Consider the following 57,353-nt stretch of genomic DNA (forward strand, 5'->3'; position numbering starts at 1 on the left):
GCCGAGAACGCGCCATCGCTCCGGTTGCCCGGCCCGATCAGCCCCGTCTTCAGCGATAGTACCGCGGCGGTCCCGTTCACGCAGCGACCGCAGTCGCCGCCGGGAAGTCCGCCCGAGCGGTCCGTGGCGTCTAGAGCCGGCGAACCGTCCTGTCAACCGTCGATCCGGCTGACACATCCGAGACACCGAGGACAGCGATCGTCCGATCCAGTCGCCCGGATCAGCCGTGCCGCCAAAACAGTCCCGAAGACCTCAAGACCACCGTGCCACCCAGTGGGTGGGCCGCGGCGCCCCGTCGGTGAGGTGCTTCTACGAGCCCCCAACCCCCACGTCAATCGAAAAATCCAGAAAAGTTCCCTGCATTCGATCACGGGCGGATCACGGCCGTGTGACGGCACGCTCGCGCGCGGGTGTCGGCCGGTCGGGCCCGTCCGCCTCAATGTGGACATGCTGGCCCCGGACATCCCGAAGCCGAAGTCCAGGTCGCCGGTTCGCGGCAACTCTGGTAAGTCTCCTGCTCATCGAGACATCCGGTCCGAAGCGCCGATGCAGAGGAAGCCCGTGACGCGCGAGCGGCTGAAGATCGGAGGAGCGGCGGGAGCGCAGAGGCGCCCGGCCAACCTGCCGCGGGGCGTCGAGCCGCCGCTCAACCTGCTCGGCGCGAATGCCCGCCAGATCGACCGCCGGGATGTCAACCTGCGCTGGCTCTGCGCCAGTGCCCTGACCGGCATCACCGGGGCGCTGCTGATCGGCGCGGCGATCCACATCTCCCTGCAGGGCGACGTGTCGCTCGCCGCGATCTCCGACAAGCCGACTCTGATCGCCCGGCCGCAGCCCGCCGAGGAGGCGGGCGTGGCCCTCGCCCACAAGGGCGACCGGCTGGTGCGCAATCTGATGATCGCCTCGGCCAAGCAGACCTTCCGCACGCCCGTGACCGTGCGGCTCGGTGATCGCGAGATCATCAAGGTCAAACCGTTCGTGCGGATCGCCTCGGCCCTGTCGATGCAGACCGGGGTGTTCGCCGCCGACGTGCCGCGCTTCGATCCGATGAAGTTCGTCTCCGACGAGCCGCAGGAGCGCGCGCCCGAACCGAGCGCGGCCGACGCGCCCGGCGCCGAAGTCACCGTGGTCAAGCGCGATCTCGCCGACATCGCCCTCGACGCCAACGCGCCCGCCCTCACCGACGAGGACGTGACGGCGCAGGTCGAGGAGGAGCGCCGTCTCACGGCGGAAGCCGGGCGACGTACCGCGCTCCCGCTGGCGCCGCAGATCATGCTGTCGCGCACGCTGCGCCAGGGCTCGGGCTTCCCGGGTTTCGACGAGAAGAAGCCGGAGGACGGCAGTCCGTTCAAGTCGATCGAGGTGCTGGTCGTCCCCGAGAACGTCACCAAGCTGGCCAAGGTCGAGTTGCGCTCCGGCGAGGCGCCGCTGGTGGAGGAGCGCGACCTCGCCTTGAAGCGCGGGGACACCGTCGAGGCGATGCTCAAGGCCACCGGCCATGCCTCCGACGCGGCGATTGCCGGCATCGTCGCCGCGCTCGGCGGCAAGGCGAAGGTCTCGGGCCTCTCGGAAGGCCAGCAGTTCCGCGTTCAGGTCGCGCCGGGGCCGAAGCCCGGCGACGGACGACAGGTGACGCGCGTGGTGCTCTACGGCGAGAGCGGGGTGCAGGCGATCGCCGCGATCAACGACAAGGGCGCCTTCGTCCCCGTGGCGCCCCCGGTCGACGAGACCAAGGCCCGGACGCCGGCCGCGCAGGCGGAGGCGCAGGAGGGCGACGACGAGGAGGACGAGGGCACCGGCCCGCGGCTCTACCAGAGCCTCTACGAGACGGCCGCGCGCCACGACGTCCCGCGTGCGACCGTCGAGGATATCGTCCGGGTGTTCAGCTACGACATCGATTTCCAGCGCCGCATCTCGGCGGGCGACGGGCTCGACCTGTTCTACACCTACGACGAGGATGCCGGCCCCGCCGCGGCCGAGCGGCCGGAACTGCTCTACGCCGCGCTCAATCTCGGCGGCGAGTGGCGCAAGGTCTACCGGTTCCAGTCCCCCGACGACGGCTCGATCGATTATCTCGACGACCAGGGGCGGTCGTTGAAGAAGTTCCTGATCCGCAAGCCCATCGCCGACGGCATCATGCGCTCCGGCTTCGGCTACCGGCGCCATCCGATCCTCGGCTACGCCAAGCTCCATACCGGCGTCGATTGGGCCAACCCCATCGGCACGCCCATCGTCGCGGCGGGCAACGGCACGGTCATCAAGGCCGAGTGGGATTCGGGCTACGGCCGCCGGGTCGAGATCCAGCACATCAACGGCTACGTCACCACCTACAACCACATGTCCCGCTTCGCCCGCGGCGTCACGGCGGGGGCGCGGGTGCGGCAGGGACAGGTGATCGGCTATGTCGGCTCGACCGGCCTCTCCACCGGCGCCCACCTGCACTACGAGGTCGTCATCAACGGCCACTTCGTCGATCCGATGAAGATCCGCGTGCCGCGCGGGCGCGAACTCGACGGGCGCCTGCTCGCCGAGTTCAAGCGCCAGCGCGACCAGATCGAGGCGACGATGCAGAAGTCGAAATCCGCCACCGCGATGGCGCAGCGCGACGCGATGCGCTGAAGTCCGGGCCTCTCAAGGGAGCAAGCCCTTCGGCGGGGCGCCGGGGGCCCGGCCTCCCCTCACCGGCTCTGGCCTGGACACGCAAAGGGACATGTCTCCAGCCCTTTCGAGATCGGCAAACCCCTCCGGTCGAGAGAACCGTCTTTTCCGAAAGCCGGTTCCCACCTTTCGGGAGGATGCTCTATCCGGCGGTGATCCACGCCTCGATCCGGGCGGCGAGCGCCGCCGGATCGCCGGACAGGCGCAGGCGCTTGATGCGGGAGGTCTCGCCGGAGGCCAGCGCGACATCGCCTTGGCGCAGGCCGAGCTCCTTGGCCACGAAGGCAACGAGGGCCGCATTGGCCGCCCCCTCCACCGGCGGCGCCGCCACCCGTAAGGCCAGGACCGGCCGCCCGTCCGCCTCCACGCGCACGCCGTCGAGGGCGGCGCGGCCGGCCCGCGGTGTCAGGCGCACCGTGAGGATCACACCGCCGGCCTCGAGTCCGTAGGGCCACGCCGCGCCGGAAGCGGTCAGAGCACGACCTCGGGGCTGAACGTCTCGCGGCTGAACGGCAGGCGGAACCGGGCGGCGAAGCCGGTCTCCGTCGGGCGCACGACGGCGGCGTAGCGCAGGCCGACGCGGACCACGGCGCCGACCGGCGGCGGGATGTCGGCGGGCGCCTCCAACTGGAGAGCGACGCCGGCCATCGACAGATCGACGATGCGGGCCGCCACGACCCGTCCGTCGGGAAGGCGGATCTGGGTCCGGTCGTTCACGGGAACGAGACGCGGCGCGGTGCGCTGCTCATCGGTGCGGGCCTCCTGCCACGCAATGCGCGCCAGGATGCGGGCCCGCCGCGCGGCGCCGACCTCGAGGCGGATGCGGAAGCGCGACGGCCGCACGCGCTCGACGCGTCCGCGCAAAGCCCCGATGCCGTCGAGATAGCACACCACCCGCTCGCCCAGGCCCGGCTTGCCGGAGCAGGCGATCTCCGCGCCGTCGGCGTCGAGGTCACTGGCGAGGCAGGCATGTTCCGTGCCGTCCTCCAAGAGGCAGCGCCCCGGCACCGCCAGCACACTGACCGGGCGTGAGGCGGGAACCGCATTCCATGGCGATGGCTCCGCCATCTCTCGCTCCCGGGGATGAATCGATGCCGTACGGGATCGGGCGGACTGCCCCGAATCGACCGGCATGAATCGTTCGACCGTCCGAAGGTCGCTCAGCCGAGCTTAACACCCGATGATCGCACGCATCGCCCCGGACCGGACCTACATCCGCTCGCGGCTGTTCGGTTCGGTGAGGCTCGGCTGGATGACGACATCGGACCCTGCGCCGTCGAGCATCGATAGGCTTTCGATGGCGGCCGGACCGTTCTCGGCGCGCGATGAAGGCCGAGGCGAAGCCACGATTCCGATGGGACGTACGGTCTGATAGCGTGAGCCGGGCGTTCAGGGGGGCGGATCCAGATCCGCGGCGAGGCGGGCGCGGGCGCGGGCGACCCGGCTCTTGAGGGTGCCCACCGCCACGCCGCAGATCGCTGCGGCCTCGCCGTAGGTGAAGCGCTGCGCGCCCACGAGGAGCAATGCTTCGCGCTGGGCGTCGGGCAGCCGGCGCAGGGCGTCGCGAAAGGCCAGCGGCTCGGTGCGGGGGGCGTCCTGAAGGGCATCCCGCTCCGCTCGGCCGCGGCCTGAGGGGCGTTCGGCCTGGAACCGGCGGTGCAGGATCGCGAACAACCAGGGTATGACATCGACGCGGGCGGCGGCATCGGCGTCGCTCCAGGCACGTACGAGCGTATCCTGAACGAGGTCGTCGCCGCGGGCGCCGTCGTCGGTCAGGGAATGGGCGAAGGCCCGCAGGGCCGGGATCGCCCCGAGCAGGCATGCCCGCAAATCGGGTTCGGCCGGCAATCCGGCAGGACGCATCGACGCCATCGCGAGGCTCCTCCCCTGCGATCAGGTGGTCGGGCCGCATCGGCTCGTTCGGACGGACCGGTGCACCGTGGCGAGAGGCCGGGACGCCGCAAACTTCGGAACCGGCCGCCCCCATCCCGGTATGCGGGACGGGGCGGAATTAGGCCGGGCTGGTTGAATTCACTCTGAAACGGGCATTCAGCCGAACGTCAGCGTCCGGAAACGTCCGGAAACATCGCCGGCTTGCGCGCCGGAAAGCGGGCTGGTAGCGAAACGGGCAGAGCCGGTTTAGCTCAGTTGGTAGAGCAACCGCCTTGTAAGCGGTAGGTCGCGAGTTCAAGTCCCGCAACCGGCACCACTTTTTTCGACGGGAGTTGAAACAGGCGGTTTTCGTTTCAACTCGGCGACGGAATTGGCCCTTGGCGGCTCCCCTCTCGGGCGGCCTCCGAAACGAAAAAACGCCCCGGCCGAAGCCGGGGCGCCAAGGTGATTGAGGAGAAAGGTGAGGCGGGGCGTCAGCCAGCCACCTTAAGGTGGAAGAGTCTCGCGACCATACCGCCGAACGTCGTGATGATGCCCACCGCGGCTCAGCTCAGCGCCCTTTCGAGCTTGGTCACGCGATCCGCCAGGGCTGCGTCGGCCGCCACGATCTCGTTGCGGGACATGAACGGCTCGATGTCGCGGCGGTAGACCACGCCGTCGAGTTTGCCCTCGATCACCTCGGTGCGCTTGGCCATGCCGGCCGTGCGCTCATCGATCCGGATCAGCAGCTCGCCGGCCGTCTCAGTGTCTTTGGTCATGGCGCGCCCCGATTCGGCCCCTCGGGATAAGGCGGCCGCCCGGTGACGGGCGGCCGACAGGGTTAATCGGAGGGCTTCTCGACCCCGCCGAGGATGCTGACGAGGGCTGCGCCGCCGCCGCTCACCAGGATCGTCACCTGCGCCGCAGTGTTCGGGTCGGCGATCAGCGCGCGCTGCATGGCAGCCACGTTCATGGTCGTCCTCACTATGTCAGGGGGGGGAGGAGGGCCGCGCGCAGGCGGCGGGCTTCGGGCGGGCCGCGGCGCCAGAGATGGTCGATCTGTAACGAGACCCAGCCGAGGACGTGGGCGAGTGCCAGGGTGCTCAGGTGTCCGCCTGTATTGCCATTGGTGTCGTCGGCCGTGACGGCGGCTCCACCGTGGCGGCCGCACCGATCTCAAGGGAGATCGGTGTCGCCAGCACGCTGATCTGGAACGTCAACTCACTACTGCCATCGGTCCCGCCCATCCCCCACCCGTTCGCACGCTGCCTGCCGCCCAGCGCCGTCCACAACCACCGCCGACGTCGAAGGTCACCTCTCGCGCCCAGGGCGGCTTGGTCCACGTGCTCGTGGCGGTGACGACATCGACCTGTGTGAGAGCGGCGAGGCTGCTGCCGCCATCCGCCCGCTGGGAATCGATCACGCTCCCATTGGCCGCCGCACGCACCTCCTCCAGTTCGGCCGACATGGCAGGCAGGATCGGCGGCACCCGGCCGACCGACTCTTCGATCGCACGCCTGGCGTTCTGTAGCGATGGGATGAGCCGATCGATCTGGTCGTGCAGGCCCGTCAAGCGCTGGCGCAGACGCTCGACCACGTCGCGGTGCCGCGGCCGATCTCTCGCGCGATTGAGACCTTCTCGATCGCGCGAGAGATCACTTGGAGGCAACGGATATACGCCCCCTCGTCACCGGGACGGCCCATCCGGCTTTGAGCCGGCCGCGGTCGCAGCCGCGAAACACCGGGCCTTCGGTGATGCCCGATGACTCGAACCAAGCATCGACCGCGGCCGGAACCTTGAGCTTGCTGTAGAGGACGGCGATCGTCTGGCCTTTGCCGGCTTGGTCCGTCTTCGACCGGCGCAGATGCACCACCAGCCCGCGGCGATCGCGCTCGAGAATCGAGCACATCGAGACCGACCCGCTCGAAGCACCGTGGCGAGATCCCGGCTCCGCGCCTTGCTGACAACCTAGATGATTAGATCGACGGTGAGCTTCTGCTTCGTCGGCGCTCGCCCGAGCTTGTAGCGGATGCCGGGGATCTGGCGCACGTCTTCCCGCGCGGTCGTTCAGGTCGTCGGCCGCAGATAAGCCCAACAGGCCGGGCAGTTGGAAGTGGTTGCGCAGCTTGTATGGTGCAACGCGGCGGCCTTCACCATTCTGCGCTTCTGCGATCGTTTCGCAAGCGCGGATCCGCGCCCGGTCGAAAGCGGAGCGCCTCCACTTCATGCGGTTGTCCTTGCAGAACGGCACCACCGAACCGCCGCCCCCGCTGCCGGTCGCCTTCTATCGGGCTTAGTGTCTCTCACAAAACTCCCCCTGCGCCGTCGCGCCCGGAGAGGACACCGGCTGTGAACGGGAGTTTTGTGAGGCACTCTTAGAACAGAAGCGCCCGCCGCTCGTCCGAGCCATCACCCAGCACCGTCCCGCGGAAGGCGATCATGTCGAAAGTTGCATCCTCGGGCCCGATCTCGCGGAGAGCGCGGCGATCCCACCGTCGATGGATGATGCAGGGGCCGCGGAACACCCGCCAATCCGAAAGACACCTGTCATTCCGGAGGCTGATGGAGTGGACGCACCGCATGCTCCGATCCGCACATGCAAGAGTTGAAGGGCTAGGCCACGGCGCCCTGGTGAACACTCTGACGGATCAGACAATCTCCAGCAAGGCCCCGGTCTTCGCCCACACGTCATCGAGCACGGATTGCGGCACCGTGTCGATAAGGGTCACGTTGCGCGCGCCAATCGATCGGCCGACCCTAGTTGCTCAAAACTCTACCATGAACATTCAAGCTCACAGGCAGGACCACTTCGTCAAGAAAGATAGGCGACTGGCCTGTAGCCGGACAGGTAAAGCATCGGCCTACTCTGCCGTTTTAGCCTATATCCGCGATGAAGAGTGCGCATCGCAGGCCCGATTTCTCAGCACCCTTCGCGGGAGGAAATTCTAGATGTATCAGATCGTCCTCATCGGAAGTGAAGGCACCGGCGCCACCAGATTTTGAGCCGACCGAAGGCCGCAAATTGAGTTTCTTCATATAACCTTTCTTCATAAAACCTGAAGATTAAATTTCAACGAGCGTATATCAGCCCTACAATCATATTTTAATCGACAAATTTTCTCGAAAATACGTCAACTTTGCCGCACTAACCTTTCCTGATGCCACATCCCGAACTTATCTGGATTAATATAACACAAATACTGTTATACCGACGGTAAATGAGATTTAATTACAATATTTTTAATATAAATTAGCTGACGCCGCCATATAAATATATATATTACTTGGAAGGGAGACGGCGTATCGCCATAGTATATACGCGTAGCCCCCCCGGTTAGTTAAGGAGGAGGCGTAAGATCGCGATGGGGCGCCTACGGCTCGGTCCATCAGGGGCCGTTGTCTGGCTCGCCGCGTAGGGCTCGGCCCGCGATGACCGCCTGAAACAGCGCTTCCTTCACCCGCTCTCGAACAGGCTCGCTCTCCTCGTCCGAGCGGAGATAGGCGCGCGTCAGTATCGCCTCCGCTAGCGCCACGGCGGATGGAACGTCGCTTGCCAACCTCATCAGGTCGTCCATGATCGCCTGCGGCACCCGCGCGATGGTACCGCACTCGGCAGCCAACCGGAGGGCCGCCCGCTCGGCAGCAAGTTGGTGGATCTTGCGAGCCTCGCTTCGGCCGTTTTCAAGATCGTTCCAGGCTTTCAGTGACAGACCCAACGCTGTCGCCATCTCGGCCTGCGTCAACTCGAGGTTTTTGCGGACCGCCATCAATCGATCGCGGCGCTCCTGTGCAATATCCATTGTCGATCTCACGAGCCGGCGCTACCTTCGATTTTAGGAACCGGGCGAGGTGGCCAGACCCCGCCCAGCCCCCAGGGTTACAAGAACAGGGCAACTGTGATGACCAGGACCCAACTCTTATACTAGAAAGGGATTGAGAGGTTGCGCACCTCTCCTGTGGACTTGTCCGGCGACCGCCGCCGGACAAGATAGATATAAGCACAAAAATTGCACCATTCGACATAAATATGGACTTTATTAATTTTCGGTCACTGTTTTTAAGACGGTCTTCCACCCGCCTACGGGCGCTTCTTTCCGGCTAACGGCTTAGATCCCTACAGCATCACCTTCCTCTACCGTCTCGCCCGCATGTGGGCGCGCGCCTGCAGCGAGGAGGCGCCGAGGGTGCATCGATCCCACCGGCCACGGCTCGGCACCACCAAAAACATAGTCCGAAAGTTGAATGGTATCTGTCGAGTCTATCCGATTTTTGGACTATATTAATTCCATCGCCGGGGGCGCTGACGGGCAGGCTTCATCAGTTCGGCAAGGTGGTTATCACGGTCTACGGCAACGACCATCTGCCGCCGCACTTCCACGTCCTCTCGCCCGATGCCGAGGCCCTGGTCGAGATCGCCACGCTGGCAGTCCTGGCCGGTTCGCTGCCCAGCCGCATCGCGCGCGAAGCCCTGGCCTGGGCCGCCGCCAACATCGATCGCATCCGCGCCGAGTGGAACCGCATCAACCCTCGCTTCCCGATTGCCTGAGGTCTCCGCCATGACGACCAAAATTCCCCGGATCGCCGCCGTGACCGTCGCTGCTCCTTCGGCCCTGGCCGTGCGGTTCGATGACGGCACCGAGACGCAGGTCGAACTCGCCGGGTGGATCGCCACTGGCGGCACGCTGCTGGCGCCCCTGCGCGATCCGGCCGTGTTCGGCACCGCCAGAATCGGCCTCTACGGCGGGTCCGTCGCCTGGGGCGAGGAGGACGGGGATCTCGCCATCGACGCGCACCATCTGCGCCTGCTCACCGCCGAGTAGCGCCCCTTCGGCTGAGTCGATGCCGAGGCGTGGCAGCGCGAGGTCGGGCTGTCCAACAATGAGGCCGCCGACTTCCTCGGTCTGTCTCTGAGCACGTGGAACGCATACAAGGCCAGCGCGAACATCCCGACGCCGGTGGCGATGATATGCCGTGCGGTCCAGCGCGATCCGATCCTGCTGCTGGCACACCTTCGCCCGCGCAAGCCGGGTCGGACTCGGCACATTCCATGAACCCGCGGCAACTCTCGGATTCGATCGATGCAGCCTTACCTCGCCATCCTCTATCCACCTGAGAGTTCAAGTTCCTGGGGCGTCGTCTTTCCCGATCTGCCCGGCTGCGTGTCGGCAGGCGACAGCTTCGAGGACGCGGCGCAAGCGGCGCGGGAGGCACTGTCCGGCCATCTCGCAGCCCTGCGCGCCGACGGTGATCCGATTCCGCGGCCCCGAACTTGGACGGAGCTGTCGGCCATTCCCGAAGCGACCGCGCACGGGGCCTTCGTCCAGCTCATCACGCCGCGCCGCGTCCCGGGCCGAGCGGGTGCGGATCAACATCACCATCGACAAAGGGCTGTTGCGCGTGGCCGACGAGGCGGCTGAGGCTCGCGGCCTCAACCGCTCCGCCTACATCGAGCGGGCGCTGGAAGCTGCGACCGGGCGGTGACGTCAGCGCAGGTCGACCTGATAGGGAGCAGGTCCGATTCCCAAGCATATACTGGTCGTCGTGATCCCAGCCGCGCTTCTCACGGAAAGCTCGCTCGGCGAGATCGAGCTCGATGCGAGGGGCACGCTTGGCTGGCTGCGGAGGATGAGCCAGCTTTTGTAGCCTCTTCATGAGGCAAGCGGCGGCTTGGCCTCTGACGACAGCCCACCGCCGGACGGCTAAGCGGCTGGCCTGCGACCTGGGCTGGCGATTGCGGCCCCGCAGGGGTGGCGCCCGTGCGCCCGAACCTCTAGGCGGCGCCGGAGGCGTCCGGCATCCCGCGCGACGGATGCGGCGAGAGGACCGACAGTGGATCAGCCGAAACCGAGAGACGGGGTCAGGATCGCCCGGGCGGGGGCGGGGCGGCCGGGCTATGTCACGGTGCGGGGCGCGCGCGAGCACAACCTGCGCGACGTGGACGTGGAACTGCCCCGCGACGCCCTCGTGGTGTTCACCGGGGTCTCGGGCTCCGGCAAGTCCTCGCTCGCCTTCGGCACGCTCTATGCCGAGGCGCAAAGGCGCTACTTCGAGTCGGTCGCGCCCTATGCCCGGCGGATGATCGATCAGGTCGGCGTGCCCGATGTCGACGCGATCGAGGGCCTGCCCCCGGCGGTGGCCCTGCAGCAGCAGCGCGGCACGCCGAGCGCGCGTTCCTCGGTCGGCAGCGTCACCACCCTGTCGAGCCTCGTGCGGATGATGGTCTCGCGCGCCGGCACCTACCCGCCGGGCCAGCCGATGCTCTACGCGGAGGATTTCTCACCCAACACGCCGCAGGGCGCCTGCCCGTCCTGCGGCGGGCTCGGGCGGGTCTACCGGGCGACCGAAGCCTCGATGGTGCCCGATCCGTCGCTGACGATCCGCGAGCGCGCCGTCGCGGCCTGGCCCCAGGCCTGGGGCGGGCAGAACCTGCGCGACATCCTCGTGAGCCGGGGCGTCGATGTCGACACGCCCTGGAAGGATCTGCCGCGGGCGCTGCGGGACTGGATCCTGTTCACCGACGAGCAGCCGCAGGAGCCGGTCTATGCCGGGCTCACCCCGGAGCAGACGCAACTCGCCCGCCGGCGGCGTCTGGAGCCGAGCTACATGGGCACCTTCACGAGCGCCCGCCGCCACGTGCTCGGCACCTTTACCAACTCGCAGAGCGCCCTCATGCGCCGCCGCGCCGCGCGCTATCTCGTGAGCGAGGATTGCCCAGCCTGCCACGGCAAGCGCCTGAAGCCCGAGGCGCTCTCGGTCACCTTCGCCGGGTACGACATCGGCGAATTGTCCCGCATGACGCTCTCCGATCTCGCCGAGGCGATGCGCCCGGCGGCCGAGGACCGCCTGCCCGACGCGGACGCCCTGTCGGCGACCCTCGACCGCGACGCCGGGCGGCAGGACCGCGCCCGCCGCGCCGCCGCGGGCGCCTCGGCGCATACGGGCGCGCCGGACGTGCGCGTGACCCCGAACCTCTCCATCGAGAAGCGGCTGGCCGCCCAGCGGCTGGCCGCCGACCTGATCGACCGGATCGGGACGCTGACCGAACTCGGCCTCGGCTACCTGTCGCTCGACCGGGTCACCACCACCCTGTCCTCGGGCGAATTGCAGCGCCTGCGTCTGGCCACCCAACTGCGCTCGCAGCTCTTCGGCGTCGCCTACGTGCTCGACGAGCCGACCGCCGGGCTGCACCCCGCCGACGGCGACGCCATGCACGAGGCGCTGGCCGGGCTCCTCGCCTCGGGCAATTCGCTGTTCGTCGTCGAGCACGACATCGGCACGATGCGCCGGGCCGACTGGCTGGTCGATGTCGGCCCGGAAGCGGGCGAGCATGGCGGCACCGTGCTCTATAGCGGCCCGCCGGACGGGCTTCGCGACGTGGAGGCGTCGCGCACGCGGCTGCATCTGTTCGGTCTCGCCACGCCACCCCGGCGCCCGCGGCGGGAACCCTCGGGTTGGCTGCGCCTGGAGGGCATCGTCCGCAACAACCTGAACGGGGTCGAGGCCGCGTTCCCGCTGGGCTGCCTCACCGCCGTGACCGGCATCTCGGGCTCCGGCAAGTCGAGCCTCGTCAGCCAGGCGCTGCTCGAACTCGTCGGCGACCGCCTCGGGCGGCCGGTCGAGACCGACGACGAGCCGGAGGATCCGCTCGACGACGCACCGGGCCCGACCGAGGGGCGCATCGTCGGCGGGATGGAGGGCGTCCGGCGCCTCGTGAAGGTCGATCAGAAGCCGATCGGGCGCACGCCGCGCTCGAACCTCGCGACCTATACCGGCCTGTTCGACGCCGTCCGCAAGCTGTTCGCCGCGACCCCCGAGGCGCGGCGGCGGCGCTACGACGCCGGCCGCTTCTCCTTCAACGTCGCCAAGGGCCGCTGCCCGGCCTGTGAGGGCGAGGGGTTCGTCAGCGTCGAATTGCTGTTCATGCCGAGCGTCTACGCCCCCTGCCCGACCTGCCACGGCACCCGCTACGCGCCGGAGACGCTGGAGGTGACGTGGAACGGCCTGACCATCGCCGACGTGCTCGGGCTCACCGTCGAGCGCGCCTGCGAGGCCTTCGCGGACGAGCCCTCCGTGCTGCGCCCGCTCGCCGTGCTACGGGATCTCGGGCTGGGCTACCTGCGCCTGGGCCAGCCGGCGACCGAACTCTCCGGCGGGGAGGCGCAACGCATCAAGCTCGCGACCGAATTGCAGCGGGGCCAGCGCGGCGGCACGCTCTACGTCCTCGACGAGCCGACGACCGGGCTGCACCCGACCGACGTGGACCGCCTGATGCTCCAGCTCAACGGCCTGGTCGATGCCGGCAACACCGTCGTCATGGTCGAGCACGACATGCGCGTCGTGGCCGGTGCCGATCACGTCATCGATGTCGGCCCCGGCGCCGGAAATCTCGGCGGCACCATCGTGGCGGCGGGCCGCCCCGAAGCGGTGGCCGCGGCGCCGGCGAGCCGCACGGCGCCGTATCTGCGGGAGGAACTCGGGGCCTACGAAGCCGAGGGCGCGTAGCATCCCCACCGACATCGACGGCGTCGAGCGCGGGCGGGGTTTCGCCCGCTTCAAGCGCGGCCGCAATTCCCGTAAGCGGGAGCGTCCTCCACGGAGCCCCCTCCCCCATGGCCTACTGGCTGTTCAAGTCCGAACCCTCGACCTGGTCGTGGGAGCAGCAGGTCGCGGCGGGCGAGGCCGGCACGTTCTGGAACGGGGTGCGCAACCACCTCGCCAAGAAGCAGATGCAGGCGATGCAGGTGGGGGAGCGCGGCTTCTTCTACCACTCGAACGAGGGCAAGGCCGTCGTCGGCATCGTCGAGATCATCAAGCCGTACTACCCGGATCACACCGACGAGACCGGCCGCTTCGGCATGGTCGATGTCCGCGCGGTGGCGCCGATGCCCCGCCCCGTGCCCCTCGACGTCATCAAGGCCGAGGACGCGCTCAAGGGCATGATGCTCGTCGTCAACTCGCGCCTCTCGGTCCAGCCGGTCACCGAGGCCGAATGGGCCTTGGTCTGCGCCATGGGCGGCTATACGGGGTGAGATTCACATATATGTGAATCGCGGCAGCTTGCCGTCGCGCCGAAGCGCACTCGCTTTGCCGCGACACGACGAACGGACGACACCACGATGGCCCCGCGCGAACCCCTGCTCAAACCCGTGCCGATCACCGAGCTGCGGCCGACCCAGATGACGGTCGGCTACCGCGAAGTGGCGGAGAAGCGCCGCCGCTGGCGCGACCACGACGCGGACAAGAAGGCCGCCTTCCTCGGCTCGCACATGATCCCGGTGCTGCTCGGGCCGAAGAAGCACCACTACGTCATCGACCATCACCACCTCGCCCGCGCGCTGCACGAGGAGGGCGTCGAGAGCGTGCTGGTGACGGTGGTGGCCGACCTGCACAAACTGAGCAAGGACGCGTTCTGGACGGTGGCCGACCACAAGTCCTGGGTCCATCCCTACGACGCCAAGGGCGTCCGGGTCGGCTTCGAAGACATCCCGAAGAAGATTTCGGATCTGGCCGACGACCCCTATCGCAGCCTCGCGGGCGAGCTGCGCCGAGCGGGGGGCTTTGCCAAGGACACGACGCCGTTCAGCGAGTTCCTCTGGGCCGACTTCCTGCGGCGCAAGGTGAAGCCGAAGCTGATCGCCGACGACTTCTCCGCCGCTCTGGAGCGGGCCATGCGCTTCGCGAAGTCGCCGGACGCCGGCTATCTGCCCGGCTGGTGCGGGCCGGTCGAGGGCTGAGTCCCACCGAGGGCCGCCGCCGCCGCGACCAACGCGAGGGCGGCGGCGATCACGGCGTTCCAGCCCGCCAGCGAGACGCCGAGGAAGCGCCACGCGGCGGCCGTGCAATCGACCGGCCGCACGCTCTCCAGGCTCTTGAGGAAATCGCCGACATCCGCCGGCCCCGCGCCGGAGCCGCCGCCGCAATCGGTCGGGCCGGGCCAGAAGCCCCATTCGGCGCCCGCGTGATAGACGCCGAGCCCCGCCCCGTAGAGCAGCACCAGGGCCACTAGCCCCAGCAGGAACCGGGCCGGCCGCGGTGGCAGGAACGCGGCGACGAGCGCGAGCGGCGCCGCGAGATAATAGGGCACCCGCTCGGTCAGGCAGAGCTTGCACGGCACGTAGCCGAGGCCGTGCTCGAACACGAGCGCGGCGCCGACGGTCGCGGCCGCCGCGACGGCGAGCGCCAGGGCGAGGGCACGCAGGCTCACAGCATCACCTTGAACGCGACGAAGCCGAGGATCACCACCGCGGCGAACAGGCCGGCCACCACGTTCAGGTGCCGATCGAGCACCGCGCGGATGCCGACGCCGTAGCGCCCGAGCAGGGCGGCCAGCAGGAAGAACCGCGCCCCGCGGGTCACGACCGACAGCACGGTGAACCAGAACAGCGAGTAATGCGCGAAGCCCGAGGTGATGGTGACGAGCTTGTAGGGGATCGGCGTGAGGCCTTTGAGCAGGATCACCCAATGCCCGTAGGTGGCGTAGGAGGCCTGGAACGTCTCGGCCTTGTCGGCGAGCCCGTAGAGGTTGAACAGCCACAACCCGACCGAATCGAACAGCAGCGCGCCGATGGCGTAGCCGACGAGCCCGCCGAGCACGGAGGCGACGGTGGCGATGGCGGCGTAGAGCCAGACCCGGTCGGGCCGGCTGACCGCCATCGGCACCAGCATGGCATCGGGCGGCACGGGGAAGAACGAGCTCTCGGCGAACGCCACCGCCCCGAGGGCCCAGGGTGCCGAGGGCTTGGCGGCGAGTGCGAGTATCCACTCGTAGAGACGGCGGATCATGGGTCCTCATCCGCGAGAGCATCGGCCCGAAAGGTGGCTTCCGGCTTTCGGAAAAAGACGATGCAGAAACAAGGATCGAGCGCCGCGGCTCGGATCTCCGATCCGAGACGAGGCGCGGGCGGGAAGCGTCGCCCTTTCAGCACAGAAGGGCGGCGGAAGCGAGGGTGTGCCGGTGGGCTGAAATTCGCGCTGGCCCTGAGGCCCCGGCCTGTGCCATGAGGCGGGGGCGTCGCGGGTATGGCGGAATTGGTAGACGCGGGCGACTCAAAATCGCCAGCCGCAAGGCGTGGGGGTTCGATTCCCTCTACCCGCACCATCTCCCCTCAATCAGATTTCAGGAACCGGCGGATCCAGCCCGCCACCCGGTCGTTGTCGGCGCTTGCCTCCAGGGAGGCCAGCGCGTCGCGCACCAGGGCGGGATGTCGCTCGCCCGCGCGGTGCCCGTCCGTGAGCGCGCGGGCGTAGTCCGGGCGGAACTCCGGGTGGCACTGGAACGAGAGGGCGGGCCGGTCGGCGTAGGCCAGCACGCCATAGGGGGTGAAGGCGCTGCCCGCGAGCACCCGGGCGCCGGGGGGCAGGGCCACGACCTGATCCTGGTGGCTCACGGGAATCGCGATCGCTCGGCCATCGTCCATGAAGGGCGCCCGCTCGATCACCTCGTAGGCGTGCAGCCCCAGGCCCCAGCCACGCGCGGAGCGCTCGACCCGGCCGCCGAAGGCCTGCGCCAGCGCCTGATGGCCGAAGCACAGGCCCACGAGCTTGGTCGTGCGGTCGAGGTCCCGCAGGAAGGTCAGGAGGTCGGCGACCCACGGCGTCGCATCGTAGACCGAGGCGGGCGAGCCGGTGATGACGTAGGCCTCGAACGCGTCGGACGCCGCGGGCCAGTGCCCCGCGGTCACGTCGAAGCACGTATAGGCGTGGCCGTCGCCGATCAGGGCCTCGACCATCGCGCCGTAGGAGGGAAAGCGCCCGCCGAGCCGCTCCGGCGGGAAGCCGGTTTCCAGGATGCCGATCTGCATGGGCTTTTTCTCATTGTGCATCGATCCCGACCCTTGGTCGGGCTCGACGCGCCCGGCGGACGACCGCCGCCGCGCATTTGCGCGGGCGGACGACGATGAGGAAGTCTCATCGTCGTCCGGGGTTTAGATCGCCGGATCGAAGCTCGAAACCGGCTTCACGGCCGCAGGCTTGGCGACGAGCCGCGCCAGCCCGACCGCGACGACCATCACGGCGGCGAAGATGGCGAAGATCAGCGGGTTGTAGACGATCAGGGCCACAAGGCAGATTCCGGCCATCACCAGCGCGAAGCCCGGTGCGTAGGGATAGAGCGGCGCCCGGTAGGGCCGGGCCAGCGACGGCTCGCTGCGGCGCAAGCGGAACAGGGCGAGCATGCTCGTCACGTACATGGTGAGCGCGCCGAACACCGCCATGGTGACGATGCTGGCGGTGAGCGACTGCCCGGCGACGCTGACGAGGCTGTCGCTGTAGATCGCCGCGATGCCGACGACGCCGCCCGCGAGCGTGGCGAGATGCGGCGTCTGGAAGCGCGGATGCAGCCGGGCGAAGACCTGCGGCAGGAAGCCGGCCCGCGCCAGGGCGAAGATCTGGCGGGCATAGCCCATGATGATGCCGTGGAACGAGGCGACGAGCCCGAACAGGCCGAGCCAGACCAGCATGTGCAGCCAGCCGCTCGACTCGCCGACCACCCGCTTCATCGCCTGCGGCAGCGGATCGTTCAGGTCGGAGAGCGCCTTCCAGTCGCCGGTGGCGCCGGCAAACAGCATCACGCCGAAGGCGAGCGCGGTGAGCGTCAGCACGCCGGTGATGTAGGCGATGGGAAGGGTGCGCTTGGGGTCCTTGGCTTCTTCGGCCGCCATGGCGACGCCCTCGATGGCGAGGAAGAACCAGATCGCGAAGGGGATCGCGGCGAAGATGCCCCCGAGCGCAGGGAGGCTGAACGTGTCCTGCCCGGCCCAGCCGCCGGCCACGAAGTGCGACACGCTGAAGGCCGGGGCGACGACGCCCATGAACACGAGGAGTTCGGCCACCGCCAGCACGGTGACGACGAGCTCGAACGTCGCGGCGATCTGCACGCCGACGACGTTGAGGCCCATGAACACGAGGTAGGCGCCGAGGGCGGCGTGCTTCGGGTCGAGGCCGGGAAACTGGACGTTCAGGTAGGCCCCGATGGCAAGCGCGATGGCGGGGGGCGCGAACACGAACTCGATCAGCGTGGCGTAGCCCGCCACCGCCGCCCCCGTGGGCCCGAAGGCGCGAAGCGCGTAGGCGAACGGGCCGCCCGCCTGCGGGATCGCGGTGGTGAGTTCGGTGAAGCTGAAGATGAAGGCCACGTACATCGCGGCGACCGCGACGGTGGTGACGAGGAAGCCCAGCGTGCCGGCCTGCGCCCAGCCGTAGCTCCAGCCGAAATACTCGCCCGAGATGACGAGCCCGACGGCGATGCCCCAGAGGTGGAAGGCGTTGAGGCTCTTGTCGAGCGTGGTCGAAGGCGTCGTCATGATGGGTCCCCCGCTGGCCCCATGGGGCCATGGCGAGTTTCCCCAAGCAAGAGCTTTGCCTCACCGTGGGACGGGAGCGCCGAGAAGGCGCCCCCGCGGGTCGCTCAGTAGCCGTAGCTGCGCTGTCCGTAGCCCTGCGGGGCGCCGTAGCCGGCGCCGCGGGGCTGGACGCGGGAGCCGTAATCGATCTCGCGCTGGCGCCGCGCCTGACGGTTCGCCAGGGCGCGGCCCGCGAGGCAGCCCGCGACCGCGCCGACCACGCCGCGCTCCGCGAGGTAATGCCCGGCGACGCCGCCGATGATCGCCCCCTTGATGCACCCCTTCGCTTCCGCCGTTCCGACGCTCAGCAAAGTCACGACCGTCATGGCCGATGCCGTCGCGATGATCCGCATGCCGCTCTCCTTGGGACAGTGGCCAGGGTAACGGTGCGAAAGCGCGGGCGTTCCCTTCGGGTGGAGGCCCGAGGCCGTCACAGCACGATCGAGGGGTTGAAGGTCTCCGGAGAGAACGGCAGCCGGAAACGCACCGCCATGCCCCCCTCCCGATCGCCCTCCAGGATACGGACGACCTCGGCGTAGCGCTTGCCGACCTTGACCTTCTGTCCGACCAGGGGACGCAACCGACCGTCGAGGGCGATGGCCGCGCCGGAGGGCGAGAGGTCGAGGATGCGCCCCTCGATCGGGAACCCGTCCTCGAATTCGAGGGCGACCTCGGGATGGACCGGGACGATACGCGGCGCGGCGCGCTGCTCGACGCGTCCGTCCGCGCAGGCCGAGAGCCACGCGATGCGGGCGGCCAAGCGCTCGCGGCGTGCATCGGTCAGGGCGAAGACCACCGTGAACCCACGCTCCGACGGGTCGGTGACGTGCCCGTGCAGGAGGCCGACCCGGTCGAGCCGGCAGGTGACGGGATCGCCCGCACGCGCTCGGGCCTGCAGCGCGAGCTCGGCGCCGAGAGGTGACAGGCGGCGCGCGATGCAGGCCTGTTCACGCCCGTCCGGAAGCAGGCAATGGCCGGGCAGCGGCTGGGAATAGAGCAGTTCTCGAAATCGCGGCATCCGTTCGCCCGAAATCCACGTGTCGCGTCAACGTGATTCCGACAGATTACCGAAGCCTTAGCCACATCACCCACCGCCGAGGGCATCGGCCCGAAAAGGGGATGTTGGCTTTCGAAAAGTGTCCGTGGATACGGGGAAAGTCGGGGATCGCCCCGGATTTGAGATCCGGGACGATCCTCAAGTGCCGGCGGCGCGGGTGAACTCCGCAGGGGCTACGATCGCGCGGCACCCGCCGGGCGGCGGCGGTGCTCGGTGGCGACCAGCGCGAGGAAGCGCGGGATCGTGTGCAGGTAGCGGCCGGTCAGCCGGCGCGGCTCGCGCATCAGGCGGTAGGCCCATTCGAGGCCGGTGACCTGGAACGCCACGGGCGCGCGGGGCACGCGGCCGGTCAGCACGTCGAAGGCGGCGCCGACGCCCATCGCCACGGTGCCGGGCAGGTGCGGGGCGTGCTCGGCCATGAACAGCTCCTGCTTCGGGGTGCCCAGGCCGATCCAGAGGATCTGCGCGCCGGATTCCCGGATACGTGCCCGCATGGCGTCGGTTTCGGCCGCATCGAGCGGGCGGAACGGCGGGGTCTCGGTGCCGACGACCTGCAAGCCCGGCAGGCGGGCCTGCATCGTCCGGGCGAGGGCATCCGCGACGCCCTCGCCGCCGCCGAGGAAGTAGTGGCGCCAGCCATGGACGAGGCCGGCACGGCAGACCGCCTCGACCGATTCGATACCCGGCACCTGGCCGATGCCGTCGGCGCCGCGCAGCCGCCCGAGCCAGTAGAGCGGGCGCCCGTCCGGGCAGACCAGCATCGCCGCCTCGTGCGCGGCGAGCAGCTTCTCGTCCTCGGTGGCACGCACGATGCCGTGGGCGTCGCGGAAGACCACGAAGGTGCCCGGCCGGGTCCGCCCGGAATCGAGGCGACGGCGGATCGCGCCGATCATGCCCTTCATGTCGATGGCGGAAATGCCGGTCCCGGCGAGGCGGAACCGGGGGACCGCGGGATCGTGGCTCATCGGGCGATCTCCAGAACGGGTGTCGTGAGGGAAAGGGGAGCGGCGGCGCGGGCGGCGCAGGCCCGCCGGTAGATCGAGAGGAGGGCCGCGGTGGTGGCCTCCTCGGTCCAGTCGCGGAGATAGGCGGCGCGCGCGGCCCGACCCATCCGGCGGGCGGCCTGCGGATCGGCGAGGATGCGGGCCATGGCCTGCGCCAGCGCGGCGGGATCGCCGGGGGTGACGAGCAGCCCCGTCACGCCGTCCTCGACGAGATCGGCCAGCGCGCCGATGCGCGAGGCGATGACGGGCGTGCCGGCGGCGAAGGCCTCGGCCACCACCATCGGCAGGCCTTCGTACCAGAGCGAGGGCACGACGAGCGCCGCGGCCCGCGCCATCCGGGCCTGGACCTCGGCGCCGGGGAGCGTGCCGAGCAGGGTCAGGCCGGGCGCACCGTCCAGGCTCTCGCGCAGCGGCCCTTCGCCGGCGACGTCGATCGCCCGGCCGAGCTGCCCGGCCGCCGCCTTCAGGGTCTCGACGCCCTTCTCGCGGCTGAGCCGCCCGGCGAACAGGATCGTCTCTCGCGACGCCTCGGAGGGGGGGCCGGGATCGGGCAGGCCGTTCGGCTTCACCACGATGCGCTCGGGCGGCAGGCCGGCGGCGACGAAGCGACCGCGGGCGAAGGGGGTCAGCACCACGAAGGCGTCGACGTCGCGGGTCCAGGTGCCGATGCGGCGGTGCCGGTCGATCATCCGGGCGACGGCGAGGCTGCCGAGCCGCGAGCCGCGGTAGCAGCGGTGGCGCACCGCCGCGTAGGGCGAGCCGGTGACGCAGGTCTCGCACGGCTTGCCGTCCCGCATCAGCAGGGCGCCGGCGCAGGTGAGGCGGAAATTGTGCAGCGTCTGGACGGTGGCCGCGCCCTCCGCCCGCACCGCCGCGAACATCCCCGGCGAGACCAGCGGGAAGGTGTTGTGGGCATGCACCACGTCGGGCCGGAAGCGGCGCACCGCCTCGACGACGCGGGCGATGCCGCGGCGGGCATGCGGCGCCTCGAAGGCCACGCGCAGGCGATCGACCGGCCCCCGGATGTCGTCGTTTGAAAAGTACAGCGTCTCGACCGTGCAGCCGGCGCGGGCCAGCGCCGCCGCCTCGCGCTCCACGACGGCATCCTCGCCGCCGCGGATCTGATAGCGGTTGTGGACGATGAGGACGCGCCGGCTCACCGGTTGCGGCCCCCGCCCGCGAGGAAGTCCGCATAGGCGCGGGCGAGACCCGCTTCGAGGCCGGTCGTCGCCCGCCATCCCAAGCCGGCTAAACGAGACACGTCGAGGAGCTTGCGCGGGGTGCCGTCGGGCTTCCCGGCGTCGAACGTCAGCTCGCCCTCGTAGCCGACGACGCGGGCCACCGTGCGGGCGAAGTCCGCGATGGTCACGTCCTCGCCGGTGCCGACATTGAGGATGTCCTCCCCCGACCATTCCCGCATGGCGAACACGCAGGCGTCGGCGAGATCGTCGACGTAGAGGAACTCGCGGCAGGGCGTGCCGGTGCCCCAGATCGTGACGCTGGGGGCGCCGGCCTCGCGTGCCTCGTGGAAGCGGCGCAGGAGCGCGGCGGCGACATGCGCGTTCTCGGGGTGGTAGTTGTCGCCGGGCCCGTAGAGATTCGTCGGCATCACGGCGACGAAGTCGCGGCCGTGCTGGCGGCGATAGGCCTGGCACAGCTTGATCCCGGCGATCTTGGCGACCGCGTACCACTGGTTGGTCGGCTCGAGCGGGCCGGTCAGCAGCGCGTCCTCCGTCATCGGCTGGGCCGCGTGCTTCGGATAGATGCACGAGGAGCCGAGATAGAGCAGCTTCTCCACGCCGTGATGGTGCGCGGCGTGGATCACGTTCGCCGCCATGGCGAGGTTGTCGTAGAGGAAGGTCGCCGGATAGCGGTCGTTGGCCTGGATGCCGCCGACCGTGCCGGCGGCATGGAACACCGCCTGCGGCCGGATATCGGCGAAATAGGCCTCGACCGAGCCGAGGTCGCGCAGGTCCACGCGCTCGCGGCCGTGTTCGAGGATCTCGCACCCCTCGCTCGCGAGGCGGCGCACCAGGGCCGCCCCGGCCATGCCGCGGGCGCCCGCGACGAAGACCCGCTTGCCCGAGAGGTCGTAGCGCATCGGTGCCCTCACTCGGCGGCCAGACGCAGGGCGGTGCCGTGCTGGTGCGGACGGCGCGACGCCGTGTCGGCCTCGAACCGGGCCTCCTCCAGGTCGGCCGCGACCATCTCGCGCACGAGTTCCTCGAAGGTCGTGCGCGGCGCCCAGCCGAGGGCCTCGCGCGCCTTGGTGCCGTCGCCGACGAGCAGGTCGACTTCGGTCGGGCGGAAGAAGCGCGGATCGATGCGCACCAGCGTGTCGCCGGTGCGGGCGTCGCGCCCGACCTCGTCCACGCCCTGGCCTTCCCAGGCGATGGTGCGGCCGACCTCGGCGAAGGCCGCCTCGATGAAGCTGCGCACGCTGCGGGTCTGCCCGGTGGCGATGACGTAGTCGTCGGGCTTGTCCTGCTGCAGCATCAGCCACATCGCCTCGACGTAGTCGCGGGCGTGGCCCCAGTCGCGCTGGGCGTCGATGTTGCCGATCCAGAGGCAGTCCTGGCGCCCGGTCTCGATCCGGCCGACCGCACGGGTGATCTTGCGGGTCACGAAGGTCTCGCCGCGGATCGGGCTCTCGTGGTTGAACAGGATGCCGTTCGAGGCGTGAATGCCGTAGGCCTCGCGGTAGTTCACCGTGATCCAGTAGGCGTAGAGCTTGGCCACGCCGTAGGGCGAGCGCGGATAGAACGGCGTCGTCTCGCGCTGGGGCACCGCCTGGACGAGGCCGTACAGCTCCGAGGTCGAGGCCTGATAGAAGCGCGTCGTCTCGGTCAGCCGCAGTTGGCGCAGGGCCTCGAGGATGCGAAGCGGGCCGACGGCATCCGCGTTGGCGGTGTATTCCGGCGTCTCGAAGCTGACCGCGACGTGCGACTGGGCGGCGAGGTTGTAGATCTCGTCCGGGCGTACGTCGGCGATGATGCGGGTCAGCGCCGCGGAATCGGTCATGTCGCCGTAATGCAGGCGCAGGCGCACGTCCTCGTCGTGCGGGTCCTGATACAGGTGATCGATGCGGCCGGTGTTGAAGCTCGACGAGCGCCGCTTGAGGCCGTGGACCTGATAGCCGCGGGCGAGCAGCATCTCGGCCAGATAGGCGCCGTCCTGGCCCGTGATGCCGGTGATGAGTGCAGTCTTCATCGTGTCCCTCGGTACGCGCCAACTGAAAATTCGGCCGCCACTCTCGCATGAGCGGGACGGACAGGTGAGATTGAGATCACGCCAGCAAGCGGTGTGCCCCCGGAAACTGCGCCGGAACGGGATGTTTGGCTCAGAGCAGGACAGATTCGGCTGGGGCGAAGAGATCTTCGGGCCGGCGAGGGGCTGGGTGACATGTTCCGGGATTCGACGGCTCGCCTCGGGTGGAGACGGGAGCCGATCATCACGGCCCCGGGCTAAATTCCGGTGTAGCGACAACCTTTACGGGGCCATAATTCGCCCCGCCGAAATCAATCCAACGATCCGGCGGATGCGCTCGATTGTCCCAAGCGATGAAGGATGCCGGGACGATGCGCCCGCGGCTCGTGCCGCATCGCCTCGTTTCGAAATCCGACCCGGCCGTTCGGGCCGCGGGACCGACCCTCAGCGTTGCGCCAGCAGCCCGGCGGCGAGCGAGCGGACGAGGGGGAGGCGGCCGTAAAGCCAGAGGGGGGTGCTCTGGACGACGCGGCGGCTGATGCCGCGCTTGAAGTCGAACACGCCGCGATTGCCCGCCGGATCGATGCCGCCGAGATCGTAGATCGGGCAGCCCTCGGCCTTGGCCCGCTCGATCAGGGTCCAGACCGAGAGCGCGGCGGCGTTGGTGGCCCGGCCGCGCTCGTTCGAGGCGGCGAAGAAATCGGTCCAGCGTGCCGGCGCCCAGTGGGCGATCCGCACCAGGATCGGTTCGCCGTTCTCGCGCACCTCCAGGATGACGAGGCGCGGGTCGGTGGCGGCCACGTCGCGAAACGCCTTCGGATCCAGGGTATTCGAGAAGCCCTTGCGGGCCTGGAGCGCCGCGTACATCCCGGCGAAGGTGTCGAAGGCGGCGAGCCGCGCATCCGGATCGGTCAGGATCGCGGTCTCGAGGTCGGGGTTGCGCTGAGCCTTGGCGAGGTTGCGCCGCCATTTCGAATCGAGCCCGGCCTCGATCGCCGCGATGTCGCGGGTCAGGTCGAGTTCGAGGGTGTGCTGGCGGGCCGAGACCACCGGCACGAAGCCGAGCGCCAGCAATGCCGCCACCGCCTCGTTGTCCTGGAACTCGTGGAAGTTCACGCCGAGCAGATCGAAGGGTCCGAGCGCCAGGTGGTCGCGGAAGGCGCGGAGCGTCGCTTCCGCCCGCGCCGTGCCGGCGGCGGTCAGCACCGGACAGCCCTGCGCCAGCACGAAGCGGGCGAACCCGAGCCGCCGCTCCTGAACCTGCACGAAGGCGAGGTCGCGCCCCCGGCCGTCGCGGATCGCGATCCGCCGGACCGCCCAGTTCAGGCGCGCCTTGTAGGTGCCCCAGGGCCGGGCGACGTAGAGATTGGCGCCCGGCTCGTCGGCGAGGCGCTCGTCCCAGTCCGCCGCGTCGGTCAGGTCGACGACCGTGATGTCTTCGGCGGGGGCGTGGCGCTCGATGGCGGCCGATGGCGCCACCCCGCGACGCCGCGAGTCAGGGCGGGCCTCCGAGCGGGCCGTGAGCCGCAGCCGGGTCGGGCCCGAAGCGGCGATTCGTGCAGGGGTCATCCGTGTACTCCGTCGCTGCTTCGAGGCGGGTCGAGACCGAATGGTTCCCCCCGGTGCGTGATCAATCCCCTGGCCGGCCCGAATACGGGCGAAAGTGTCATGGAGCGTACAATACCCGGACGCGGGACGGCCGGGCCAGACGGGGAAAGCGTCGATCTGTGCGGGGCGGCCCCTGCGAGCCCTGTCCGGCAAATTTGCGAGCGGCGCACGCCTACCGCGGACCGCTGGCCCCTCGGCCGAAAAGCGCTCGTCAGACTGAACGTCGAACCTGCGGCGGCTATTCCCCATGAGCGGTCGGCCCGGACTTCGTACCGACGAACGAGACCGGATGCGGGGCCGGTACGTTTTCGGAAAGGCGTTTCATCCACCCTAGGACGTTGGGCCGCGCTCCGATTCGGGGCGACGCGACGTTGACGTTTCGCGCGGCGGGCCCGATGGCGGCGCGGTGCGAGAGGGCGAAGGAAAGCGGATGACGCGTCATCGAGCGGTGGAGCGGGCGGATCGCGAGGCCGTTCTGGAACGGCAGCGGGCGCTCAAGATGGCGAAGTCGGCCCATGCCTATGTCCGCGGCAACACCCTGAAGTTCTACGAGTGGCTCGACGGCCTGCCCCGCGGCACCCTGCCCGAGGGGCCGCCGATCTGGATCTGCGGCGATTGCCATCTGGGCAATCTCGGGCCGCTCGCCGACGCGGACGGGGACGTCGCGATCCAGATCCGCGACCTCGACCAGACCGTGATCGGCAATCCGGCCCACGACCTCGTGCGGCTCGGCCTGTCGTTGGCGAGCGCGGCGCGCGGCTCCAACCTGCCCGGCGTCGTCACCTCGCGGATGCTGGAGGAAATGGTGCGGGGCTATTCGGGTGGGCTCGCCTCGCGGGACGGCGACGGGGAGCCGCGGGAGCCGGATGCGGTGCGCACCGTGCGCCATCGGGCGCTGGGGCGGCGCTGGAAGCACCTCGCCCGCGAGCGCCTGGAGGACGAGGATCTCAAAATCCCCCGCGGCCGCCGATTCTGGGCGCTGGACGACGATGAGTACGCCGCCCTCGACGCGCTGTTCCACGAGGACGCGGTGCGCGAACTCGTCCTGGCGATCGACGGCCGCCACGCCGACGCGGCGCGGGTGCGCCTGCTCGACGCCGCCTACTGGATGAAGGGCTGCTCCTCGCTGGGCTTCCTGCGCTACGCCGCCCTGCTGCGCATCGACGAGCACGGCGAGAAGCCGCGGCTGGCGCTGGTCGATCTGAAGGAGGCGCTCACCGCCGCAGCCCCTCCGGCGCCGAAAGCGAAGATGCCCAAGGATCCGGCCGAGCGCGTGGTCGCCGGCGCCCGCGCGCTCTCGCCCCATCTCGGCGAGCGCATGCTGCCCGCCCGCATCCTCGGCAAGCCGGTGGTCGTCCGCGAGCTGCTGCCGCAGGACCTCAAGCTCGACGTCGATCAGTTCAGCAGCGGCGAGGCGGTACGGGCCGCCCGCTACCTCGCCCACGTGGTCGGCGCGGCCCATGGCCGGCAGATGACGCGCAGCGCGCGCGCCGAGTGGCGCCGCGCCGTCGCCCGCGGCGCCACCGCGGACGGCGCCCCATCCTGGCTGTGGTCGAGCGTGGTCGAACTCGCCGGCCGCCACGAGGTCGGCTACCTCGAACATTGCCGCTCCTACGCCGACGCCGAGGCAGCCTGAGGGCCGGGCACCCCGCCCCATATCGAAGCTGCACCCCGCCTCCGCCGCGTCCGGTCTTGAACCGGACGGGGCCGTGACGATATCGGCTCAACCGACGGCGCCTTTTGCTCGCGCCGCGATCAGACTGTGCACAATATTATGCCATCGTGACGAAAATCGTCGCGATGTTGCGGCGCAGCGTCGGAATCTGTCGGTAAACTTCCGGACATGTCGGCTTCGCGGCAAAAAGCGTCGCCGCAGGACAAGCCACTGAGGCTGTCCGTACTAGCTTTTGATCATAGCAAATCAAGACAAGCACTGCTGCCGGCGCCGAAAGGCGAATGCCGTAATGCGCTGATCCGAAGAGGTTGCAAGCACATGGGCCGCATCACTCTCGAGAGCGTCAGCAAAGTCTTCGGCGCCAACCACGCCGAGGCGATCAACTTGATTTCCCAGGGCAAGCGCAAGGCCGAGGTGGCCCAGGCCTGCGGCGCCGTCGTGGGCCTGCGCGACATCTCCTTCGACGTGCACGAGGGCGAGATCCTGACCCTGATGGGCCTCTCGGGCTCGGGCAAGTCCACCCTGCTGCGGTGCATGAACCGCCTCGTGGAGCCCACGATCGGGCGCATCCTCGTCGACGACGTGGACGTGACCAAGCTCGGCCGCAAGGAACTCCTGGCCTTCCGCCAGAAGGCCTTCGGCATGGTGTTCCAGCACTTCGCCCTGCTGCCGAACCGCACCATCCTGGCGAATGTCGGCTTCGGCCTGGAGATCAAGAACGTCCCGGCCAAGCAACGCATCGACGCCGCGATGCGGGCGATCGAACTCGTCGGCCTGAAAGGCTGGGAAAGCAAGTATCCGAACGAGTTGTCGGGCGGCATGCAGCAGCGCGCCGGCCTCGCCCGCGCGCTCGCGGCCGATGCCGACATCCTGCTGATGGACGAGGCGTTCAGCGCCCTCGATCCGCTGATCCGCCGCGACATGCAGGCCGAACTGCGCGAATTGCAGCGCTCCCTCAAGAAGACCATCGTCTTCGTCTCGCACGACCTCGACGAGGCCGTGGCGCTCGGCGGCCGCATCGTCCTGATGAAGGACGGCGAGGTGGTCCAGATCGGCCAGCCCGAAGAGGTCGTGGCCCGTCCGGCGACCGAATACGTCCGCCGCTTCGTCGAGCATATCGATCTCGCCGCGGTGATGCGCGCCGGTCAGGTCGCCGACCGCGCGGCGGTCGTGCTGTCCCCCACCGACACGGTCGCCGAGGCGCGGCTGCGCACGGCGGCCGGCGGCAGCGACGGCTGGCTCGTCGCCGACCAGGGCGGGCGCTTCGTCGGCCGCGTGCGCGCCGAGCGCCTCGCCGCCGCCCGGACCGGCGAGACCGTCGCGAGCCTGCTCGATCTCGATCCGGCCGCGGTCTCGGCCGAGGCCCGCCTCGACGCGGTGCTGCCGCAGGTCGCCCAGAGCGGCGCGGTGGCGGTCGTGGCCGAGGACGGGCGCCTGATCGGCCCGATCACCAGCCGCGACGTGGTGCGTGCGCTCGCCGCACGTCCCGGCAACTCTTCGACACAGGCCCAACCGGCAGGAGCGGATCGATGGACTGGAACGTCCCCAAATTCCCCCTCGACACGCTCAGCGACAACGGCCTCGACTGGCTCACCGAACATGGCAGTTGGCTGACCCGCGCCGTCAGCCGCACGGTCTCCGACTGGATCGAGGCGCTGACCACCGCGCTGATCGCGGTGCCGCCGTGGCTGGCCATCATCGCCGCCTCAGCTCTGACCTACAAGATCGGCGGCCGCAAGGTCGGGCTCCTGACGCTCGGCGGCCTGCTGTTCCTCTGGAACCTGCGGCTGTGGCAGGCGACCGTCGAGACCCTGGTGCTCGTCATCCTGGCGACGATCGCGGCGCTCCTGATCGGCATCCCGGTCGGCATCTGGTTCGCGCTGAGCCGGCGCGCCTGGCGGACCTTCTCGCCCGTCCTCGACATGATGCAGACGCTGCCGAGCTTCGTCTATCTGATCCCGGCACTGCCGTTCTTCGGCCTCGGGGCGGTCTCGGCGTGCTTCGCCACCATCGTTTTCTCGGTGCCGCCGGTGATCCGGCTCACCGCGCTCGGCATCCGCAACGTGCCGACCGAACTCGTCGAGGCCTCCGACGCCTTCGGCAGCTCGGCGACGCAGAAGCTGTTCAAGGTCCAGCTGCCGCTGGCGCTGCCGACGATCATGGCCGGCGTCAACCAGACCATGATGCTGGCGCTGTCCATGGTGGTCATCGCGGCGATGATCGGCGCCGGGGGACTGGGCCGCGCGGTCTGGCAGTCGATCCAGCGTCTGGAAGCCGGCGCCGGGTTCGAGGCGGGGATCGGCATCGTGATCGTGGCGGTCATCCTCGACCGGGCGACCCAGGCGCTCGCCGCCAAGGCCCGCCCCCACGGTTCGGCTTGAGCCGAAGCCGCACCCGTCCGGCGGCGCGCCTGCCGGACGGCCCGCACAAGCCCCGCACCATCAACAATTGTTAGTTTCTCCTCCGACCACGAGACGATCATGCGCGCGACCACGCTCGGTGCCCTCCTCTGCCTCGCCCTGACCCAGACGCCCGCGGAAGCGGCGAGCAAGCAGGTGCGGATCGCCTATGTCGAATGGGCCGACGCGGTGGTCGCCACCAACATCCTCAAGCTCGCGCTGGAGGAGAAGGGCTACGAGGTGAAGACGATCCCGCTCGCCGCCGCCGCCATGTGGCAGGCCGTGGCGACCGGCGACGCCGATGCCAGCGTCGCGGCGTGGCTGCCGGTCACGCAAGGAGCCTATTACGAGAAGCTGAAGAACCGCCTCGAACTGGTCGGCCCGAACGTCACCGGCGCCAAGATCGGCTGGGCGGTCCCGGCCTCCTCCCCCCTCAACTCCATCGAGGACCTCAAGACCAAGTCGGCCGAGGTCGGCGGGCAGGTGATCGGCATCGATCCCGGCGCCGGGATCATGAAGAGCTCGGAGGCCGCCATCAAGGCCTATGGCCTGCCGGTCAAGCTCGTGGACGGCAGCGACGCGACGATGACCAGCGCCCTCAAGGACGCGGTGCGCCAGAAGAAGGACATCGTCGTCACCGCCTGGACGCCGCACTGGATGTTCGCCCGCTACGAGCTGAAGTACCTCGCCGATCCGAAGAAGGCCTTCGGTGACGACGAGAGCGTCAACACCATCGTCCGCAAGGGACTGAAGGACGACATGCCCGAGGTCTACGCCGTCCTCCAGAAGTTCAAGCTCACCGTGAAGGACGAAGAGGCCGTGATGGCCGAGAACGAGGAAAAAGGCGCCAAGCCCGCCGAAACTGCCGCCAAATGGATCACCAAGAATCGCGCGACGGTCGATGGCTGGATAAAATAATATCTTGGCCACAATCCAAGCAAATGATACAATTTACGGGTCGAATCAAACTACAGTGAAGTAGAAGCTGGGGGCTACATGACTATGAAAAGCTTGGCGGCCGCCCTCCTGGGGTGCGTCGCAGGGGCCGCGCTGTGCTCATCGGCAGCGCTGGCACAGTCGCGGGGCACGGTGGAGCTCGATGCCGAGCCGAGCAAGGTGAACCGGGTGCAGCCGATCGCGGTGCCCGATCCCACCTACGCCCCCGAGGCCGCCAAGCCCGCCAGCAACTTCGACATCGCACCGCCGAAGGGTAAGACCGAATTCGGCACCTTCACCTTCGGCGGCGCCATCCGGGCCCGCTACGACTGGCGCTTCAACGACGTCAGCCTCGGCGGTCAGCCCAAGGCGTCCGAGCATTTCGACTTCGACACGCTCTCGCTCAAGGCGGCCTACGATTCGGACACGATCTTCGGCGCCGCGCAGTACCGCTTCTACGGCGGCAGCTCGATCTACGGGCCGCGCAACGGCTACCGCGGCTATCCGGGCGAGGTCAGCTTCCCGATGTGGGCCTATGTCGGCTACAAGCTGACCAAGGAAGACAGCGTCACCGTCGGCCTCAATCAGGCGCCGTTCGGCCTGACGCCGTATTTCGGCAACAGCTTCATCGAGACGCTGGGCTTCACCATGGGCCTGGAAGAGGTCTACAACTTCGGCGTCAAGTACTCGCACGTCGAATCTGACCTGAACTATCAGGTCGGCTACTATCCGGGCGCCAACCCGAACGCCATCGGCCTGAGCCTCGACAGCGCCCGCTACTCGACCAACATCGTCCGGGCCGATTCCTACACGCCGTTCGCCACGCGCAACGCCGAACAGAACATGTTCATCGGCCGGGCCGAGTACTTCTTCCTCAAGAACGATCTCGCGTCGTTCGCGGTCGGCGCCTCGATCTGGCACTCGGACATCTACAATTCCGACACCCGCCAGACCGGCACCAAGCAGCTCGAAGGCATCCACGCCCTCGGCACCTACGGTCCCTGGGGCTTCAAGGGCATCTTCATCCGCCAGGACATCGACCCGCGCAACCCGGTCCGCAACGACCTGATCGGCATCGGCGGCTTCGACTTCTCCTACAACATGGCCACCCGCGGCAACTTCGTCTCGGGCGAAATCAGCTACAAAGTCGCCGACCCGATCGGGCCGTTCACGGTCGTGCCCTATGCCGGCTACAGCGCCTACTTCAAGGACAAGGCCAGCTTCCAGAACAGCGAGCGCTTCATCATCGGCGGCGCCTGGACGCTCACCGCCGACCCGAACCTGATCATCTACACCGAGGGCGTCATCGGCCGGAACGACCCCTATGTCGGCGCCGGACAATTCTCCAGCGGCCTGGCGCAAGGCGGCGACAACAAGTGGAAGTCGCGCTTCATCATGAACATCGGTTACTACTTCTAGCCATCGATCCGGCGCATCTCCCTTTCCCGAGGGACAGCCCCGACGAAGACCTTCCGCGCCCGCCGGGTGCTCAGGAGGACTTCTTCGGGGCTTTCTTCGTGCCCCGGGGCGACCGACCGGCCAGCGCCTCGCCTCGAGAGAACGAATTCGTACGGTCGGACGAGATTGTTGCAGCGAAAAAATTTCGGGCGCTACTCGGGATAAGACAAAGGAAGCTGTGCCGGAATCCGGATTTAAGGATCGAACCGGCCATGAATTCTGCTTTCTGGCCGCTCCGTCAGCGCATTGCGAGTTGAGTTAACGGGCCGTCAATCCTCGACCGCCATCGTCCCGGGTACCCCCCACCCGGACCTGCAGCCTCATGAGCACCCAGCACGGCTTGTCGAACAAGTTGATGTTCGTCACCGGAACGGCCGTCACCGTCGTCCTGGTCGGATTCCTCGGCATCACGGCGTGGCGCACCGCCGACCGCGTCCGTTCCGACGTCACCGAACTCGCAATCAAGGAGGCGTCCGGGGCGGCGAGCCAGGTCGGCATCCAGTTGACCGAGGCGGTCTCGGCGGGCACCGCCATGACGGCGGCCCTCTCCGGGCTGATCGAGACCGGCCAGGCGCGGCGCGCCGACCTCGTCTCGGTGGCGCGCGCCACGGCTGTGCGCTACCCGAACCTCTACGGCGCCTGGATGTGCGACACGACCGAGCGCACCCTGGAAAAGACGCTGCCCGGCACCGACGCCGTCAATCAGAAGGGGCTCTTCACGCCCTACTGGACGAAGAACGCCGCCGGGACGCCGGAATTCTCGACCTTCCAGTTCGACGGCTCCGAGCAATGGTACCAGGCGCCGGTCGCCACGGGCAAAAGCCTCGTGACCGAGCCCTATCTCACCACCCGCGGCGACCTCGTGACCTCGATCACCGCGCCGATCGCCCCGGCGGGCCGCGTCGTCGGCGTCGGCGGCGTCGACATCCGGCTCGACACCTTGCCCGAACGCCTCAGCGCGCTGCATCCCTTCGGCGGCGGCCGGGTGATGCTGCTGTCTCAGGGCGGCAAGTGGCTGGCCCCGCCCGCCAAGGGCCTGGAGATGAAGGCCTATGAGGGCGCGGGCGCCGACGCGGTGAAGGCCGCGCTCGCCGACGGGCAATGGCGCGCCCTCGCCGACGGCCCCGATGGCGGCCTGCGGCTGATCTATCCGTTCTCGGCGCCCGGCATGAACACGACCTGGGCCGTGGTGATGGACGTGCCGGCGGCCGTGATCACGCAGCCGATCTACCGGCAGCTCGCCGAGACCGCGGCCGGCGGGCTCATCGTCCTCCTCGTCGTGCTGGTCACCCTCTTCGCGACGACGAAGGCGCTGATCGACAAGCCCCTGACCCGCTCGGTGCGCACCATCGAGAGCCTGATCGAGCGGCGCTACGACACCGTCATCGCCGACACCGACCGCAAGGACGAGATCGGCGCCATCGCCCGGGCACTGGAGGTGTTTCGCGACAAGGCGCGCCAGGCCGAGACCCTGGCCGAGGCGCAGGAGATGCAGCAGCGCCAGCAGCTGTCGCGGGCCGAGACCATCCGTCACCACTCGCAGAGCTTCGACAGCACGGTCTCGAACCTGACCGAGACCGTGCTGCGGCTCGTCGGCGACCTCGATTCGGCCTCGACCAACCTGAAGGGCGGCGCCGAGGCGACGAGCCTGCGCAGCGCCTCCGTGGCGGCGGCCTCCGAGCAGACCTCCGCCAATGTCGGCGCGGTCGCGTCCGCGGCCGAGGAACTGCTCGCCTCGGTGCAGGAGATCGGCCGCCAGATCGACCATTCGACGCAGATCGCCGCGAGCGCCGTCACGCAGGCGCGGGAGGCGCGCGCCAGGGTCGATGCCCTGGCGGGTGCGGCCAACCGCATCGACGAGGTGGTCCGGCTCATCAGCTCGATCGCGGCGCAGACCAACCTGCTGGCGCTCAACGCCACGATCGAGGCCGCCCGCGCGGGCGAGGCGGGCCGCGGCTTCGCCGTGGTCGCCTCGGAGGTGAAGGAACTCGCCAACCAGACCTCGCGGGCGACCGACGAGATCGCCGTGCAGATCGCGGCGGTGCAGAGCGGGACCGGCGACACCGTGGCCGTCATCCAGGACGTGTCCGGCACGATCGAGCAGATGAGCGCCATCGCCCAGTCGATCCGCGAGGCGGCGGCCCAGCAGGGGCTGGCGATGCACGAGGTGGCCCGCAACATCCAGGAGGCGTCCGCCGGCACGCACGAGGTCTCGGCCAGCATCTCCGCGGTGTCGCGCTCGGCGGGCGAGACCGGCGAGACAGCGAAGGTGGTGAGCTCCGCCGCGATGGTGTTGCAGGACAAATCGAACGAGTTGCGCAGCCAGGTCATGACGTTCCTCTCGAACGTCCGCGCCGCGAGCTGAGGGACACGCCGAAACAAAAAAAGGCCGCCCTGGACGGGGCGGCCGGAGGCCTTGGGAGGAAACGCTCACGAAGCTGCGAAACCGGGCCGGATCGCCACTGCGTGATCTGAAGACTAGGCCCGGCAAGCCCCCCGATCTTGCCGGAAAGCGACCTTTCCTTACGAATGCAAGGCTCTGTCGCCAGCGACGCGGCGTCTCATACCAACCGGCACGAAACAGGACCGATGGTCCTGTTTCGTGCATCCGGCGGAGGCCCGCCGCCCCGCCTTCGCGAGGGCAATCGGCGATGAGGCAGGATCATTGCCGATGGGTATCACGCCTGCGCGAGGGCCCGCGCCTGCACCACCTTCCGCTCCGCGCTCGGCGGCTGGCCGAAGCAGTCGAGATAGGCCTTCGAGAAATGCGAGGCCGAGGTGAAGCCGCATTCCATCGCCACCGAGAGCAGCGGCATCGCCGTCTGGCGGATCAGGTCGCGGGCATGCTCCAGGCGGATGCGCAGATAGTGCTTGGCCGGCGAGCGGCCGAGATATTTCAGGAACAGCCGCTCGAGCTGGCGGGTCGAGAGGTGGACCGCCTCGGCGAGTTCCTGGCTGCCGAGCGGCTCGGCGAGCGAGGCTTCCATCAGCCCGACCACCTTGAGGAGCTTGGGATGCGCCACGCCGAGGCGCATCCGAAGATCCATCCGTTGGCGCTCGCAGGAATCGCGGATGCGGTGGTGGATGAGCTGGTCGGCGACGTTGGAGGCCACGGTCGGCCCGTGCTCGCGCATGATCAGTGACAGCATCATGTCGGCCGCCGCCGTGCCGCCCGCGCAGGTGAAGCGGTTCCGGTCGATCTCGAACAGGTCGGAGCCGATCTCCAGCCCCTCGTGCTCGGACATCAGGCCCGGCAGGTTCTCCCAGTGGATCGTCGCCCGGTAGCCGTCGAGCAGGCCCGCCTTGGCCAGCACGTAGGTGCCGGTGCAGACGGCACCGATGGCGCTGCCGCGGGCACTGGCCCGGCGCAGGGCCGCGTGCAGCGCCCGATGGTCCGCCTTCTGGATGTCCAGGCCGCCGCACACGATCAGCATGTCGAAATCCTGCACGTCGCCGAACCGGCCCGAGACCTTGATCTCGATCCCGTTCGAGGCGGTGCACTTGGTCCCGTCCTCGGACCAGAGCGAGTAACGGTAGAGATCGCGCCCGGCGGCGCGGTTGGCGAGCCGCAGGGCCTCGATCGCCGAGGAGAAGGCGATCATCGAGAAGCGCTCGACCAGCATGAAGCCGACGGTGATCGCCTTGCCCGAGACCGTCTCGCCGACCGCCGCCGGACTGACGGGGCTCGCCTCCGAGAACGTTGCAATCTGTTCCATCCCGACCACCATTTGCCGGCCTTTGCCGTGGCGTGATGGGCAAATCACGTGCCGTCCCGTCCTACCTCGCTCGGGAATCGTCCCGGTCGGGTGACCGTCGGCGGACCGTGCGCCGAAGCGGCGCCCATAACGGAAGTTAATCTCCGAATGTCGCCCAGGCGCAATCGAATAATTCTTGTTCGAGGCCGTCGGGGGTGAAGCTGGGGGCGCCTCGGGCGCTCGCGGCCGGGCCCGCCAACATCCTCTCTCCTTGGTCCCCCTTCGCTTTTCGCACCGCCGGAGCGCTCGAGCGGGAAGCCCGGTCCCCCCGAGCGGGACGCTCCTCGTGCACCGGGAGGGGGCCGACTTTCCTGTGAGCGATGGCGCATCGATGCCGATCGAGGCGGCCGCGAATCGGTCGCCCGCATCAGGGGCGTCCCGCCACCTGCAATATCGTGCCGGCCGCCGCCCTCGCCGCCGCCTAGTGCGCCGGCGCGTCGCGTAAAGTCGTAAAATCCAAACTCGCGGTCGCCGTCGATCAAGCCCCCCCGCGGGGGCCGGACCATGATCCGTCAACACCGCGAGGTCGACCGATGCGCCGCTTCTCCCTCACGTCGCTGCTTTCCGAATCCATGCGGGGCCATACCGGCTGGGGGCGCCAGTGGCGCGCTCCCGAGCCGAAGCCCCGGTACGACGTCGTCATCGTCGGCGGCGGCGGCCATGGCCTCGCCACGGCCTATTACCTCGCCACCGTCCACGGCATCACCAACGTGGCGGTGCTGGAGAAGGGCTGGATCGGCGGCGGCAACACCGGCCGCAACACCACGATCATCCGCTCCAACTACCTCTACGACGAGAGCGCGGCGCTCTACGAGCACGCCCTCAAGCTGTGGGAGGGCCTCTCCCAGGAGCTGAACTACAACGTGATGTTCTCGCAGCGCGGCGTCCTGATGCTCGCGCACAACATCCACGACGTTCAGAGCTTCAAGCGGCACGTCTACGCCAACCGCCTCAACGGCATCGACAACGAGTGGCTGTCGAAGGAAGAGTGCAAGGAATTCTGCCCGCCGATCGATATCAGCAGCCACCTGCGCTATCCGGTGCTCGGCGGCGCGCTCCAGCGCCGGGCCGGCACCGCCCGGCACGACGCGGTGGCCTGGGGCTATGCCCGCGGCGCCGATGCCCGCGGCGTCGACATCATCCAGAACTGTGAGGTCACCGGCATCCGCCGCGACGCCTCGGGCACCGCCATCGGCGTCGAGACCAACCGCGGCTATATCGGCGCGGGCCGGATCGGCGTGGTCGCCGCCGGCCACACCTCGACCGTGATGAACATGGCCGGGGTGTCGATGCCGCTGGAGAGCTACCCGCTCCAGGCGCTCGTCTCCGAGCCGGTCAAGCCGATCTTTCCCTGCGTCGTGATGTCGAACGCGGTCCACGCCTACATCTCGCAATCCGACAAGGGCGAGCTGGTGATCGGCGCGGGCACCGACCAGTACACCTCCTACAGCCAGCAGGGCGGCCTCCACATCACCACCCACACGCTGGACGCCATCTGCGAGGTGTTCCCGCAATTCACCCGCATGCGGATGCTGCGCTCCTGGGGCGGCATCGTCGACGTCACCCCCGACCGCTCGCCGATCATCGGCAAGACCCCGGTCCAGAACCTGTTCGTCAATTGCGGCTGGGGCACCGGCGGCTTCAAGGCGACGCCGGGCTCGGGCCACGTCTTCGCCCACACGCTCGCGACCGGCACGCCGCACGCGATCAACGCGCCCTTCTCGCTCGACCGCTTCCGCACCGGCCGCCTCATCGACGAGGCGGCGGCGGCAGCCGTCGCGCATTGATCCGCCTTCGCCCGGAGATCGACCGATGCTGCTGATCGCCTGTCCCTATTGCGGCAACCGCCCCGAGACCGAGTTCCGCTGCGGCGGCCAAGCCCACATCGCCCGGCCGGAGCAGCCGGGCGCCCTCGATGACCAGAACTGGTCCGAGTACCTGTTCGTGCGCAAGAACCCCCGCGGGGTCCATGCCGAGCGCTGGAACCACGCCCATGGCTGCGGGCGCTGGTTCAACGCCCTGCGCGACACGGTCACCGACCGCTTCATCGAGACCTATCCGATGGGCGAGCGCCCGCGCTCCGAGCAGGGCGGCGCGACGGCCCCGGCAGCGACTTCCGACATCCAGAGCGAGGCGAGGGCGTGAGATGGCACAGCCGTTCAGATTGTCCCGCGGCGGACGGATCGACCGTTCCCGCCCCATCGTCTTCGAGTTCAACGGTCGGCCGATCCACGGCTACCAGGGCGATACCGTCGCCTCGGCGCTGATCGCCAACGGCATCCACCTCGTCGGGCGCTCGTTCAAGTATCACCGCCCCCGCGGCATCCTCAGCCACGGCCCGGACGAGCCGAGCGCGCTGCTCTCGGTCGATCGCGGCCCCGGCCGGGTCGATCCGAACAACCGCGCCTCGGTGGTCGAGGCCCGCGCCGGCCTGCGCACGAAGTCTCAGAACCACTGGCCGTCGCTGGAATACGACATCGGCGCGGTCAACGACCTCTTGTCGCCGGTCTTCGTGGCGGGGTTCTACTACAAGACCTTCATGTGGCCGCGGAAGTTCTGGGATCGTGTCTACGAGCCGTTCATCCGCGCAGCCGCGGGCCTGGGCAAGGCGCCGACGCAGGCCGACCCCGACCGCTACGCCAACCGCCACGCCCATTGCGACGTGCTGATCGTCGGCGCCGGCCCGACGGGTCTCGCCGCCGCGCTCGCCGCCGCGAGAACCGGCAAGCGCGTCATCATCGCCGACGAGGGCCCGGAGCCGGGCGGCGCGCTGCTGCATGATCCCAAGGCCGAGATCGACGGCCGCCTCGCTTCCGAGTGGCTGGCCGAGACGCTCGCCGATCTGGATGCCCGCGAGAACGTCATCCTGCTGCCGCGCACCACCGTGTTCGGCTATTACAACCACAACCACGTGGCGATGGCCGAGCGCGTCACCGACCACCTGCCCTCCGCCGCCGGTCAGGCGCCGCGTGAGCGCCTGTGGCAGGTGCGGGCCGGCGAGGTGGTGCTGGCCGGGGGCGCCCACGAGCGTCCTCTCGTCTTCGCCGACAACGACCGTCCGGGCATCCTGCTCGCCGAGAGCGTGCGGGTGTTCCTCAACCGCTACGGCGTCGCCCCGGGCAACCGGCTCGTCGTCGCCACCAGCGGCGCCTCGGCCTATCAGGTCGCCCTCGACGCCAAGTCGGCGGGCCTCGACGTCACCCTGGTCGATCTGCGGCTGGAGACCGATTGCGGGCCGGAAGTCACCCGCCTGCGACAGGCCGGCGTCGAAGTCCTGACCGGCCACACCGTGGTCGGCTCGAAGGGCCGCACGCGCGTCTCCGGCCTCATCGTGGCGCCGGTGGAGAGCAACGGCCGCTGCGGCGCCCGCCGCGTCATCGCTTGCGACTGCGTCGGCATGTCTGGCGGCTGGACGCCCGCCGTCCACCTGTTCTCGCAGTCCCGCGGCAAGCTGCGCTACGACGACGGCCTCGACGCCTTCGTCCCCGGCACCTCGGCGCAGGCCGAGCGCTCGGCGGGCGCCGCGAAGGGCACCTACGATCTGGCCGCCTGCCTCAACGAGGGCTTCGCCGCCGGCGCCGCCGCTTCGGGCTCGTCCGAGACCCACAGCTTCGGGGCGAGCGCCACGCTCACCGGCTTCCAGCCGGTGCGGGTGATGCCCACCGACGCCGACCCGAAGAAGGTCCGGGCCTTCGTCGATTACCAGAACGACGTCACCGCCAAGGACATCAAGCTCGCCGTGCGCGAGGGCTTCCAGTCGATCGAGCACGTCAAGCGCTACACCACCACCGGAATGGCGACCGACCAGGGCAAGACCTCGAACATGAACGCGCTCGGCATCGTCGCCGGGCAGCTCGACAAGGCGCTGCCGGCGGTCGGCACCACGACGTTCCGCCCGCCCTACACGCCCGTCACCTTCGGCGCGCTCGTCGGGCCGGCGCGCCACGCCCTGTTCGACCCGATCCGCACCACGCCGATCCACGGCTGGGCCGAGAGCCACGGCGCCACCTTCGAGAACGTCGCCCTGTGGCGCCGCGCCTGGTACTTCCCGAAGGCTGGCGAGGACCTGCACGCCGCGGTCGCCCGCGAGTGCAAGGCGGTCCGCGAAGGCGTCGGCATCTTCGACGCCTCGACGCTCGGCAAGATCGAGGTGGTCGGGCCGGATGCGGCCGAGTTCATGAACCGGATGTACGTCAACCCCTGGGCCAAGCTCGCCAACGGCCGCTGCCGCTACGGGCTGATGCTCAAGGAAGACGGCTACATCCTCGATGACGGCGTCGTCGCCCGCGTCTCCGACGAGTGCTTCCACGTCACCACGACCACGGGCGGGGCCGCCCGCGTGCTCGGCCACATGGAGGATTACCTCCAGACCGAGTGGCCGGACCTGCAGGTGTTCCTGACCTCGACCACCGAGCAATGGGCGGTGATCGCGCTGCAGGGCCCGAAGGCCCGCAACGTCATCGAGCCGCTCGTAGACGGTATCGACCTGTCGCCGGACGCCTTCCCGCACATGGCGATGCGGACGGGAACGATCTGCGGCGTGCCGACCCGGCTGTTCCGCGTCTCGTTCACGGGCGAGCTCGGCTTCGAGATCAACGTGCCGACCGACCACGCCCTGGCGGTCTGGGAGGCGATCTATGCCGCGGGCCAGCCCCACGGCATCACGCCCTACGGCACCGAGACGATGCACGTGCTGCGCGCCGAGAAGGGCTACATCATCGTCGGTCAGGAGACCGACGGCACGGTGACGCCCGACGACGTGGGCCTGGCCGGCATGATCGCCAAGACCAAGGTCGACTTCGTGGGAAAACGCTCGCTGGCCCGCCCGGACGTGGTGGCCACCACCGGCCGCAAGCAGCTGATCGGCCTCATGACCGAGGATCCGAAGCTCGTCCTCGACGAGGGCGCGCAGATCGTCGCCGATCCGAACCAGCCGATCCCGATGCGCATGCTTGGCCACGTCACGTCGAGCTACTGGAGCCCGAACTGCGACCGCTCCATCGCGCTGGCTCTGGTGGCGGACGGGCGCGCCCTGATGGGCAAGACGCTCCACATCACCACGCCCGACGGCTTCACCCGCGCGACCGTGAGCGAGCCGGTCTTCTTCGACACCAAGGGAGAACGCGTCAATGCTTGAGGTTCGCTACCGCACCGCCCGCACCCTCCCGCTCGGCCGGGTCGAGGCCCGCCCCGCGGGCGTCGCGATCCGCCCCGCCGAAGCTGAAGCCCGCTTCGTCCTGCGCATCCGCTCCACCGAGGGCGAGATCGCGGGCTTGCCGCTGAACCGGCCGATCAACACGGTCTCGGGCGACGACCGCCGCTGGATCGCCCGGCTCGGGCCGGACGAGTGGCTGATCGGCGTGCCGGAGGGCGAGGCCGATCTGCTGCAGACCTCCGCCGCGAGCGATCTCGCCGGCCGGGCCCACTCCCTAGTCGATGTCTCGAACCGCAATGTCGGCATCGACGTCGAGGGGGCGCGGGCCGACGAACTCCTCAACGCCGGCTGCCCCCTCGATCTGGGTGAGGCCGCCTTCCCGGCGGGGAGCGCCACCCGCACCCTGCTCGGCAAGGCCGAGATCGTGCTGATCCGCCGGGCCGGCGCGCAGCCGCGCTACCGGGTGGAATGCTGGCGTTCCTTCGCCACATACGTGCACGACTTCCTCAAGGAGGCGGGCCTAGGGATCGGCGAGGGATGATCAGCGTCTTCGACCTGTTCAAGATCGGCATCGGACCGTCCAGCTCCCACACGGTCGGCCCGATGGTCGCCGCCCGCCGCTTCCGCGAGCGGCTCGCAGGTCGGACAGACACCGCCCGGATCAGCGCCGAGATCTTCGGATCGCTCGCCTGGACCGGCCGCGGCCACGGCACCGACGTGGCGATTTTCCTGGGGCTGCTGGGACACGATCCGGCGACTCTCGATCCGGATCGGGTCGCCGAGTACACCAACGCACTGACCGAGCGCGGCGCCCTCGACCTGCCGGGGGCGGATGCCCCGGTGGCGTTCGACACGGCGCACGATCTCGTCTTCAACTTCACCGAAATCCTGCCGCGCCACACCAACGGCATGCGCTTCCGCGCCCATGACGGGGCGGGTGCGGTGCTGACCGAGACCACCTGCTACTCGATCGGCGGCGGCTTCGTCGTGGACGAGGGCGAGGGAGAGGACAGCGTGCTGGTCGCCCAGCCGGTGCCCTATCCCTATACGAGCGCCGCCGAGCTGCTGGCGTTCTGCGCCGAGACGGGCCTCAGCATCGCTCAGGTGCAGAGGGAGAACGAGCGGGCGCTGCGCTCCGAATCCGAGATCGAATCCGGCCTCGACGCGATCCGCGACGCCATGCTGTCCTGCATCGACCGGGGCCTGCGCATGGACGGCGAGTTGCCCGGCGGCCTCAAGGTGCGCCGCCGCGCCAAGCGCCTGCATGCCCAGCTTCAGGAGGGCCGGCTCTCCAACAGCCGCCCGGCCCACGAGGTGATGGACTGGATCAGCCTGTTCGCGCTGGCGGTGAACGAGGAGAACGCCGCGGGCGGCCGCGTCGTCACCGCGCCGACCAACGGCGCCGCCGGCATCGTGCCCGCGGTCCTGCGCTACGTCGTCGAGTTCTGCCCCGGCTGGTGTGACGCCCACGGGCGCGACTTCCTGCTCACGGCGGCGGCCGTCGGCGGCCTGATCAAGAGCCGCGCCTCGATCTCGGGCGCCGAGGTCGGCTGCCAGGGCGAGGTCGGCTCGGCCGCCGCCATGGCCGCGGCGGGCCTCGCCGCGGTGCTCGGCGGCAACGCGCTGCAAGTGGAGAACGCCGCCGAGATCGCCATGGAGCACCATCTCGGCATGACCTGCGATCCGATCGGCGGCCTCGTGCAGATCCCCTGCATCGAGCGCAACGCCTTCGGGGCCAACAAGGCGGTGGCGGCCGCTTCGCTCGCGCTCCGCGGGGACGGCATCCACTACGTGACGCTCGACGAGGTCATCGAGACCATGCGCCAGACCGGTCTCGACATGCAGGACAAGTACAAGGAGACCTCCCTCGGCGGTCTCGCGGTCAACGTCGCCGCCTGCTGACGGCAGACCGAGGGAATCGGGTCGGCAAGACCGCCCCGATCCACACCCGCCTCCGACGGCCCAGGCTTAGCCGATCCGCACTCCGTCTGGCCTTTCCAAGTTCTCCTTCTTTGCTAGGCCTTATCCAACTTGATTGCACCAGAACAGTTCAGGCAATTTCATCGAGCATCATTTCGTATAATTGATGTTATATTTTTGTAATTATTATTGCATGTTTCGAAATAAATCTATTGGCAGAATAATCATCAGATTTTCATTGCAAAACATTCCAGCACCCTCATTCCAACGCTTACGATGCAAAATTGGCGCCGGCAGCGCCCTGTCTCGTGCTATCGATGGAGGGCGGATACCCACGTGACCTCGATCTACGTGAGGCGTTCGACGACCTATGCTACATTGTGAAGATGGGACACCTTGGCGACTGATCCCGTTCGCCTGCGGGCCGTGGCGCCCATCGACCGGCATGATCCGGCGTTGGCTGCGGAGAGCTTTGCGGAGGTGGCCGTCGACCTGCGGGCGGTGCTGAACATAGCGATCGAACGGGAGCCCAAGCCCTTGGCGGCGATCCTCGACCGCAGGACGCGGTGCTCATCGCTCGAGAGTAGCGAGCAGGCCGGTGGCGGAGCTTCAGAGGGGAGATGGGCGGCAGCCTCGAACCGGCCTTCGGCCAAGAGCATTCGGATCAGGCGACGACACATATGAGCCAACCCGATCGGACGCCGCTTCAGCGTCCGCGGGCATCCAAGTGCAGCAGCCGCTCTGCCAGCGCCAGGACGGCTTCGGCATTCCCGCTCAACTCCGCGCCCAACACCCCGTCGAGCGCCAGCACCGCCATGCCGTGGACCAGCGACCAGCACCGCAAGGATTCGTCCCGGGCCTGCTCAGCGGGCACCAGAGTCGCGACGCGGGCAGCGAGCACGCCGAAGGCCTCGCTTGAGGCCTTCGGCAGCGCCTCGGGCGGCGCGACCGCGCAGCTTTTGAACATCAGCCGGAACAGGCCGGAATTCGAGGCAGCGAAGGCGACGTAGGCCACGCCCTGGGCGATGAGCGCCGCCCGCCCCTCCCCTCCCCCGCGGTCCGCCCCCTCCAGATCCGCCCGCAACCGCTCGAACCCGACCGTTGCGACGGCGGCGAGCAGCGCGTCCTTGTCGGAAAAGTGTCGGTAGGGCGCCATCGCCGAGACGCCGGCCCGGCGCGCCGCCTCCCGCAGGCCGAGCGAGGCCGGATCGCCCCCCTCCTCCAGGATCGCGAGCCCGGCCGCGACCAGGGCCTCCCGGAGTTCGCCGTGATGGTAGCCGGCCTTCGCCGGCCGCGATGTTGACACTGTACGCGCCACTTCTATGATGACGGTGTAAACATGGAGGGGGTGCCATGCGGGCGGATGCGGCGCAAGAGACACGACACGACCGGGAATCGGTCGATCTCTCCGGCTATCCCGATCTCGTCGTGGTCTATCTCGGCTTCCGGGTCGGCACGTGGCGGGGCCTGCTGGCGCTGTTCGGCATCGCCCGCGGCATCGCCGGCATCCAGCGGGAGATGCCGGAGGGGCTCTTGGTCCACGAGAACCTCGTGTTCGGCCTCAACCATGTCGGCATGCGCCAGTACTGGCGCGATCTGGAAAGCCTGGAGACCTTCACCCGCTCCGACCCGCACCGGATATGGTGGCGGAAGTTCGGGCGCGACCGCTCGGGCGGCACCGCCTTCTGGCACGAGGCCTACCGCCTCTCGGGCGGGATGGAGGCGATCTATGTCGGCCTGCCCCAGCCCATCGGGCTCGCGCGCTTCGCCGGCTCGCGCAAGCCGGTCGGGCCGTTCATGAGTTCGCGGCATCGGCTCGCAGGTTAGAGCATCAGCCCGGGAGGTGGGAACCGGCTCTCGGAAAAGCCGATGCGGCACAATAAGAGAGGGCCTTCCCGGATCTGAGATCCGGGACAAGGCCCTCTTGCAGGGTTCCACCCTGCACCCGCGAAAGGGCTCGCCCTTTCGAAACCCCAAGATCGCAGCAACTACCGGAACAGCGCGTCGAACAGGTTCTGCGGCTCGCGCGGCGGCGGGGGGGCCGGTGCCGGGCCTTCGTTGTTCGGGAAGAACTTTCGCGAGGGCTTCTGCTTCGGCTGGACCGGCACGCCGCGCGGCCCCTCGACATCGACCTGACCGGCCTGGTTGACCTGGCTCGCGGTCTTGGTCGGATCGCTGCCCTTCTTACGGCCGGGCTTCTCCTGGCGCGAGGCGAGGGCGGGCACGTCCTCCTGCTCCTTCGCCTCGGCGATCACGTCGGTGCCGCCCTTACAATCGGTCAGCCACACGTCGTAGATCGGATGCTCGATGGCGTGCAGCCCCGGGCTCGACGCGAACATCCACCCGGTGAAGATGCGCCGGTACTTGCTGTCGAGCGTCACCTCGTCGACTTCGAGGAAGGCGGTGGTCTTGGGCGTCTCGGTGGGGGGCCGCGAGTAGCAGACCCGCGGCGTCATCTGCAGCGCGCCGAACTGCACCGTCTCGTCGATGGCGACCTCGAAGGTCACGATCCGCCCGGTGATCTTGTCGAGACCGGAAAACACCGCGGTCGGGTTCTTGATCTTGTCGGCCGAGGCCGGCAGCGCGGCGACGCACATGGCGCAAACGGCGAGCGCGGTCCGGCGCAACGATGGGGCGGAGATGCGGCTCAAGGCGCCCTCTTGAGTCATTCGAACGGCCGGTGAAGCCCGAGAAACAGGTCCGGCCGTCTCAACACCGGAAGGGTGGTGGAAAAAGGGCGGTGGCCGGGTTCCCCGTCAATTCCGCACCGGCTTCACCCCGATCGCCATACGAAAAATCGTGGTCGGGAACGCGATTCGGTTCGTGCCGCCGTTCATCGCCTTGCTGCGGTTCATCTGCGCGGCGGGAATCCATAAGCCTCCCTCCTCGTCGATCCACATCGCGTCGCCCCACACCAGCCGCGGATCCTGCACCAGCGTGCTCTGGCTGCCGTCCGGCGCGAACTTGAGGATGCGGAGGTTGTCGGTGTCGGAAGCGTAGATGTTGCCATCGGCATCGATCGCGGTGCCGCCGGTCGAGACGGTGGCGGCGAACAGCGCCACGTGCTTGCCCCGCTCCGCGTCGCTCACGCTCTTGTCGTCGAGCCACTTCGTCTCGATCCGGTAAAGCGGCCCAGTGCAGGCCTGATAGTAGAAGAACTTCCCGTCCGGCGAGACTTCGAGCTGGTCGGCGTGGATCGCGATCGGCTGGTCCTTCTCGCTCAGGAGCACCTTGTTCTCGCCGGTGAGCGGGCGCTGGGACACCGTGGAGGGATGCCCGTCGAGGGCGCGCCGCAGCGACCCGTCGTCGAGGTCGAGCACGATCAGGCCGGGCTGGCCGGCATCGGTGAGATAGACCTTGCGGCCGTTGAAGCGGAAATCGTCGATGAAGCTCTTCTGCGTCGTCGCGGCCTCAAGAGGCCACACCTTGCGGACCTTGTTGGCGGACAGATCGATCTGCACCAGCTTCGGCCCGCCGGGCAGCGGCGCCCCGCCGAGTTCGGCCGCGCCCTTGTCCACCACCCACAGGTCGCCGTCGGGCCCGATGCGGATCGCGTTGGCGCCCACGAACGCCTTCGACGCGTCGTCGCCGGTCTTCCAGCTGTTCCAGGCGGTGTCGGGATAGGCCTGCGGCTTTCCGTCGATCCACTCGCCGAGTTGGATGCCCTTGTCCTTCTGCTGGCGCTGGAACGGCGAGAACAGCCGCCCGTCCTTTGTCCGGGTGATGCCGTTGAAGACGAGGGTTTCGGATTTCAGGACCGGCGTCAGCTCGGCCGGGGCCTGAGTGTCCGCCTCCTGCGCCTGCGCCACGCCCGCGCCGAGGCACAGCAGGGCCGCCATCGTGATCGCCCGCATCGAAGTTCCCTCCACCTTGGTCATGGAGGGAAAGGTCGAAGCCCCGGATCGGTTCAGTTCAGGGCCGGCTCCGGGCGATCACGGAATCGCTCACTCCCCCGGCGTCCACGGCACGTAGTCGCCGGTCGCGGCGGGGCGGGCCCCCCAGGAGAGCTGCGAGCCCTTCGGCCGGTAGGCCGCGGCCGTGCCGGTCAGGTTCTCCTCGTGGGGCTTCTGCCACTCGCGCGGGCGATAATCCTCCTCGCTCGGGGGGACGTCGCCGTTGTGGCACAGCCATGCACGCCAGCCGGGGGGCACGCGGGAGGCGTCGGCGTAGCCGTTATAGACCACCCAGCGCCGCTCCGGGCCGACCGAGCGGTCGATCAGGGGGCCCAGCGCCTTGTAGTACTTGTTGCCGAGCTCGTCCGCGCCGACGAACTGCCCGCTGCGCGCGGTGACGAGCGCGAGCGACACCGTCTGCCCGTTCCACCACGTGAAGATGCGCAGCAGCGTGTCCTTGAGGGCCATGGTTCCTCCCGGCGCGCAGGCCGGCTCGTTCACGGATGCGCGCGTTATGCGGCAGCCCGGACGCGGCGTCCAGCGAGACGGCGCATCTGTCGCATTTTCGGCACGCCCGGCCCAGTTCCGAACGCCGGTTAACCATGCCGCCCGGCGAGCCGGCGCCGCTGCCTGTGAATCCAAAATTTTTCGCAGGCGATTCCGACAGGCCAAAACGGCACTTAGCGGAATGGCCGCGATATCCACAGGATTATGCCGCCAACCACTACATCTAGCGCGGAACACGGGTAGCCGGCACTAGTTATTGACGTGAGAGGCAGCCGGGCATTAAGGTTCGGGCATCGCTTCGGACGGGTCGGCGCCGGGTCTCAAACCCTGGCCCGCACATCGATCGATCGGTTTCGTGGGCTCAGTCACGCGGCCGGAGCGGACATCCTGCTTTCCATCCTGACACGGTGCGGCACCATCCGCTCCGGGCGCTTCCACGCGTCTCATGGGGAAATGATTCATGCGGTTCGAGCGGCGCTACACCACGGCCGGCCAGTCCCCCTACGCCACCATCGCCTTCCGCGAGGCGGTGAGCGAGATCCGTAACCCCGACGGCTCGGTCGTCTTCCGGCTCGCCGGCATCTCGGTGCCCGAGAGCTGGAGCCAGGTCGCCGCCGACGTGCTGGCCCAGAAGTATTTTCGCAAGGCCGGCGTCCCGGCCCGCCTGAAGAAGGTGGAGGAGAACAGCGTTCCCTCGTTCCTGTGGCGCTCGATTCCGGATGAAGCCGCGCTCGCCGCGCTGCCCGAGGACGAGCGTTACGTCTCGGAAATCTCCTCGACGCAGGTGTTCGACCGGCTCGCCGGCTGCTGGACCTATTGGGGCTGGAAGGGCGGCTACTTCTCGTCCGAAGAGGACGCGTCCGCCTTCCAGGACGAGCTGCGCTTCATGCTGGCCAAGCAGATGGTGGCGCCGAACTCGCCGCAATGGTTCAACACCGGCCTGCACTGGGCCTACGGCATCGATGGCCCGAGCCAGGGCCACTATTACTGCGACTACCGCACGGGTGAGCTGACGAAGTCGGCCTCGTCCTACGAGCACCCGCAGCCGCATGCCTGCTTCATCCAGGGCGTGCAGGACGACCTCGTCAACGAGGGCGGCATCATGGATCTGTGGGTGCGCGAGGCGCGCCTGTTCAAGTACGGCTCCGGCACCGGCTCGAACTTCTCGATGCTGCGCGCCGAGAACGAGAAGCTGGGCGGCGGCGGCAAGTCGTCGGGCCTGATGTCCTTCCTCAAGATCGGCGACCGGGCCGCGGGCGCGATCAAATCCGGCGGCACCACGCGGCGCGCCGCCAAGATGGTGATCGTCGATATCGACCATCCGGACATCGAGGCCTTTATCGACTGGAAGGTGAAGGAGGAGCAGAAGGTCGCCGCCCTGGTGACCGGCTCCAAGGTCGTCTCCAAGCACCTCACCGCGGTGATGAAGGCCTGCACCCAGTGCGAGGCCGAAGGCGACGCCTGCTTCGACGCCGAGCGCAACCCGGCCCTCAAGCGCGAGATCAAGGCCGCCCGCAAGGCGATGGTGCCCGACGCCTACATCAAGCGCGTCGTGCAGTTCGCCAAGCAAGGCTTCACCAAGATCGAGTTCCCGGTCTACGACACCGATTGGGATTCGGAGGCCTATCTCACCGTCGCCGGCCAGAACTCCAACAACTCGGTCTCGCTGACCGACCAGTTCCTGCGCGCCGTCGAGGCCGACGAGGACTGGGCGCTCACCGCCCGCACCACCGGCAAGGTCACCAAGACCGTCAAGGCCCGTGAGCTGTGGGAGAAGATCGGCGAGGCCGCCTGGGCGTCGGCCGATCCGGGCCTGCACTTCAACACGACGATGAACGACTGGCACACCTGCCCGACCGGCGGGCGGATCCGGGCCTCGAACCCGTGCTCGGAGTACATGTTCCTCGACGACACCGCCTGCAACCTCGCCAGCGCCAACCTGCTGACGATGTACGACCGCGCCACGAAGCACTTCGACGTGGAGGCGTTCGAGCATCTCAACCGCCTCTGGACGGTGGTGCTCGAGATCTCGGTGATGATGGCGCAGTTCCCGAGCCAGGAAATCGCCGAGCTGTCCTACAAGTACCGCACGCTGGGCCTCGGCTACGCCAATATCGGCGGCCTGCTGATGACGATGGGTCTGCCCTACGACTCGGACAAGGGCCGGGCGCTCGCCGGCGCGCTCACCGCGATCATGACGGGCGTGGCCTATGCCACCTCCGCCGAGATGGCGGCCGAGCTCGGCACCTTCGAGGCCTATCCCGAGAACAGCACCCACATGCTGCGGGTGATCCGCAACCACCGCCGCGCGGCCCACGGCGAGGCCCACGGCTACGAGGGGCTCAACGTCGCCCCCGTGCCGCTCGACCACGCCAACATCCCGCAGGGCGATCTCGGCGCGCACGCCAAGGCGGCCTGGGACCGGGCGCTGTCGCTCGGCGAGGCGCACGGCTACCGCAACGCGCAGGCCACCGTGATCGCGCCGACCGGCACGATCGGCCTCGTGATGGATTGCGACACCACCGGCATCGAGCCCGACTTCGCCCTGGTGAAGTTCAAGAAGCTCGCCGGCGGCGGCTACTTCAAGATCATCAACCAAGCGGCCCCGGACGCCCTGCGGGCGCTGGGCTACCGCGAGGCCGAGATCGCCGAGATCGAGGCCTACGCGGTCGGCCACGGCTCGATGGGTCAGGCGCCCGCGATCAACCCCGGCTCGCTCCGGGCCAAAGGCTTCACCGACGAGAAGATCGCGGCGGTGGAAGCCGGACTGAAGTCGGCCTTCGACATCAAGTTCGTGTTCAACCGCTGGACGCTCGGCGACGATTTCTTGAAGGACACCCTCAAGGTGCCCGCCGAGAAGCTGGCCGACCCGACCTTCGAGCTGCTGCCGTTCCTCGGCTTCTCGAAGAAGGACATCGAGGCCGCCAACACCCATGTCTGCGGGGCGATGACGCTGGAGGGTGCCCCTGGCCTCAAGCCGGAGCACTACGCGGTGTTCGACTGCGCCAATCCCTGCGGGCGCACCGGCAAGCGCTACCTCTCGGTCGAGAGCCACATCCGCATGATGGCGGCGGCGCAGCCCTTCATCTCGGGGGCGATCTCCAAGACCATCAACATGCCCAACGACGCGACGGTGGACGACTGCAAGTCGGCCTACCTGATGTCCTGGCGCTTGGCGCTGAAGGCGAACGCCCTCTACCGCGACGGCTCCAAGCTGTCGCAGCCGCTCAACGCCGCGCTGATCGCCGACGAGGAGGACGAGGCCGAAGACGCGCTCGAGGCGATCGTCCAGGCCCCGGCCGCCGCCAAAGCCTCCATTGCAGCCGAGAAGATCGTCGAGCGCGTCATCGAGCGGATCGAGCGCATCCGCTCGCGGGAGAAGATGCCGGACCGGCGGAAAGGCTACACCCAGAAGGCGGTCGTCGGCGGGCACAAGGTCTATCTGCGCACCGGCGAGTACGAGGACGGGCGGCTCGGCGAGATCTTCATCGACATGCACAAGGAGGGCGCGACCTTCCGGAGCTTGATGAACAACTTCGCCATCGCGATCTCGCTCGGCCTCCAATACGGCGTGCCGCTGGAGGAATACGTCGAGGCCTTCACCTTCACACGGTTCGAGCCGGCGGGCTTCGTGCAGGGCAACGACGCGATCAAGAACGCGACCTCGCTGCTCGATTACGTGTTCCGCGAGCTGGCCGTGTCCTATCTCGGCCGCACCGACCTCGCCCACGTCAACCCGGCCGAGATCGGCGGCACGGTGCTCGGCGGCGGCGAGGGCGACACCACCCGCGAATCGGGCAAGCCGGCGCCGGCCGCCTCCGCGGTGGTCTCCCGCGGCCTTCTGCGCGGCTCGGCCGACCGGCTCACCCTGATCCAGGGCGGTCCGTCCGGGGCCACGGTGGGGGTCGGGGCAGCCTCGACCGGCCAGACCGCCCCGGCCGGCGGCGCGGTCCACGCGGTGCGGGGTGCCACCGCGCTCAAGGCAGAGCCGCAGGCTCTGGGCAGCATCGAGACCCTGCCCTTCGCCAAGCCGGAAGCGAAGGCGGAGCGCAGCGTCGCGGATCGCCGCGCCGAAGCGAAGATGAAGGGCTATGTCGGCGAGGCCTGCCCGGAATGCGCGAACTTCACGCTGGTCCGCAACGGCACCTGTTTGAAGTGCGACACCTGCGGCGGCACGACGGGGTGCTCGTAACGCAGGCCTGCCGGTGAGGACGGTGTAACGGAGAGGGGAGTTTGGGCCCAAAAAGAGGGAAGATTGGACCCTCGGCATAGGCAAGTTCAGACCCAGCCCCCTCCAAGGCCGAATTCGAGGGAGCGACACAAAGTCGAAAGGCCACTTCAATGCTTACGGTGAAGACACCTGGAACTTCACCCTGAGTTTGGCGTGAAATCACGCTCCGGTGACCGCTGGCGGTAGATCGATACCGTCAGCGGTCGGCGAACCCACCAGGCTCTTCGGCGGGGTCTGCCGTGCCGGGCCCCATCTACTAACCGGTCATCCGAGGACGTCAAAAAGACGTCCTCGGGCGATGCCTGGAACAAACCGGGTACGGTCAAGCCTGGCCGACGGGAATGCTTCGTCTCCAAAAGGGATGCGAACATGGCGTTCACAGACACCCCGCCTCCTCGAAGCGAAGGAGGCGCAGGCCCGCCTCGGCTCGGCTTAGCCCTTTCCGGCGGCGGCACGCGGGCAGCGGTTTTTCATCTGGGCGTCCTTCGTCGGCTTGCCGCCGAAGAGGCGCTGGAGCGGGTGACGCACCTGTCGACCGTATCAGGCGGCAGCTTGGTCACGGCGGTCATCATGGCGCAGGCCGGGATGCAGTGGCCGACGTCGGCCCGGTACGAGCGGGAAATCTACCCCCGCGTCAGAGAGCTTCTCACAACCGCCGACCTCTTCTCGCTCCGCGCCATCGGTCTAGGTGGGCTTGTCCGGTTCAACCATCGCCTCCTGTCCCATCGGGCCAGCGTGCTCGCGGATCTGCTCGAAGAGAGATGGGGCGTGACCGGGAGCCTCGGCGACCTTCCGAACGCGCCGGTCTGGTGGATCAACACGACCTGTCTGCACACCGGCAAGAACTGGCGTTTCGCCCGGCGGGAGATGGGCGACTGGAAGTTCGGCCTCCACCACGAACCGCCCTACCGGCTCGCCGAGGCGGCAGCTGCGTCGGCCGCCGTCCCCTACGCTATCGGTGCCCTGACCCTCGACCTGCCCAAGGAAGGCTGGTTCGTTGCCGACAGACTTAACCATAAGGCGTCAGCCCGGCGGGAGCGGCCCCCAACGGAACGGGTGCGTCTTTGGGACGGGGGCGCCTACGAGAACCTCGGCCTGGAAGCCCTCTACAAGCCTGGGCAGGCCCTTCGACATTGCGACTTCCTGATCTGCAGCGACGCGTCGGCCGAGCTGCCTCCGGATAGTCGACCTTCGCTCCTCGGCCTTCTCAGCGGCCGTCTGGCGAGCCCTCGCCTCTTCGACATCACGAGCGACCAGATCCGGGCGCTTCGCTCCCGCATGTTCTTCCGTGACGTCTTGGACAAGACCGTGCGCGGCACCCTCATCAAGATGGGCCGGTCGACGCGGGAGATCGACATCCAGGTCGGGCGCGAGCGCGCGGCCCAGGAGTACGACGCCTTTCAATCGGACGCGGAGGCGCGCCGCGCGCACCTGCATCCGACCGATCTCACCGCAATGGCGCCGGCCGTCTTCGAGCGGATCGCCCGCCATGGCTTCGAGATGGCGGACACCGTCCTGACCACCCACTCCCCCGCTGAATTTCCCAACTGCCACGCTTGGCCGGCGGCGCCTGAGCACGAACGGGAGCTCACGGTCGCCTGACCGCCCACACCCCATCGAATCGAGGTAATCCCATGACCGCCTACGTCACCTTCTATCCGCTCGGCGACGCCGACAGCGCTCTCATCGACCTGGCCGATAAGCGCAAGGTCCTCGTGGACTTTGGCAACCAGCGCAACCCAGACAAGGCCGACGACCCCCGCTGCGATCTCGCCGCCGAACTCCGGGCGAACCTGAGAAAGGCAGGGCGCGACAGCTTCGACGTCGTCTGCTTCACCCACCTCGACGACGACCATTGCTGCCGCACGGGCGAGTTCTTCTGGCTCGACCACGCCAAGGCGTACCAAGGCGAGGGCCGCATCAGGATTAACGAGCTCTGGGTGCCCGCCTGCGCCCTGACCGAGGAAGGGCTAAAGGGTGACGCCCGCCTCGTGCAGGCGGAGGCCCGGCACCGTCTCCGCGAGAAGAAGGGCATCCGCATCTTCTCCCGCGCCGAACGGCTCAAGGCTTGGATGGAGCAGGAGGAACTCGATTACGAGACGCGCAAGCACCTGTTCGTCGACGCCGGCAAGCTCGTGCCCGGCTTCAGCAAGGACGGACCCGAACGCGCCGAGTTCTTCGTGCACAGCCCCTTCGCCTGGCGTCAGGACGAGAACACGGTCGTCGACCGAAACGGCGACGCCGTCGCGTTCCAGGTCACCTTCAAGGAAGCGACCCACGAAACCTACGCGCTGTTCGGCTCGGACCTCGACCACGACGCGCTGTCGGACATCGTCAAGATCACCCGCCGCTACGGGAACGCCGACCGCCTCCGCTGGGACTTGATGAAGCTCCCGCACCACTGCTCGTACCTGTCCCTCGGGCCGGAACGCGGAGAGGACGAGACGGTGGCCGTCGACGAGGTGAAGTGGCTTTTTGAGACCCAGGGCCAGAAGAACTGCACCATTGTCTCCCCGAGCCGGCCGATCCCCATAGCCGGCACCGACGGTGACAAGGACTCCCAGCCGCCGCATCGGCAGGCAGCCAACCACCATCGCCGGGTAGCCCGCGAGAAGGGTGGCACCTTCAGGGTCACGATGGAGGAGCCTCGCAAGGATGCTCCGAAGCCCTCCGGTTCGAGGTCAGCCGGTTCGGACTGGCTTTGGCGCTCGCGGCGCCGAGCGTCGTCGCTACGGCGACGTCGGCACCGGCGCGCCAGGGCTGATGCCGATGGCCTGGATCGACGAATGGGGCTCGGCGCTCGATCCAGCCGAGCTTGCGCACGAGACCGCACGAGCGGTCGCGTCATACTTGGCCGATGAGGCGGCCGACATTGCGAACGTGGGAAACGCCTATCGCAATGCCCACGGGGCCGAGATCCTGCTCGTTGAGCTGAGGACCGACGTTCCCCAGCATCCGGTGGTGCCGATCCTGCCCGTAGAGCCGCTCGGCATCGCCTTCGGCGAGGCGGGCAGCATGCCGCTCGTGATGGCGCTTCGCGAGGATTTCCCGGACACCGAGCACCAGCAACTCGTTCCGGAAGGATGCCCTGCCGCTATCTGCGTCGATGACCGACCCTGGGACGAAGCGCAGCTCACCTGGACACCGGCCGAGCTTCTCCAGCGTATCGTCGCCTGGTTTCATCGTGCCGCTCGCGGTGAGTTGCATGACCCCAACCAACCCCTCGACCCATTCTTCGGGGTGAGCCCGTTCAGCTTCGTCTTCCCGCGCGCCGTCCTCGGCGAGGGAGGCAGTAGCGTGGAACTCGCCGCCTTCGGTGTGGAGGCCGGCAAGCAGATGATCGTCCAAGCGGTCGCGCTCTCGACGACCGAAAGCAGCGAGGTCCGCGGTCGGCGCATCCTACCCCTCGCCTACCGGGTACCTCCCGAGCGCATGAGGCGCATGAGGAAAGCCCCTTCCGACCTTGCCTCGCTCGCGGGCTTCCTTAAGGAACGAGACATCGAACTGATCGATGATCTCCGCCAACGCATCCTCGGCTGGTCTGGCGCATCCGCGACGGATGGAAAGCGGCTCGGTTCCCTGTTGGCGATCATCGTCGACATGCCGGTGGTCGGGCCCGACGGAGGCGGGTCTGGCGCAGCCGACGTTCGGATGTTTCTTACGGAGCGACCCGTCGGAGACATCGGGGTGGCCCTGGGCGTTCTCCTGCCCGGAGCCAGCGACGAGGTCGCCTCGCGCTATGCTCCGGCCATCGTCAAGCAGCCCGTCGACGAGCCGGCGCTACGCGCCATCAGGATCGAACTCGCGCAAGTCCACGTCGCCTTCGACCCGGACCGGGCCGCCGAGCTCGCCGGGTTTCGACGTGATCCCCGCCAAGCGGTCTTGGTCGGCGCAGGAGCGATAGGCTCACACCTCGCCGAGAGCCTCGTGCGGGAGGGACGCTTCGTCTGGGACATCGTCGATGACGACCACCTGCTCCCGCATAACCTTGCCCGACATACGCTCAGCTACCCGGACGTCGGCCGGTTGAAGGCCAGCGCGCTCAAGGACCGGCTCAACGGCATCTTCGCGCCCACCACTCCACCGGTGGTCCGGACCGTGCTGGCCTGCAACGTCCTGCGTCCGGGCGAGCACGCCGAGGCGCTTCGGAGCCTGCTCGCGGAAGCCGCGGTCATCTTGGATGCCTCGGCATCGGTCGCGGCCGCCCGCCATCTCTCGGACCTAGGCGGCGCGGCGCGTCGGGCGAGCGCATTCTTCAATCCCTCGGGGGAGTCTGTCGTGGTGCTCGTCGAGGCCGAGGACCGGTCCGTTAGCCTACGAGACCTGGAGGCGCAGTATTACGGAGCCGTGCTGCGACTGCCAGCTCTGGAACGGCACCTCAGCGCCGTCGGCGAGCGCTTCGCCTACACCGGGGCGTGCCGGGCGGTGACGAACCGTATCCCGGAGAGCCGCGCCGCCTTGCTGTCCGCGCTGGCAGCGCAGGGGCTTGGGCGCGCCCTGGACAGCCCGGAGCCCGCAATCCTCCTGTGGTTGCTCGGCCCTGACGGTGAGGTCGAGTTCACGCGTCCCACGGTCGCCCCGGTCGAGCAAATCCGTCGCGGCGATTGGAACATAACGCTCGACGCCGACCTAAAGGATAATCTTATCACGCGGCGCGCAGCTCGGCTTCCAGAGGAGACGGGGGGCGCGCTCCTCGGCACGGTGGACGCTCGCGCACGTCGTATTCACCTCGTCGAGGCGCTGGCGCCGCCATCGGACAGCGTCGGCTCGGTCTCGGGTTTCGAGCGCGGCATCGCCGGGCTGACCGAGGTCGTGACCGCCAGGATGGCACGGGTCATGGACCAAGTCCGCTACGTTGGGGAATGGCACTCGCATCCGCCGCAGGCTTCCACGACTCCGAGCTCAACGGATCTCCGGCAGCTCGGCCGGTCGGCGGGCGTGCTATCGGCGGAGGGCTTCCCAGCCCTGTCTCTCATCGTCGGAGAGCGAGACGTCAACGTCCTGCTCAAGGAGGGGCGGCCGCGGTCCCAAGATCGTACTGGGCGGTGACCGCGGAGGCGGCCGAGGCATCGAACCTAGGTACGAGCCGGACCCGAACGACGAAGCGCTCCTGCGCTTGCCCGGCCCGGGGGCGCTCACGCCAAAGGGCAGTCCAAAGCACACTCTATGCCTGCGGAACACTTTTGACGTATACAGTAAATGCCGCTAGTGCCATATCCAACTCAAGTGGGGAGGCATGGGGATCCATAAACTTGCCAACTATGTTGTCGGCGTGGGAGTTGATCGGGAGAACCTTTTCACCGACCTTGAGCAAACCAAAGCGGTGGAGGTTGCACATTTGAGTCAGTTTAATTCCTTTATCGGTGAGCGGCCTGACGACTTCGCCGTACCAACGAATATGATCTTCATATTCATCGAAATGCGGATGAACAATCAAGTAATGCTGCGACTGATCGGGAAATGAAACGCGCTGCGGATTGACCCTCACCTCATCTTCACCTTTGGCAATATTGCAGTCCTTGCATGCCGCAGCCAAATTTCTTGGCTCAAATAAAAACTTCACAGCTTTGCTGCGCGGTATAATATGCTCACCGTCCCAAACGGCATTATTGCCAGTTGGGTATTCACGCTTACAGTAACAGCACTTCCTGTTCTGCGCGAAAATATAATGGTCTTTTGCCTGCTTTCTGACTGATGTTACAGCATCGTCTCCCCAATATGCCGGTTTCATGTCAGCAGGATCGAGACAAGTAAATGCATCAACCAAGGCTTGGTTGGCCTGGGAATACCTGACGGGTTCCATCAACGAACCTCTGTACCAGCCTCGCGGGCGACATCTTCCAGGCGACGTATAGTGCCTAGAATTGGGTCGTCCTTCTCCATGTCGACTGAAATCTTTTTCAAATCAGATAATATGGCGGCAAACTCGACTGATCTTGCTTGGCCGGACGCGATTAATCGCATAGCAGTCACAACACGCTCGCGAATATACAGGTTTCCCTGCATAGGCGCGCCGAATACTTCTGCAAGTAAATAATCGGCTGATTGTCCAGTCATCTTCTCTACCGGAGGCAGATCCTCCCTATCCAGGGCAATCACCTGAGCGTTATCGGGCAACTCAGATATAACCATTGGTGAGTGCGTAGCAATTACGAAATGACAACCTTTGTAACGCGAAAATGTTCGAGTCAGAAGATTCACGTAATCTATCTGCCACTCAGGGTGAAGACTAAGCTCAGGCTCATCAATTAATACCAGACTTCCGTTGACTATCACAGATGATAACGATAGCAGTGAGGCAACTATGCTTAGCTGTCCTGAGCTTGCCCGCCTTAGATCCGAGACAAGGCCATTGCGCTGTGTTATTTCTACACCACTTAACGTCAGGAAGCCTGCGCGTCGAAGAGGCTGCAAAGTATGGAATGTCTCGTCCAGCATACCGCCGCTAGAAAAATCGGCCGATGCACGAACGACCCCATGCGATGCTCGCTCTATTGCGTAACGCAGAAGATTACTGAGTTCATTTTCACTTGTGCCCGCTTCTATAACTTCAGAAATGCGCTTTTTTTGCCCATATTCGGTTACAACCTCCGCGAAATTAATCGGCGCATCTTCGTCGACCAATGTGCGAATTGCGAATGGTATTCGCAAGCGGTATATCACCGTCAAAGTAGGCT

The 57,353-nt window shown here is 68.1% G+C and carries 51 protein-coding genes and 2 tRNA genes (1 of these 53 running past the window's edge); 27 read left to right on the top strand and 26 right to left on the bottom strand.

Features of this window, described 5'->3' with window-relative positions:
* Positions 1–561: 561 nt before the first annotated feature.
* Positions 562–2,619, top strand: a complete 2,058-nt coding sequence (locus BM140_RS22145) for a M23 family metallopeptidase (RefSeq protein ID WP_091951297.1) — start codon at positions 562–564, stop codon at positions 2,617–2,619.
* 181 nt (positions 2,620–2,800) lie between these two features.
* Here the strand turns inward: BM140_RS22145 and BM140_RS22150 are convergent, their stop codons facing one another.
* Together BM140_RS22150 and BM140_RS22155 are read right to left on the bottom strand one after the other, a co-directional pair.
* On the bottom strand, positions 2,801–3,085 hold the full coding sequence (locus tag BM140_RS22150; RefSeq protein ID WP_244535572.1) for a DUF167 family protein: 285 nt from the start codon (positions 3,083–3,085) through the stop codon (positions 2,801–2,803).
* A gap of 44 nt (positions 3,086–3,129) precedes the next feature.
* Positions 3,130–3,726 carry a PilZ domain-containing protein gene (locus BM140_RS22155; protein WP_131803928.1) on the bottom strand — a complete coding sequence of 199 codons (597 nt, stop codon included), beginning with the start codon at positions 3,724–3,726 and terminating at the stop codon, positions 3,130–3,132.
* A 112-nt stretch (positions 3,727–3,838) separates the two neighbouring features.
* Here BM140_RS22155 and BM140_RS22160 point away from each other — a divergent pair, with 112 nt between their 5' ends.
* The gene (locus BM140_RS22160) at positions 3,839–4,030 is read left to right on the top strand and encodes a hypothetical protein (RefSeq protein WP_091951207.1); all 192 of its coding nucleotides are present in this window, start codon (positions 3,839–3,841) and stop codon (positions 4,028–4,030) included.
* A 17-nt stretch (positions 4,031–4,047) separates the two neighbouring features.
* Here the strand turns inward: BM140_RS22160 and BM140_RS22165 are convergent, their stop codons facing one another.
* Positions 4,048–4,530, bottom strand: coding sequence for a sigma factor-like helix-turn-helix DNA-binding protein (locus BM140_RS22165; protein WP_091951210.1), 483 nt, complete (start codon positions 4,528–4,530; stop codon positions 4,048–4,050).
* 261 nt (positions 4,531–4,791) lie between these two features.
* Here BM140_RS22165 and BM140_RS22170 point away from each other — a divergent pair.
* Positions 4,792–4,867 (top strand) — tRNA-Thr (locus BM140_RS22170).
* 229 nt (positions 4,868–5,096) lie between these two features.
* Here the strand turns inward: BM140_RS22170 and BM140_RS22175 are convergent.
* From BM140_RS22175 to BM140_RS22195, 5 genes are all read right to left on the bottom strand, one after another.
* Positions 5,097–5,309, bottom strand: coding sequence for a hypothetical protein (locus tag BM140_RS22175; RefSeq protein ID WP_091951213.1), 213 nt, complete (start codon positions 5,307–5,309; stop codon positions 5,097–5,099).
* A 62-nt stretch (positions 5,310–5,371) separates the two neighbouring features.
* Complete coding sequence (locus tag BM140_RS26640) at positions 5,372–5,503, bottom strand: hypothetical protein (RefSeq protein WP_280142622.1); 132 nt, start codon at positions 5,501–5,503, stop codon at positions 5,372–5,374.
* A 243-nt stretch (positions 5,504–5,746) separates the two neighbouring features.
* Positions 5,747–6,127, bottom strand: coding sequence for a hypothetical protein (locus BM140_RS22180; RefSeq protein WP_091951215.1), 381 nt, complete (start codon positions 6,125–6,127; stop codon positions 5,747–5,749).
* 58 nt (positions 6,128–6,185) lie between these two features.
* The gene (locus BM140_RS25570; protein ID WP_131803930.1) at positions 6,186–6,758 is read right to left on the bottom strand and encodes a site-specific integrase; all 573 of its coding nucleotides are present in this window, start codon (positions 6,756–6,758) and stop codon (positions 6,186–6,188) included.
* Positions 6,759–7,917: 1,159 nt separating this feature from the next.
* Positions 7,918–8,331, bottom strand: a complete 414-nt coding sequence (locus BM140_RS22195) for a helix-turn-helix domain-containing protein (RefSeq protein WP_091951221.1) — start codon at positions 8,329–8,331, stop codon at positions 7,918–7,920.
* A 350-nt stretch (positions 8,332–8,681) separates the two neighbouring features.
* On the opposite strand from BM140_RS22195, the gene BM140_RS26435 reads away from it, so the two are divergent.
* From BM140_RS26435 to BM140_RS22225, 7 genes are all read left to right on the top strand, one after another.
* The gene (locus BM140_RS26435) at positions 8,682–9,077 is read left to right on the top strand and encodes a DUF4160 domain-containing protein (protein WP_244535573.1); all 396 of its coding nucleotides are present in this window, start codon (positions 8,682–8,684) and stop codon (positions 9,075–9,077) included.
* A 10-nt stretch (positions 9,078–9,087) separates the two neighbouring features.
* Positions 9,088–9,351 (top strand): DUF2442 domain-containing protein, encoded by a 264-nt coding sequence (locus BM140_RS26440; protein WP_244535574.1) that lies wholly within the window; start codon positions 9,088–9,090, stop codon positions 9,349–9,351.
* Positions 9,352–9,609: 258 nt separating this feature from the next.
* Complete coding sequence (locus BM140_RS22210; RefSeq protein WP_091951222.1) at positions 9,610–9,948, top strand: type II toxin-antitoxin system HicB family antitoxin; 339 nt, start codon at positions 9,610–9,612, stop codon at positions 9,946–9,948.
* Entirely contained in the window at positions 9,890–10,012 is a 123-nt protein-coding gene (locus tag BM140_RS26015; RefSeq protein WP_244535575.1) for a ribbon-helix-helix protein, CopG family, read from the top strand. Before BM140_RS22210 ends, BM140_RS26015 begins: the two co-directional genes overlap by 59 nt.
* Positions 10,013–10,360: 348 nt before the next feature.
* Positions 10,361–13,033, top strand: coding sequence for an excinuclease ABC subunit UvrA (locus tag BM140_RS22215; protein WP_091951224.1), 2,673 nt, complete (start codon positions 10,361–10,363; stop codon positions 13,031–13,033).
* A 107-nt stretch (positions 13,034–13,140) separates the two neighbouring features.
* Positions 13,141–13,560 (top strand): EVE domain-containing protein, encoded by a 420-nt coding sequence (locus BM140_RS22220; protein WP_091951226.1) that lies wholly within the window; start codon positions 13,141–13,143, stop codon positions 13,558–13,560.
* Positions 13,561–13,647: 87 nt separating this feature from the next.
* Entirely contained in the window at positions 13,648–14,265 is a 618-nt protein-coding gene (locus BM140_RS22225; RefSeq protein ID WP_091951228.1) for a ParB-like protein, read from the top strand.
* Here BM140_RS22225 and BM140_RS22230 read toward each other — a convergent pair.
* Both BM140_RS22230 and BM140_RS22235 read right to left on the bottom strand, forming a co-directional pair.
* Positions 14,229–14,735, bottom strand: coding sequence for a disulfide bond formation protein B (locus BM140_RS22230; protein ID WP_091951230.1), 507 nt, complete (start codon positions 14,733–14,735; stop codon positions 14,229–14,231). The genes BM140_RS22225 and BM140_RS22230 overlap by 37 nt on opposite strands.
* Positions 14,732–15,313, bottom strand: a complete 582-nt coding sequence (locus BM140_RS22235) for a YqaA family protein (protein WP_091951232.1) — start codon at positions 15,311–15,313, stop codon at positions 14,732–14,734. The genes BM140_RS22230 and BM140_RS22235 overlap by 4 nt, the downstream gene beginning before the upstream one ends.
* Positions 15,314–15,544: 231 nt before the next feature.
* Between BM140_RS22235 and BM140_RS22245 the strand changes: the two genes are divergently transcribed.
* Positions 15,545–15,629 (top strand) — tRNA-Leu (locus tag BM140_RS22245).
* A 7-nt stretch (positions 15,630–15,636) separates the two neighbouring features.
* Here the strand turns inward: BM140_RS22245 and BM140_RS22250 are convergent.
* The 9 genes from BM140_RS22250 to BM140_RS22290 form a co-directional block, all read right to left on the bottom strand.
* On the bottom strand, positions 15,637–16,332 hold the full coding sequence (locus BM140_RS22250; RefSeq protein ID WP_091951236.1) for a glutamine amidotransferase-related protein: 696 nt from the start codon (positions 16,330–16,332) through the stop codon (positions 15,637–15,639).
* A gap of 123 nt (positions 16,333–16,455) precedes the next feature.
* Complete coding sequence (gene eat, locus BM140_RS22255; RefSeq protein WP_091951239.1) at positions 16,456–17,832, bottom strand: ethanolamine permease; 1,377 nt, start codon at positions 17,830–17,832, stop codon at positions 16,456–16,458.
* A 104-nt stretch (positions 17,833–17,936) separates the two neighbouring features.
* Positions 17,937–18,224, bottom strand: a complete 288-nt coding sequence (locus BM140_RS22260) for a hypothetical protein (RefSeq protein ID WP_091951241.1) — start codon at positions 18,222–18,224, stop codon at positions 17,937–17,939.
* 77 nt (positions 18,225–18,301) lie between these two features.
* A complete protein-coding gene (locus tag BM140_RS22265) occupies positions 18,302–18,889 on the bottom strand; it encodes a PilZ domain-containing protein (protein ID WP_091951243.1) in 588 nt (195 codons plus the stop codon).
* A 212-nt stretch (positions 18,890–19,101) separates the two neighbouring features.
* Positions 19,102–19,893 carry a WecB/TagA/CpsF family glycosyltransferase gene (locus BM140_RS22270; protein WP_091951245.1) on the bottom strand — a complete coding sequence of 264 codons (792 nt, stop codon included), beginning with the start codon at positions 19,891–19,893 and terminating at the stop codon, positions 19,102–19,104.
* A complete protein-coding gene (locus BM140_RS22275; RefSeq protein ID WP_244535577.1) occupies positions 19,890–21,092 on the bottom strand; it encodes a glycosyltransferase in 1,203 nt (400 codons plus the stop codon). The genes BM140_RS22270 and BM140_RS22275 overlap by 4 nt, the downstream gene beginning before the upstream one ends.
* On the bottom strand, positions 21,089–22,033 hold the full coding sequence (locus tag BM140_RS22280; protein ID WP_091951249.1) for a GDP-L-fucose synthase family protein: 945 nt from the start codon (positions 22,031–22,033) through the stop codon (positions 21,089–21,091). Before BM140_RS22280 ends, BM140_RS22275 begins: the two co-directional genes overlap by 4 nt.
* Before the next feature lie 8 nt (positions 22,034–22,041).
* On the bottom strand, positions 22,042–23,142 hold the full coding sequence (gene gmd / locus BM140_RS22285) for a GDP-mannose 4,6-dehydratase (protein ID WP_091951251.1): 1,101 nt from the start codon (positions 23,140–23,142) through the stop codon (positions 22,042–22,044).
* A gap of 441 nt (positions 23,143–23,583) precedes the next feature.
* Positions 23,584–24,708, bottom strand: coding sequence for a lipid II:glycine glycyltransferase FemX (locus BM140_RS22290; protein ID WP_091951253.1), 1,125 nt, complete (start codon positions 24,706–24,708; stop codon positions 23,584–23,586).
* A 469-nt stretch (positions 24,709–25,177) separates the two neighbouring features.
* On the opposite strand from BM140_RS22290, the gene BM140_RS22295 reads away from it, so the two are divergent.
* The 6 genes from BM140_RS22295 (at position 25,178) to BM140_RS22320 (ending at position 33,580) form a co-directional block, all read left to right on the top strand.
* The gene (locus BM140_RS22295) at positions 25,178–26,383 is read left to right on the top strand and encodes a DUF2252 family protein (RefSeq protein ID WP_091951256.1); all 1,206 of its coding nucleotides are present in this window, start codon (positions 25,178–25,180) and stop codon (positions 26,381–26,383) included.
* Between the two features lie 357 nt (positions 26,384–26,740).
* Complete coding sequence (locus BM140_RS22300) at positions 26,741–28,036, top strand: quaternary amine ABC transporter ATP-binding protein (RefSeq protein ID WP_091951259.1); 1,296 nt, start codon at positions 26,741–26,743, stop codon at positions 28,034–28,036.
* Positions 27,952–28,803, top strand: coding sequence for an ABC transporter permease (locus tag BM140_RS22305; RefSeq protein WP_091951261.1), 852 nt, complete (start codon positions 27,952–27,954; stop codon positions 28,801–28,803). Before BM140_RS22300 ends, BM140_RS22305 begins: the two co-directional genes overlap by 85 nt.
* Before the next feature lie 99 nt (positions 28,804–28,902).
* Positions 28,903–29,739 carry a glycine betaine ABC transporter substrate-binding protein gene (locus BM140_RS22310; protein WP_091951263.1) on the top strand — a complete coding sequence of 279 codons (837 nt, stop codon included), beginning with the start codon at positions 28,903–28,905 and terminating at the stop codon, positions 29,737–29,739.
* Between the two features lie 78 nt (positions 29,740–29,817).
* Entirely contained in the window at positions 29,818–31,176 is a 1,359-nt protein-coding gene (locus BM140_RS22315) for a hypothetical protein (protein ID WP_091951265.1), read from the top strand.
* 361 nt (positions 31,177–31,537) lie between these two features.
* Positions 31,538–33,580, top strand: coding sequence for a methyl-accepting chemotaxis protein (locus tag BM140_RS22320; RefSeq protein WP_091951267.1), 2,043 nt, complete (start codon positions 31,538–31,540; stop codon positions 33,578–33,580).
* A 313-nt stretch (positions 33,581–33,893) separates the two neighbouring features.
* Here the strand turns inward: BM140_RS22320 and BM140_RS22325 are convergent, their stop codons facing one another.
* Complete coding sequence (locus BM140_RS22325; protein ID WP_091951301.1) at positions 33,894–34,838, bottom strand: GlxA family transcriptional regulator; 945 nt, start codon at positions 34,836–34,838, stop codon at positions 33,894–33,896.
* A 665-nt stretch (positions 34,839–35,503) separates the two neighbouring features.
* Here BM140_RS22325 and BM140_RS22330 point away from each other — a divergent pair.
* The 5 genes from BM140_RS22330 to BM140_RS22350 are packed head-to-tail and all read left to right on the top strand — an operon-like array spanning position 35,504 to position 42,027.
* The gene (locus BM140_RS22330) at positions 35,504–36,757 is read left to right on the top strand and encodes a sarcosine oxidase subunit beta family protein (RefSeq protein ID WP_091951269.1); all 1,254 of its coding nucleotides are present in this window, start codon (positions 35,504–35,506) and stop codon (positions 36,755–36,757) included.
* 25 nt (positions 36,758–36,782) lie between these two features.
* Positions 36,783–37,115, top strand: a complete 333-nt coding sequence (locus tag BM140_RS22335) for a sarcosine oxidase subunit delta (RefSeq protein ID WP_091951272.1) — start codon at positions 36,783–36,785, stop codon at positions 37,113–37,115.
* Position 37,116: 1 nt separating this feature from the next.
* Positions 37,117–40,107, top strand: coding sequence for a sarcosine oxidase subunit alpha family protein (locus BM140_RS22340; RefSeq protein WP_091951275.1), 2,991 nt, complete (start codon positions 37,117–37,119; stop codon positions 40,105–40,107).
* Positions 40,100–40,666 (top strand): sarcosine oxidase subunit gamma, encoded by a 567-nt coding sequence (locus BM140_RS22345; protein ID WP_091951277.1) that lies wholly within the window; start codon positions 40,100–40,102, stop codon positions 40,664–40,666. Before BM140_RS22340 ends, BM140_RS22345 begins: the two co-directional genes overlap by 8 nt.
* Positions 40,663–42,027 (top strand): L-serine ammonia-lyase, encoded by a 1,365-nt coding sequence (locus BM140_RS22350; protein WP_091951279.1) that lies wholly within the window; start codon positions 40,663–40,665, stop codon positions 42,025–42,027. Before BM140_RS22345 ends, BM140_RS22350 begins: the two co-directional genes overlap by 4 nt.
* 724 nt (positions 42,028–42,751) lie before the next feature.
* Here BM140_RS22350 and BM140_RS22355 read toward each other — a convergent pair.
* Positions 42,752–43,351 carry a TetR/AcrR family transcriptional regulator gene (locus BM140_RS22355; protein WP_244535579.1) on the bottom strand — a complete coding sequence of 200 codons (600 nt, stop codon included), beginning with the start codon at positions 43,349–43,351 and terminating at the stop codon, positions 42,752–42,754.
* A 47-nt stretch (positions 43,352–43,398) separates the two neighbouring features.
* On the opposite strand from BM140_RS22355, the gene BM140_RS22360 reads away from it, so the two are divergent.
* Positions 43,399–43,872, top strand: coding sequence for a monooxygenase family protein (locus tag BM140_RS22360; protein WP_091951283.1), 474 nt, complete (start codon positions 43,399–43,401; stop codon positions 43,870–43,872).
* A 161-nt stretch (positions 43,873–44,033) separates the two neighbouring features.
* On the opposite strand, the gene BM140_RS22365 is transcribed toward BM140_RS22360, so the two are convergent.
* The 3 genes from BM140_RS22365 to BM140_RS22375 form a co-directional block, all read right to left on the bottom strand.
* Positions 44,034–44,696: a DUF2155 domain-containing protein gene (locus BM140_RS22365; protein WP_091951285.1), complete on the bottom strand. Its 663-nt coding sequence runs from the start codon at positions 44,694–44,696 to the stop codon at positions 44,034–44,036.
* 105 nt (positions 44,697–44,801) lie between these two features.
* Positions 44,802–45,899, bottom strand: a complete 1,098-nt coding sequence (locus BM140_RS22370) for an SMP-30/gluconolactonase/LRE family protein (protein WP_091951303.1) — start codon at positions 45,897–45,899, stop codon at positions 44,802–44,804.
* A gap of 90 nt (positions 45,900–45,989) precedes the next feature.
* Complete coding sequence (locus BM140_RS22375; protein ID WP_091951287.1) at positions 45,990–46,406, bottom strand: NADH:ubiquinone oxidoreductase subunit NDUFA12; 417 nt, start codon at positions 46,404–46,406, stop codon at positions 45,990–45,992.
* 499 nt (positions 46,407–46,905) lie between these two features.
* On the opposite strand from BM140_RS22375, the gene BM140_RS22380 reads away from it, so the two are divergent.
* The 4 genes from BM140_RS22380 to BM140_RS22390 all read left to right on the top strand — a co-directional run bounded on the left by BM140_RS22380 (position 46,906) and on the right by BM140_RS22390 (position 55,725).
* Complete coding sequence (locus BM140_RS22380; RefSeq protein WP_091951289.1) at positions 46,906–50,637, top strand: vitamin B12-dependent ribonucleotide reductase; 3,732 nt, start codon at positions 46,906–46,908, stop codon at positions 50,635–50,637.
* 408 nt (positions 50,638–51,045) lie between these two features.
* Positions 51,046–52,278 carry a patatin-like phospholipase family protein gene (locus BM140_RS22385; protein ID WP_091951291.1) on the top strand — a complete coding sequence of 411 codons (1,233 nt, stop codon included), beginning with the start codon at positions 51,046–51,048 and terminating at the stop codon, positions 52,276–52,278.
* 32 nt (positions 52,279–52,310) lie between these two features.
* The gene (locus BM140_RS26020; RefSeq protein WP_165616527.1) at positions 52,311–53,537 is read left to right on the top strand and encodes an anti-phage 6A-MBL system MBL-fold protein; all 1,227 of its coding nucleotides are present in this window, start codon (positions 52,311–52,313) and stop codon (positions 53,535–53,537) included.
* A complete protein-coding gene (locus tag BM140_RS22390; RefSeq protein ID WP_165616528.1) occupies positions 53,446–55,725 on the top strand; it encodes an anti-phage 6A-MBL system cap2_3 protein in 2,280 nt (759 codons plus the stop codon). Before BM140_RS26020 ends, BM140_RS22390 begins: the two co-directional genes overlap by 92 nt.
* 115 nt (positions 55,726–55,840) lie before the next feature.
* Here BM140_RS22390 and BM140_RS25245 read toward each other — a convergent pair whose 3' ends face one another.
* Together BM140_RS25245 and BM140_RS22395 are read right to left on the bottom strand one after the other, a co-directional pair.
* Positions 55,841–56,479 carry an HNH endonuclease gene (locus BM140_RS25245; protein WP_114436015.1) on the bottom strand — a complete coding sequence of 213 codons (639 nt, stop codon included), beginning with the start codon at positions 56,477–56,479 and terminating at the stop codon, positions 55,841–55,843.
* On the bottom strand, positions 56,479–57,353 hold the 3' portion of the coding sequence (locus tag BM140_RS22395; protein ID WP_091951295.1) for an AAA family ATPase. The gene runs 106 nt beyond the window's last position; 875 of the gene's 981 nt are visible here — the last part of the coding sequence; its start codon lies off the right edge, out of view — the gene reads right to left on this strand; the stop codon is at positions 56,479–56,481. The genes BM140_RS25245 and BM140_RS22395 overlap by 1 nt, the downstream gene beginning before the upstream one ends.

This window comes from Methylorubrum salsuginis, from assembly GCF_900114375.1.
Taxonomy (GTDB): domain Bacteria; phylum Pseudomonadota; class Alphaproteobacteria; order Rhizobiales; family Beijerinckiaceae; genus Methylobacterium; species Methylobacterium salsuginis.

Coding starts and splice junctions, on each gene's coding strand:
- BM140_RS22155 (WP_131803928.1), bottom strand. CDS start 3,726: ATGGCGGAGCCATCGCCATGGAATGCGGTTCCCGCCTCACGCCCGGTC.
- BM140_RS22160 (WP_091951207.1), top strand. CDS start 3,839: ATGATCGCACGCATCGCCCCGGACCGGACCTACATCCGCTCGCGGCTG.
- BM140_RS22165 (WP_091951210.1), bottom strand. CDS start 4,530: ATGGCGTCGATGCGTCCTGCCGGATTGCCGGCCGAACCCGATTTGCGG.
- BM140_RS22175 (WP_091951213.1), bottom strand. CDS start 5,309: ATGACCAAAGACACTGAGACGGCCGGCGAGCTGCTGATCCGGATCGAT.
- BM140_RS26640 (WP_280142622.1), bottom strand. CDS start 5,503: ATGAACGTGGCTGCCATGCAGCGCGCGCTGATCGCCGACCCGAACACT.
- BM140_RS25570 (WP_131803930.1), bottom strand. CDS start 6,758: ATGAAGTGGAGGCGCTCCGCTTTCGACCGGGCGCGGATCCGCGCTTGC.
- BM140_RS22195 (WP_091951221.1), bottom strand. CDS start 8,331: ATGGATATTGCACAGGAGCGCCGCGATCGATTGATGGCGGTCCGCAAA.
- BM140_RS26440 (WP_244535574.1), top strand. CDS start 9,088: ATGACGACCAAAATTCCCCGGATCGCCGCCGTGACCGTCGCTGCTCCT.
- BM140_RS22210 (WP_091951222.1), top strand. CDS start 9,610: ATGCAGCCTTACCTCGCCATCCTCTATCCACCTGAGAGTTCAAGTTCC.
- BM140_RS22220 (WP_091951226.1), top strand. CDS start 13,141: ATGGCCTACTGGCTGTTCAAGTCCGAACCCTCGACCTGGTCGTGGGAG.
- BM140_RS22225 (WP_091951228.1), top strand. CDS start 13,648: ATGGCCCCGCGCGAACCCCTGCTCAAACCCGTGCCGATCACCGAGCTG.
- BM140_RS22235 (WP_091951232.1), bottom strand. CDS start 15,313: ATGATCCGCCGTCTCTACGAGTGGATACTCGCACTCGCCGCCAAGCCC.
- BM140_RS22250 (WP_091951236.1), bottom strand. CDS start 16,332: ATGCAGATCGGCATCCTGGAAACCGGCTTCCCGCCGGAGCGGCTCGGC.
- eat (WP_091951239.1), bottom strand. CDS start 17,832: ATGACGACGCCTTCGACCACGCTCGACAAGAGCCTCAACGCCTTCCAC.
- BM140_RS22260 (WP_091951241.1), bottom strand. CDS start 18,224: ATGCGGATCATCGCGACGGCATCGGCCATGACGGTCGTGACTTTGCTG.
- BM140_RS22265 (WP_091951243.1), bottom strand. CDS start 18,889: ATGCCGCGATTTCGAGAACTGCTCTATTCCCAGCCGCTGCCCGGCCAT.
- BM140_RS22270 (WP_091951245.1), bottom strand. CDS start 19,893: ATGAGCCACGATCCCGCGGTCCCCCGGTTCCGCCTCGCCGGGACCGGC.
- BM140_RS22280 (WP_091951249.1), bottom strand. CDS start 22,033: ATGCGCTACGACCTCTCGGGCAAGCGGGTCTTCGTCGCGGGCGCCCGC.
- gmd (WP_091951251.1), bottom strand. CDS start 23,142: ATGAAGACTGCACTCATCACCGGCATCACGGGCCAGGACGGCGCCTAT.
- BM140_RS22290 (WP_091951253.1), bottom strand. CDS start 24,708: ATGACCCCTGCACGAATCGCCGCTTCGGGCCCGACCCGGCTGCGGCTC.
- BM140_RS22295 (WP_091951256.1), top strand. CDS start 25,178: ATGACGCGTCATCGAGCGGTGGAGCGGGCGGATCGCGAGGCCGTTCTG.
- BM140_RS22300 (WP_091951259.1), top strand. CDS start 26,741: ATGGGCCGCATCACTCTCGAGAGCGTCAGCAAAGTCTTCGGCGCCAAC.
- BM140_RS22305 (WP_091951261.1), top strand. CDS start 27,952: ATGGACTGGAACGTCCCCAAATTCCCCCTCGACACGCTCAGCGACAAC.
- BM140_RS22310 (WP_091951263.1), top strand. CDS start 28,903: ATGCGCGCGACCACGCTCGGTGCCCTCCTCTGCCTCGCCCTGACCCAG.
- BM140_RS22315 (WP_091951265.1), top strand. CDS start 29,818: ATGACTATGAAAAGCTTGGCGGCCGCCCTCCTGGGGTGCGTCGCAGGG.
- BM140_RS22320 (WP_091951267.1), top strand. CDS start 31,538: ATGAGCACCCAGCACGGCTTGTCGAACAAGTTGATGTTCGTCACCGGA.
- BM140_RS22325 (WP_091951301.1), bottom strand. CDS start 34,838: ATGCTGGTCGAGCGCTTCTCGATGATCGCCTTCTCCTCGGCGATCGAG.
- BM140_RS22330 (WP_091951269.1), top strand. CDS start 35,504: ATGCGCCGCTTCTCCCTCACGTCGCTGCTTTCCGAATCCATGCGGGGC.
- BM140_RS22335 (WP_091951272.1), top strand. CDS start 36,783: ATGCTGCTGATCGCCTGTCCCTATTGCGGCAACCGCCCCGAGACCGAG.
- BM140_RS22340 (WP_091951275.1), top strand. CDS start 37,117: ATGGCACAGCCGTTCAGATTGTCCCGCGGCGGACGGATCGACCGTTCC.
- BM140_RS22345 (WP_091951277.1), top strand. CDS start 40,100: ATGCTTGAGGTTCGCTACCGCACCGCCCGCACCCTCCCGCTCGGCCGG.
- BM140_RS22350 (WP_091951279.1), top strand. CDS start 40,663: ATGATCAGCGTCTTCGACCTGTTCAAGATCGGCATCGGACCGTCCAGC.
- BM140_RS22360 (WP_091951283.1), top strand. CDS start 43,399: ATGCGGGCGGATGCGGCGCAAGAGACACGACACGACCGGGAATCGGTC.
- BM140_RS22370 (WP_091951303.1), bottom strand. CDS start 45,899: ATGCGGGCGATCACGATGGCGGCCCTGCTGTGCCTCGGCGCGGGCGTG.
- BM140_RS22375 (WP_091951287.1), bottom strand. CDS start 46,406: ATGGCCCTCAAGGACACGCTGCTGCGCATCTTCACGTGGTGGAACGGG.
- BM140_RS22380 (WP_091951289.1), top strand. CDS start 46,906: ATGCGGTTCGAGCGGCGCTACACCACGGCCGGCCAGTCCCCCTACGCC.
- BM140_RS22385 (WP_091951291.1), top strand. CDS start 51,046: ATGGCGTTCACAGACACCCCGCCTCCTCGAAGCGAAGGAGGCGCAGGC.
- BM140_RS26020 (WP_165616527.1), top strand. CDS start 52,311: ATGACCGCCTACGTCACCTTCTATCCGCTCGGCGACGCCGACAGCGCT.
- BM140_RS22390 (WP_165616528.1), top strand. CDS start 53,446: ATGGCCTGGATCGACGAATGGGGCTCGGCGCTCGATCCAGCCGAGCTT.
- BM140_RS25245 (WP_114436015.1), bottom strand. CDS start 56,479: ATGGAACCCGTCAGGTATTCCCAGGCCAACCAAGCCTTGGTTGATGCA.